The sequence below is a fragment of the Massilia agilis genome (genome assembly GCF_024756255.1).
Classification (GTDB): domain Bacteria; phylum Pseudomonadota; class Gammaproteobacteria; order Burkholderiales; family Burkholderiaceae_D; genus Telluria; species Telluria agilis.
The window spans coordinates 56678-110470 of the sequence record NZ_JANUHB010000005.1; the positions used below are offsets into that span (position 1 = coordinate 56678).

General features: G+C 65.2%; 60 protein-coding genes (2 of these 60 only partly in view). 37 read left to right on the forward strand and 23 right to left on the reverse strand.

Annotated elements, in window-relative coordinates:
• The 4 genes from glcE to NX774_RS18970 form a co-directional block, all read left to right on the forward strand.
• Positions 1 to 585, forward strand: partial view of a glycolate oxidase subunit GlcE gene (gene glcE / locus NX774_RS18955; RefSeq protein WP_258823839.1) — the 3' portion only. It extends 465 nt beyond the left edge of the window; only the last 585 of its 1050 coding nucleotides appear in the window; its start codon lies beyond the left edge, outside the window; the stop codon is at positions 583 to 585.
• Between the two features lie 3 nt (positions 586 to 588).
• Complete coding sequence (glcF, locus tag NX774_RS18960) at positions 589 to 1812, forward strand: glycolate oxidase subunit GlcF (RefSeq protein ID WP_258823840.1); 1224 nt, start codon at positions 589 to 591, stop codon at positions 1810 to 1812.
• 117 nt (positions 1813 to 1929) lie between these two features.
• A complete protein-coding gene (locus tag NX774_RS18965) occupies positions 1930 to 2367 on the forward strand; it encodes a hypothetical protein (RefSeq protein WP_258823841.1) in 438 nt (145 codons plus the stop codon).
• 414 nt (positions 2368 to 2781) lie between these two features.
• Complete coding sequence (locus NX774_RS18970) at positions 2782 to 3183, forward strand: hypothetical protein (protein ID WP_258823842.1); 402 nt, start codon at positions 2782 to 2784, stop codon at positions 3181 to 3183.
• Here NX774_RS18970 and NX774_RS18975 read toward each other — a convergent pair.
• Positions 3180 to 3665: a glutathione peroxidase gene (locus NX774_RS18975; protein WP_258823843.1), complete on the reverse strand. Its 486-nt coding sequence runs from the start codon at positions 3663 to 3665 to the stop codon at positions 3180 to 3182. The two genes, NX774_RS18970 and NX774_RS18975, sit on opposite strands and share 4 nt — an antisense overlap.
• A gap of 121 nt (positions 3666 to 3786) precedes the next feature.
• On the opposite strand from NX774_RS18975, the gene NX774_RS18980 reads away from it, so the two are divergent.
• A complete protein-coding gene (locus NX774_RS18980; RefSeq protein WP_258823844.1) occupies positions 3787 to 4101 on the forward strand; it encodes a hypothetical protein in 315 nt (104 codons plus the stop codon).
• Here NX774_RS18980 and NX774_RS18985 read toward each other — a convergent pair.
• Entirely contained in the window at positions 4098 to 5234 is a 1137-nt protein-coding gene (locus NX774_RS18985; protein WP_258823845.1) for a PilT/PilU family type 4a pilus ATPase, read from the reverse strand. The genes NX774_RS18980 and NX774_RS18985 overlap by 4 nt on opposite strands.
• A gap of 15 nt (positions 5235 to 5249) precedes the next feature.
• Positions 5250 to 6293: a type IV pilus twitching motility protein PilT gene (locus NX774_RS18990; protein WP_258823846.1), complete on the reverse strand. Its 1044-nt coding sequence runs from the start codon at positions 6291 to 6293 to the stop codon at positions 5250 to 5252.
• 74 nt (positions 6294 to 6367) lie between these two features.
• Between NX774_RS18990 and NX774_RS18995 the strand changes: the two genes are divergently transcribed.
• The gene (locus NX774_RS18995; protein ID WP_258823847.1) at positions 6368 to 7081 is read left to right on the forward strand and encodes a YggS family pyridoxal phosphate-dependent enzyme; all 714 of its coding nucleotides are present in this window, start codon (positions 6368 to 6370) and stop codon (positions 7079 to 7081) included.
• Entirely contained in the window at positions 7078 to 7899 is an 822-nt protein-coding gene (gene proC, locus NX774_RS19000) for a pyrroline-5-carboxylate reductase (RefSeq protein WP_258823848.1), read from the forward strand. The genes NX774_RS18995 and proC overlap by 4 nt, the downstream gene beginning before the upstream one ends.
• Before the next feature lie 118 nt (positions 7900 to 8017).
• Here proC and NX774_RS19005 read toward each other — a convergent pair whose 3' ends face one another.
• The 5 genes from NX774_RS19005 to NX774_RS19025 form a co-directional block, all read right to left on the reverse strand.
• The gene (locus tag NX774_RS19005; protein WP_258823849.1) at positions 8018 to 8317 is read right to left on the reverse strand and encodes a hypothetical protein; all 300 of its coding nucleotides are present in this window, start codon (positions 8315 to 8317) and stop codon (positions 8018 to 8020) included.
• On the reverse strand, positions 8310 to 8687 hold the full coding sequence (locus tag NX774_RS19010) for a phage holin family protein (protein WP_258823850.1): 378 nt from the start codon (positions 8685 to 8687) through the stop codon (positions 8310 to 8312). Before NX774_RS19010 ends, NX774_RS19005 begins: the two co-directional genes overlap by 8 nt.
• Before the next feature lies 1 nt (position 8688).
• Positions 8689 to 9009, reverse strand: coding sequence for an ElaB/YgaM/YqjD family protein (locus NX774_RS19015; RefSeq protein ID WP_258823851.1), 321 nt, complete (start codon positions 9007 to 9009; stop codon positions 8689 to 8691).
• Between the two features lie 70 nt (positions 9010 to 9079).
• Positions 9080 to 9934: a 4-hydroxybenzoate octaprenyltransferase gene (gene ubiA, locus NX774_RS19020; protein WP_258823852.1), complete on the reverse strand. Its 855-nt coding sequence runs from the start codon at positions 9932 to 9934 to the stop codon at positions 9080 to 9082.
• Between the two features lie 126 nt (positions 9935 to 10060).
• Positions 10061 to 11002 carry a hydrogen peroxide-inducible genes activator gene (locus NX774_RS19025; RefSeq protein ID WP_258823853.1) on the reverse strand — a complete coding sequence of 314 codons (942 nt, stop codon included), beginning with the start codon at positions 11000 to 11002 and terminating at the stop codon, positions 10061 to 10063.
• A gap of 140 nt (positions 11003 to 11142) precedes the next feature.
• Between NX774_RS19025 and NX774_RS19030 the strand changes: the two genes are divergently transcribed.
• Positions 11143 to 12339: a PilT/PilU family type 4a pilus ATPase gene (locus tag NX774_RS19030; RefSeq protein WP_258823854.1), complete on the forward strand. Its 1197-nt coding sequence runs from the start codon at positions 11143 to 11145 to the stop codon at positions 12337 to 12339.
• 1 nt (position 12340) lies between these two features.
• Positions 12341 to 12820 carry a D-glycero-beta-D-manno-heptose 1-phosphate adenylyltransferase gene (gene rfaE2 / locus NX774_RS19035; RefSeq protein ID WP_258823855.1) on the forward strand — a complete coding sequence of 160 codons (480 nt, stop codon included), beginning with the start codon at positions 12341 to 12343 and terminating at the stop codon, positions 12818 to 12820.
• 172 nt (positions 12821 to 12992) lie between these two features.
• Here the strand turns inward: rfaE2 and trmL are convergent, their stop codons facing one another.
• Together trmL and NX774_RS19045 are read right to left on the reverse strand one after the other, a co-directional pair.
• Positions 12993 to 13463, reverse strand: coding sequence for a tRNA (uridine(34)/cytosine(34)/5-carboxymethylaminomethyluridine(34)-2'-O)-methyltransferase TrmL (gene trmL, locus NX774_RS19040; RefSeq protein WP_258823856.1), 471 nt, complete (start codon positions 13461 to 13463; stop codon positions 12993 to 12995).
• 19 nt (positions 13464 to 13482) lie between these two features.
• Positions 13483 to 14217: a ComF family protein gene (locus tag NX774_RS19045; protein WP_258823857.1), complete on the reverse strand. Its 735-nt coding sequence runs from the start codon at positions 14215 to 14217 to the stop codon at positions 13483 to 13485.
• 61 nt (positions 14218 to 14278) lie between these two features.
• On the opposite strand from NX774_RS19045, the gene NX774_RS19050 reads away from it, so the two are divergent.
• From NX774_RS19050 to NX774_RS19075, 6 genes are all read left to right on the forward strand, one after another.
• Positions 14279 to 15193, forward strand: coding sequence for a methyltransferase domain-containing protein (locus NX774_RS19050; protein WP_258823858.1), 915 nt, complete (start codon positions 14279 to 14281; stop codon positions 15191 to 15193).
• A gap of 387 nt (positions 15194 to 15580) precedes the next feature.
• Entirely contained in the window at positions 15581 to 16768 is a 1188-nt protein-coding gene (gene coxB / locus NX774_RS19055; RefSeq protein ID WP_258823859.1) for a cytochrome c oxidase subunit II, read from the forward strand.
• Positions 16769 to 16803: 35 nt separating this feature from the next.
• A complete protein-coding gene (gene ctaD / locus NX774_RS19060; protein WP_258823860.1) occupies positions 16804 to 18399 on the forward strand; it encodes a cytochrome c oxidase subunit I in 1596 nt (531 codons plus the stop codon).
• 138 nt (positions 18400 to 18537) lie between these two features.
• Positions 18538 to 19074, forward strand: coding sequence for a cytochrome c oxidase assembly protein (locus NX774_RS19065; RefSeq protein WP_258824073.1), 537 nt, complete (start codon positions 18538 to 18540; stop codon positions 19072 to 19074).
• On the forward strand, positions 19074 to 19289 hold the full coding sequence (locus NX774_RS19070; RefSeq protein ID WP_370660458.1) for a DUF2970 domain-containing protein: 216 nt from the start codon (positions 19074 to 19076) through the stop codon (positions 19287 to 19289). The genes NX774_RS19065 and NX774_RS19070 overlap by 1 nt, the downstream gene beginning before the upstream one ends.
• A gap of 194 nt (positions 19290 to 19483) precedes the next feature.
• The gene (locus NX774_RS19075) at positions 19484 to 20347 is read left to right on the forward strand and encodes a cytochrome c oxidase subunit 3 (protein WP_258823861.1); all 864 of its coding nucleotides are present in this window, start codon (positions 19484 to 19486) and stop codon (positions 20345 to 20347) included.
• Between the two features lie 182 nt (positions 20348 to 20529).
• Here NX774_RS19075 and NX774_RS19080 read toward each other — a convergent pair whose 3' ends face one another.
• Entirely contained in the window at positions 20530 to 20733 is a 204-nt protein-coding gene (locus NX774_RS19080) for a twin transmembrane helix small protein (RefSeq protein ID WP_258823862.1), read from the reverse strand.
• A gap of 36 nt (positions 20734 to 20769) precedes the next feature.
• Here NX774_RS19080 and NX774_RS19085 point away from each other — a divergent pair, with 36 nt between their 5' ends.
• Genes NX774_RS19085 through NX774_RS19110 form a run of 6 tightly spaced genes read left to right on the forward strand, consistent with a single transcriptional unit; the run spans position 20770 to position 25793 of the window.
• A complete protein-coding gene (locus NX774_RS19085; RefSeq protein ID WP_258823863.1) occupies positions 20770 to 21510 on the forward strand; it encodes an SURF1 family protein in 741 nt (246 codons plus the stop codon).
• On the forward strand, positions 21494 to 22078 hold the full coding sequence (locus NX774_RS19090; RefSeq protein WP_258824075.1) for an SCO family protein: 585 nt from the start codon (positions 21494 to 21496) through the stop codon (positions 22076 to 22078). Before NX774_RS19085 ends, NX774_RS19090 begins: the two co-directional genes overlap by 17 nt.
• Positions 22079 to 22083: 5 nt before the next feature.
• On the forward strand, positions 22084 to 23232 hold the full coding sequence (locus NX774_RS19095) for a COX15/CtaA family protein (protein WP_258823864.1): 1149 nt from the start codon (positions 22084 to 22086) through the stop codon (positions 23230 to 23232).
• On the forward strand, positions 23229 to 24122 hold the full coding sequence (gene cyoE / locus NX774_RS19100; RefSeq protein WP_258823865.1) for a heme o synthase: 894 nt from the start codon (positions 23229 to 23231) through the stop codon (positions 24120 to 24122). The genes NX774_RS19095 and cyoE overlap by 4 nt, the downstream gene beginning before the upstream one ends.
• 4 nt (positions 24123 to 24126) lie before the next feature.
• Positions 24127 to 24720: an SCO family protein gene (locus NX774_RS19105; RefSeq protein ID WP_258823866.1), complete on the forward strand. Its 594-nt coding sequence runs from the start codon at positions 24127 to 24129 to the stop codon at positions 24718 to 24720.
• Positions 24720 to 25793 (forward strand): AI-2E family transporter, encoded by a 1074-nt coding sequence (locus NX774_RS19110; protein ID WP_258823867.1) that lies wholly within the window; start codon positions 24720 to 24722, stop codon positions 25791 to 25793. Before NX774_RS19105 ends, NX774_RS19110 begins: the two co-directional genes overlap by 1 nt.
• Here the strand turns inward: NX774_RS19110 and NX774_RS19115 are convergent.
• Entirely contained in the window at positions 25778 to 26212 is a 435-nt protein-coding gene (locus tag NX774_RS19115) for a VldE C-terminal domain-containing protein (RefSeq protein ID WP_258823868.1), read from the reverse strand. The two genes, NX774_RS19110 and NX774_RS19115, sit on opposite strands and share 16 nt — an antisense overlap.
• Positions 26213 to 26220: 8 nt before the next feature.
• A complete protein-coding gene (locus NX774_RS19120) occupies positions 26221 to 26781 on the reverse strand; it encodes a hypothetical protein (protein ID WP_258823869.1) in 561 nt (186 codons plus the stop codon).
• A gap of 188 nt (positions 26782 to 26969) precedes the next feature.
• Between NX774_RS19120 and NX774_RS19125 the strand changes: the two genes are divergently transcribed.
• Together NX774_RS19125 and NX774_RS19130 are read left to right on the forward strand one after the other, a co-directional pair.
• The gene (locus NX774_RS19125; protein ID WP_258823870.1) at positions 26970 to 27461 is read left to right on the forward strand and encodes an Hcp family type VI secretion system effector; all 492 of its coding nucleotides are present in this window, start codon (positions 26970 to 26972) and stop codon (positions 27459 to 27461) included.
• Between the two features lie 85 nt (positions 27462 to 27546).
• On the forward strand, positions 27547 to 28203 hold the full coding sequence (locus tag NX774_RS19130; protein ID WP_258823871.1) for a TMEM175 family protein: 657 nt from the start codon (positions 27547 to 27549) through the stop codon (positions 28201 to 28203).
• On the opposite strand, the gene NX774_RS19135 is transcribed toward NX774_RS19130, so the two are convergent.
• Entirely contained in the window at positions 28200 to 29141 is a 942-nt protein-coding gene (locus tag NX774_RS19135) for a LysR family transcriptional regulator (protein ID WP_258823872.1), read from the reverse strand. The genes NX774_RS19130 and NX774_RS19135 overlap by 4 nt on opposite strands.
• A 102-nt stretch (positions 29142 to 29243) precedes the next feature.
• Between NX774_RS19135 and NX774_RS19140 the strand changes: the two genes are divergently transcribed.
• The gene (locus NX774_RS19140) at positions 29244 to 29777 is read left to right on the forward strand and encodes an ester cyclase (protein WP_370660452.1); all 534 of its coding nucleotides are present in this window, start codon (positions 29244 to 29246) and stop codon (positions 29775 to 29777) included.
• Between the two features lie 2 nt (positions 29778 to 29779).
• Positions 29780 to 30763: a polysaccharide deacetylase family protein gene (locus tag NX774_RS19145; RefSeq protein WP_258823874.1), complete on the forward strand. Its 984-nt coding sequence runs from the start codon at positions 29780 to 29782 to the stop codon at positions 30761 to 30763.
• A 48-nt stretch (positions 30764 to 30811) separates the two neighbouring features.
• On the opposite strand, the gene NX774_RS19150 is transcribed toward NX774_RS19145, so the two are convergent.
• Positions 30812 to 32155 carry a hemolysin family protein gene (locus NX774_RS19150; RefSeq protein WP_258823875.1) on the reverse strand — a complete coding sequence of 448 codons (1344 nt, stop codon included), beginning with the start codon at positions 32153 to 32155 and terminating at the stop codon, positions 30812 to 30814.
• A 42-nt stretch (positions 32156 to 32197) separates the two neighbouring features.
• A complete protein-coding gene (gene nhaR / locus NX774_RS19155) occupies positions 32198 to 33091 on the reverse strand; it encodes a transcriptional activator NhaR (RefSeq protein ID WP_258823876.1) in 894 nt (297 codons plus the stop codon).
• A gap of 115 nt (positions 33092 to 33206) precedes the next feature.
• Between nhaR and NX774_RS19160 the strand changes: the two genes are divergently transcribed.
• The 4 genes from NX774_RS19160 (at position 33207) to NX774_RS19175 (ending at position 36461) form a co-directional block, all read left to right on the forward strand.
• Entirely contained in the window at positions 33207 to 34274 is a 1068-nt protein-coding gene (locus NX774_RS19160; RefSeq protein ID WP_258823877.1) for a DUF475 domain-containing protein, read from the forward strand.
• A 248-nt stretch (positions 34275 to 34522) separates the two neighbouring features.
• Positions 34523 to 35098, forward strand: coding sequence for a TerD family protein (locus NX774_RS19165; RefSeq protein ID WP_258823878.1), 576 nt, complete (start codon positions 34523 to 34525; stop codon positions 35096 to 35098).
• A gap of 70 nt (positions 35099 to 35168) precedes the next feature.
• Positions 35169 to 35864 carry a TIGR00266 family protein gene (locus NX774_RS19170; RefSeq protein WP_258823879.1) on the forward strand — a complete coding sequence of 232 codons (696 nt, stop codon included), beginning with the start codon at positions 35169 to 35171 and terminating at the stop codon, positions 35862 to 35864.
• Positions 35865 to 35879: 15 nt separating this feature from the next.
• Positions 35880 to 36461, forward strand: coding sequence for a TerD family protein (locus tag NX774_RS19175; RefSeq protein WP_258823880.1), 582 nt, complete (start codon positions 35880 to 35882; stop codon positions 36459 to 36461).
• A 92-nt stretch (positions 36462 to 36553) separates the two neighbouring features.
• On the opposite strand, the gene NX774_RS19180 is transcribed toward NX774_RS19175, so the two are convergent.
• Positions 36554 to 37171 (reverse strand): NIPSNAP family protein, encoded by a 618-nt coding sequence (locus tag NX774_RS19180; protein ID WP_258823881.1) that lies wholly within the window; start codon positions 37169 to 37171, stop codon positions 36554 to 36556.
• A gap of 141 nt (positions 37172 to 37312) precedes the next feature.
• On the opposite strand from NX774_RS19180, the gene NX774_RS19185 reads away from it, so the two are divergent.
• From NX774_RS19185 to NX774_RS19200, 4 genes are read left to right on the forward strand one after another with little or no spacing between them, the layout of a single operon-like run.
• On the forward strand, positions 37313 to 37711 hold the full coding sequence (locus tag NX774_RS19185; protein WP_258823882.1) for a GntR family transcriptional regulator: 399 nt from the start codon (positions 37313 to 37315) through the stop codon (positions 37709 to 37711).
• Complete coding sequence (locus tag NX774_RS19190) at positions 37708 to 38580, forward strand: ABC transporter ATP-binding protein (protein ID WP_258823883.1); 873 nt, start codon at positions 37708 to 37710, stop codon at positions 38578 to 38580. The genes NX774_RS19185 and NX774_RS19190 overlap by 4 nt, the downstream gene beginning before the upstream one ends.
• Entirely contained in the window at positions 38577 to 39983 is a 1407-nt protein-coding gene (locus NX774_RS19195) for a hypothetical protein (protein ID WP_258823884.1), read from the forward strand. The genes NX774_RS19190 and NX774_RS19195 overlap by 4 nt, the downstream gene beginning before the upstream one ends.
• Positions 39980 to 41341: a hypothetical protein gene (locus NX774_RS19200; protein WP_258823885.1), complete on the forward strand. Its 1362-nt coding sequence runs from the start codon at positions 39980 to 39982 to the stop codon at positions 41339 to 41341. Before NX774_RS19195 ends, NX774_RS19200 begins: the two co-directional genes overlap by 4 nt.
• A gap of 4 nt (positions 41342 to 41345) precedes the next feature.
• Here NX774_RS19200 and ggt read toward each other — a convergent pair whose 3' ends face one another.
• The gene (ggt, locus tag NX774_RS19205; RefSeq protein ID WP_258823886.1) at positions 41346 to 43103 is read right to left on the reverse strand and encodes a gamma-glutamyltransferase; all 1758 of its coding nucleotides are present in this window, start codon (positions 43101 to 43103) and stop codon (positions 41346 to 41348) included.
• A 34-nt stretch (positions 43104 to 43137) separates the two neighbouring features.
• The gene (locus NX774_RS19210; RefSeq protein WP_258823887.1) at positions 43138 to 43542 is read right to left on the reverse strand and encodes a hypothetical protein; all 405 of its coding nucleotides are present in this window, start codon (positions 43540 to 43542) and stop codon (positions 43138 to 43140) included.
• A 144-nt stretch (positions 43543 to 43686) separates the two neighbouring features.
• Between NX774_RS19210 and pstS the strand changes: the two genes are divergently transcribed.
• The 4 genes from pstS to NX774_RS19230 all read left to right on the forward strand — a co-directional run bounded on the left by pstS (position 43687) and on the right by NX774_RS19230 (position 49342).
• Positions 43687 to 44727: a phosphate ABC transporter substrate-binding protein PstS gene (gene pstS, locus NX774_RS19215; RefSeq protein ID WP_370660459.1), complete on the forward strand. Its 1041-nt coding sequence runs from the start codon at positions 43687 to 43689 to the stop codon at positions 44725 to 44727.
• A 60-nt stretch (positions 44728 to 44787) separates the two neighbouring features.
• Positions 44788 to 45477: a response regulator gene (locus NX774_RS19220; protein ID WP_258823889.1), complete on the forward strand. Its 690-nt coding sequence runs from the start codon at positions 44788 to 44790 to the stop codon at positions 45475 to 45477.
• Between the two features lie 6 nt (positions 45478 to 45483).
• The gene (locus NX774_RS19225) at positions 45484 to 48186 is read left to right on the forward strand and encodes a bifunctional diguanylate cyclase/phosphodiesterase (RefSeq protein WP_258823890.1); all 2703 of its coding nucleotides are present in this window, start codon (positions 45484 to 45486) and stop codon (positions 48184 to 48186) included.
• Between the two features lie 157 nt (positions 48187 to 48343).
• Positions 48344 to 49342 carry a porin gene (locus NX774_RS19230; protein ID WP_258823891.1) on the forward strand — a complete coding sequence of 333 codons (999 nt, stop codon included), beginning with the start codon at positions 48344 to 48346 and terminating at the stop codon, positions 49340 to 49342.
• 63 nt (positions 49343 to 49405) lie between these two features.
• On the opposite strand, the gene rpoH is transcribed toward NX774_RS19230, so the two are convergent.
• From rpoH to ftsY, 4 genes are all read right to left on the reverse strand, one after another.
• Positions 49406 to 50296, reverse strand: a complete 891-nt coding sequence (gene rpoH, locus NX774_RS19235) for an RNA polymerase sigma factor RpoH (protein WP_258823892.1) — start codon at positions 50294 to 50296, stop codon at positions 49406 to 49408.
• A 587-nt stretch (positions 50297 to 50883) separates the two neighbouring features.
• On the reverse strand, positions 50884 to 51804 hold the full coding sequence (gene ftsX / locus NX774_RS19240) for a permease-like cell division protein FtsX (RefSeq protein ID WP_258823893.1): 921 nt from the start codon (positions 51802 to 51804) through the stop codon (positions 50884 to 50886).
• Positions 51801 to 52460: a cell division ATP-binding protein FtsE gene (locus tag NX774_RS19245; RefSeq protein ID WP_258823894.1), complete on the reverse strand. Its 660-nt coding sequence runs from the start codon at positions 52458 to 52460 to the stop codon at positions 51801 to 51803. Before NX774_RS19245 ends, ftsX begins: the two co-directional genes overlap by 4 nt.
• Positions 52461 to 52464: 4 nt before the next feature.
• A protein-coding gene (gene ftsY, locus NX774_RS19250) for a signal recognition particle-docking protein FtsY (protein ID WP_370660453.1) crosses the window boundary here: on the reverse strand, positions 52465 to 53793 show its 3' portion. Its footprint extends 84 nt past the window's final position; only the last 1329 of its 1413 coding nucleotides appear in the window; its start codon lies off the right edge, out of view; it ends in the stop codon at positions 52465 to 52467.

The following is a 53793-nucleotide window of genomic DNA, read 5'->3' on the forward strand; positions in this document are numbered from 1 at the left end:
CTCGGCCTGCTGCTCGAGCTGTCGGTCAAGGTGCTGCCGCGCGCGTTTCGCGAAACCACGCTGCGCTTTGACATCAGCGAGATCGAGGCCCTGCGCAAGCTGAACGAGTGGGGCGGCCAGCCGCTGCCGATCTCCGCCAGCTGCTGGATCGACGGCGTGCTGACGCTGCGCCTGTCCGGCGCCCAGGCGGCGGTGGACGCGGCGGTGAAGTCGCTGGGTGGCCAGGTGGTCGAAAACGCCGATCCGTTCTGGGCGTCGCTGCGCGAGCAGCAGCACGCATTTTTTGCGGGCGAGGGCGCGCTGTGGCGCCTGTCGGTGCCGTCCACCACCAGCGTGCTGGGTGGTTCCCAGCTGATCGAGTGGGGCGGCGCCCAGCGCTGGCTGCGCGCGGGGGCGGACGAGGCGAGCGCGCAGGCGATCCGCGCGACCGCCGCGGCCTGCGGCGGCCATGCCACGCTGTTCCGTGGCGGCGACAAGAGTGTTGGCGTATTCCAGCCGCTGGCGCCGGCCGTGGCGAAGATCCACGCACGCCTGAAAGCGGCGTTCGACCCGGCGCACATCTTCAATCCGGGACGGATGTACTGAACCATGCAAACCAATCTGGCCGACTTCATCAAGGGCACGCGCGAAGGCGACGAGGCCGAATCGATCCTGCGCGCCTGCGTGCACTGCGGCTTTTGCACCGCCACCTGCCCGACCTACCAGTTGCTGGGCGACGAACTCGATGGCCCGCGCGGGCGCATCTACCTGATCAAGCAGGTGCTCGAGGGCGCCGAGCCCACGCACAAGACCATGCTGCACCTGGACCGGTGCCTGACCTGCCGCAACTGCGAGACCACATGCCCGTCCGGTGTGCGTTACGGCCGGCTGGTGGACATCGGCCGCAAGGTGGTCGAAGCGCGCGTGGCGCGTCCGCTGGGCGAGCGCATCAAGCGCAGCACGCTCAAGGAAGCGTTGCCGCGCGCCGGCCTGTTCAAGGCCGCATTCAGGGCAGGGCAGGCGGTGCGTCCGCTGCTGTCGGAAGACCTGCAGGACAAGCTTCAGCCGGTGCGCCCGAGCGGGCAGTGGCCGCGTAGCGAACACGCGCGCAAGATGCTGGTGCTGGACGGCTGCGTGCAGCCGGCCATGGCGCCGAACATCAATGCGGCCACGGCACGCGTGCTCGATGCGCTCGGCGTGCAGTTGATCGTTGCGCCCAAAGCCGGCTGCTGCGGCGCGGTGCGCTACCACATGAACGACCAGGAGGGCGGCCTTGACGACATGCGCCGCAACATCGACGCATGGTGGCCGTACGTGGACAAGGTGGAAGCGATCGTGATGACCGCCTCCGGCTGCGGCGTGACCGTGAAGGAGTACGGCCACCTGCTGGCGTACGACAGCGCATATGCCGAGAAGGCCAAGCGCATCTCGGAGATGACCCGTGACCTGTCGGAGATCATGCCCCAGTTCGAAGCCGAACTGGCGGCGCGCATGAATGGCAGGATCGGCAAGCGCGTGGCCTACCACCCGCCCTGCACGCTGCAGCATGGCCAGCAGATCCGCGGCAAGGTCGAGGGCGTGCTGCGCGCCGTCGGCGTGGACGTGGTGCTGTGCGCAGAGAGCCACCTGTGCTGCGGCTCGGCCGGCACGTACTCGGTGCTGCATCCGGAGATCGCCCACCAGCTGCGCGACCGCAAGCTCGCCAACCTGGAAGCGACCGGCGCCGACGAAATCGTTTCGGCGAATATTGGCTGCCTGACGCATCTCCAGTCAGGCACGGAAACGCCGGTCACGCACTGGATCGAGTTCGTGGACCGGGCATTGCAGTTGTAAGCATTTGCCAGCGATGTAACGCTTTGTAAAGGCCGTCAACAGGCTGAGGTGGCGCCCCGTTTCTGGCTCAGTGACACAGCAAATGTGCACGACACCCAAACCAAACGAGGAGCCACCATGAACAAAGTTATCGCTACCCTGATCGCCGGTCTGTTTGCAACTGCTGCCTTCGCGCAGAACCCGGCTCCGACCACCGCGCCGGCTGCCGCTGTCAAGGCCGAAGCAAAGCACGACAAGACCGTCGCCAAGGCTGAAGCCAAGGAAGCTGCAACCGTGGCCAAGGCCGATACCAAGGAAGCGAAAGACGTGGCCAAGGCCCAGGCCAAAGAGACCAAGGCTGCCGTGAAGACCACCGCCAAGGAATCGAAGGAAGTCGCCAAGACCGAAGCCAAGGAAGCCAAGGCCGACGCCAAGGAAGCCAAAGCCGACGCCAAGGAAGCCAAGAAGGACGTCGTGACCGCCAAGGCCGAGACCAAGCACGCCACCAAGGCAGCCAAGGCCGAGAAGAAAGCCGAAGCCAAGGAAGCCAAGGCCGAAGCAGCTCCGGCCAAGTAAGCAGCGCCTCACCTCCTGGTAAAGCCCGCCGCGCGCGGGCTTTTTTATTTTCCCCAACACCGGTCTGCCTTAGCGCTGACCTCGTTCAAGCCTCAGGTCATGGTCCGCTCAGCATGGGTCCCGGCTTTCGCCGGGACGACGGCGGTGACCGGTAGGGTGGGCAGCTCGCTCAGCTGGGCATTGCCCAGTTTCGCCCCACGCGTCCAACCAGCGGTGACCCAGCCTGCTCCCCAAAGCTGGACCGCAATCAATTTCCAAAGTTCAACCACCAGCCCCGACGCTTGATACGCGCAGGTTCGCGCTCCGGTACTTTGCAAAACGCAGGAACAAGTGCGATTTGCTGAGCTATATTTTCGCCATCCCGATCCGGGATGCATATCCCATTGTCGCTTTGCAACGAAAAGAGGGAACACCATGCGCAAGAGTGTTGTTGCTGTTGTGGCCGCACTGGCGGCCAACGCTGCCCTTGCCCAGAGCAGCGCCGACCTGGTGCATTTGAGCGCCAAGGATGTGCCAGTGGAAAACGGCAAACAGCTCGACATGAGTTTCGAGGAAATCCGGCGCGCGCCCGACAATTCACTGGTCGAGGTGACCTATCCGATCACGGCGCGGCCATCGTCGATGTTCATCCTCAAGGGCTTGTGCAGCATCGCGGAAAGTCGCGGCAAGCAGTACTTCCGCGCCGTGCTGCTGTCGAAAAAGCCGCTGCGCTATGGCGTTACGTTCCCGGAAGACGCCGGCCAACCCGACGGCCGGCCCGCCAGCGTGACGGAAAAGGTGTTTTCAGTGGCCGAGTGCGCGCTGCTGAACTTCTAGGACTTGCCGAGCAGCCCTTCGATATCGCCCGCCAGTTCCTCGGGCTTGGTCTGCGGCGCATAGCGCTTGAACACGCTTCCGTCCTTGTTGATGAGGAACTTGGTGAAGTTCCACTTGATGCCTTCCGTGCCGAGCACCCCCGGCGCCTGCTGCTTCAGGTACTTGAACAGCGGGTGCGCGGTGTCCCCGTTCACATCGACCTTGGCGAACAGCGGAAAGCTCACCTGGTACTGCTGCTGGCAGAACGCGCGAATCTCGGCCTCGGTTCCCGGCTCCTGCTTGCCGAACTGATTGCAGGGAAACCCGAGCACCACCAGCCCGCGATCCTTGAATTCGCGGTACAGCTTTTCCAGCCCCTCGTACTGAGGCGTGAACCCGCACTCGCTTGCGGTATTCACGATGAGCAGTACCTTGCCGCGCCAGCGCGACAGTTCGGTTGGCGTGCCATCGAGGGCATTGGCCTGGAAGTCGAAGGTGTTCATGACTTAACTATACCAAGCTTCGCCGCCGGCCGCGCGCAGCGCACAAACGACCCCAGGCGCCGGCGCTGGCCCGGCGGCCGTGGTAGCATGCAGCCCGTTTCAACAACAGAGAGTACCGCCCGTGAGTTCCGTGTTCCGGCTTTGGTCGCAGGACGACGAGACCGAGCCCGCCATCGTATTCGAAGACAGCGCCAGCCCCGGCTTCGTGCCGCTGTGGGAGGCCGCCGGAGTGTACGACGCGCTCTACAACAGCGATGGCAAACAGGCGCGCGATGTGTCGCGTGCGATCGCGTACGGCGTGGACCGCATCAGCGACGACGCCTCACTCGCCGCGCTCGTCCCATCCAGCCTGTCGCTAGGCGAAGCGATCCGCTTTCTTGAGAACGTGCACAAGGCCTGCGTCACGCACGCGTCGGCGCGGGTAGCTTCCGCTTAAACGATCCCCAGGCTCTCGGTCCCGGCCGAGAAGTCCTTGTTTTTCGCGTGCTTGGAGTTGAGCTTGATGTTCAGGCGCAGGTCGTTCACGGAGTCGGCGTTGCGCAACGCGTCCTCGTAGGTGATTTTGTCGGCCTCGTACAGGTCGAACAGCGCCTGGTCGAAGGTCTGCATGCCCAGTTCGCGCGACTTCTTCATGATCTCCTTGATCTCGTGGACTTCGCCCTTGAAGATCAGGTCCGAGATCAGTGGCGAGTTAAGCAGGATTTCGATCGCCACCACGCGGCCCTTGGCTTCCTTGCGCGGAATCAGGCGCTGCGAGATCAGGCCCTTCAGGTTGAGCGACAGGTCCATCAATAGCTGCTGGCGGCGCTCTTCCGGGAAGAAGTTGATGATGCGGTCCAGCGCCTGGTTGGCGCTGTTGGCGTGCAGCGTGGCCAGGCACAGGTGGCCGGTTTCGGCGAACGCGATCGCGTGCTCCATGGTCTCGCGGTCGCGGATCTCGCCGATCTGGATCACGTCCGGCGCCTGGCGCAGCGAGTTCTTCAGCGCCGCTTCGAAGCTCTCGGTGTCCACCCCCACTTCGCGCTGCGTGATCACGCAGTTGCGGTGCGGGTGGACGAATTCGACCGGGTCCTCGATGGTGAGGATGTGGCCGTAGCTGTTCTCGTTGCGGTAGCCGACCATTGCCGCGAGCGTGGTCGATTTACCCGAGCCGGTGGCGCCGACCATGATCACCAGCCCGCGCTTGGTCATCACGACTTCCTTGAGCACCTCCGGCAGTTCCAGGTCCTCGAACTTGGGGATCGTGGTCGTGATCACCCGCAGCACCATGCCCACCGCGCCCATCTGCTGGAATGCCGACACGCGAAAGCGCCCCAGGTCGCCCGGGCTGATCGCGAAGTTGGCCTCGCGCGAGAGCTCGAAGCTGGCGGCCTGCTTGTCGTTCATGATGGCGCGCGCCAGGTCGGCCGTGTGGTTCGACGTGAGCGCCTGGCTCGACACCGGCGTCATCTTGCCGTCGATTTTCATCGCCGGCGGAAAGCCCGCGGTGATGAACAGGTCCGAGCCGCCTTTGGTGACCATCAGGCGCAGCAGGTCGAACATGAATTTTGAAGCCTGGTCGCGTTCCATCGTGTGCTGTCCTTGTTAGCCGGGGAAGTTTTCCGGAATCTTGGCGGCCGAGCGTGCCGCTTGCGCCGAAATCACGTTGCGTCGTACGAGGTCGGTCAGGTTCTGGTCGAGCGTCTGCATGCCCGCGTTGCTGCCGGTCTGGATCGCCGAGTACATCTGCGCGATCTTCGCTTCGCGGATCAGGTTGCGGATCGCCGGCGTGCCGATCATGATCTCGTGCGCCGCCACGCGGCCCGAGCCGTCCTTGGTCTTGAGCAGGGTCTGCGAGATCACGGCCTGCAGCGATTCGGACAGCATTGCGCGCACCATCTCCTTTTCCTCGGCCGGGAACACGTCCACGATACGGTCGATCGTCTTGGCCGCCGACGAGGTGTGCAGCGTGCCGAACACCAGGTGGCCGGTTTCCGCCGCCGACAGCGCCAGGCGGATCGTCTCCAGGTCGCGCAGCTCGCCCACCAAAATGCAGTCCGGGTCTTCGCGCAGCGCCGAACGCAGCGCGTTGTTGAAGGACAGCGTGTGCGGGCCCACTTCGCGCTGGTTGATCAGGCAGCGCTTCGATTCGTGCACGAATTCGATCGGGTCCTCGATCGTGAGGATGTGGCCGTATTCGTTTTCGTTCAGGTGGTTGACCATCGCCGCCAGCGTGGTCGATTTGCCCGAACCGGTCGGGCCGGTGACCAGCACCAGGCCGCGCGGCTTGAGCGCGAGGTCGGCGAAGATCTTCGGCGCGTTCAGCTCTTCCAGCGACAGGATCTTGGACGGAATCGTACGCAGCACCGCTGCCGCGCCACGGCCCTGGTTGAAGGCGTTGACGCGAAAGCGCGCCAGGCCCGGGATCTCGAACGAGAAGTCGGCCTCGAGCACCTCTTCGTAATGCTTGCGCTGGCCGTCGTTCATGATGTCATAGATCATGCCGTGGACCTCTTTGTGGTCCATCGCCGGCAGGTTAATCCGGCGCACGTCGCCGTGCACGCGGATCATCGGCGGCAGGCCGGCCGACAGGTGCAGGTCCGAAGCTTTGTTCTTGACCGAGAAGGCGAGTAGTTCTGCGATGTCCATTTATAATCCCTGTGCCGTTGGTGCGTCCGTGCGAGTCGCGCGTCAAACCCGAATATTGCCCCGTGTTAATGAATATGTCCACAATCAGCAGCAAGCTCCATGACGTTGACGCCACAATCAAAGCCGCCGCGCAGGCCGCGGGACGTGCGCCCGACAGCGTGACCCTGCTGGCCGTGTCGAAAACCTTCGGGCCCGACGCGGTGCTCGAAGCGATCGACGCCGGGCAGCGCGCATTCGGCGAGAACTACCTGCAGGAGGCGCTGGACAAGATCGAGGCCGTGGCGCAGGCGGCGCCTGGCGTGGCGCTGGAGTGGCACTTCATCGGTCCGATCCAGAGCAACAAGACGCGGCCCATCGCCACCCATTTCGCATGGGTGCACACGGTGGACCGCCTGAAGATCGCGCAGCGGTTGTCCGAACAGCGGCCGGCCGAAATGGGGCCGCTCAACATCTGCCTGCAGGTGAACATCAGCGGCGAAGAGACCAAGAGCGGCGTGACCGAGGCCGACTTGCCCGCGCTGGCGCGGCAGGTGGCGGGCCTGCCAAATTTGCGCCTGCGCGGGCTGATGGCGATCCCGGAACCGGAACAAGACCCGGACAAACAGCACGCCCCGTTCCGGCGCATGCGCGAACTGCTCGAACAGCTGCGCGGCGAAGGGCTCGAACTGGATACGCTGTCGATGGGCATGTCGGGCGACATGGCCGCGGCGGTGGCCGAAGGCGCGACCATCGTTCGCGTCGGCAGCGCGATTTTCGGCGCGCGCAACTATAACAAGGTGAAGGAATGAAGATCAGTTTTATCGGCGGCGGCAATATGGCCTCCGCGCTTATCGCGGGCCTGGTGGGCAGGCTTGCAGCGGGGCCGGACATCCAGGTGGTGGACCCGAACAGCGAGGCGCTGCACAGGCTCAATGGGCAGTATGGTGTGAACACGGCCGAGACGATCGGCGCGCGCGTGGGCGAAAGCGAAGTAGTGGTGCTGGCCGTGAAGCCGCAGCAGATGCGCGAGGTGGCCGCGGCGCTGCGGCCGCAGCTGGCGCAATCGCGGCCGCTGGTGCTGTCGATCGCGGCCGGCATTCGCGGCGCGGATTTGTCGCGCTGGCTGGGCGATTACGGCGCCATCGTGCGCTGCATGCCCAACACGCCGGCCCTGGTGGGCATGGGCGTCACCGGCATGGTCGCCATGCCGGGCGTGAGCGAGAAGCAGAAGGCAGCGGCCGACAGCATCCTGCGCGCGGTCGGCAAGACGGTGTGGCTGGCTGACGAATCGCTGATCGACCCGGTGACGGGCGTGTCGGGCAGCGGACCGGCGTATGTTTTCTACTTCATGGAAGCGATGCAGCAGGCGGCGCTGGAGCTGGGCCTGTCGGCCGAGCAGGGCAAGGAGCTGGCGCTCGAAACCTTCCGTGGCGCGGCGCAGCTGGCGGCGCAATCGAGCGAGCCGGTCGAGGTGCTGCGCGAGCGCGTGACCTCCAAGGGCGGCACCACCTACGCGGCGATCACGAGCATGGAGCAGGCCGGCGTGAAGCAGGCGATTGTGGAAGCAGTGAAGGCAGCCGCGGCGCGTGGCCGCGAGCTGGGGGAACAGATGGGCAGGGATGCTTGAGCGGTCTGCGCCGACACGGTTTGAACGCGTGGGCAGAATCTGCCCACCCTACGAAATCCGGTAGGGTGGGCGGCTCTGCCGCCCACGCGTTCAACCAGCTTTAGACGGGACGCACCGCTTAAGCTTGGGAACCAGGCCGTGCCAACAGCGGCAGCACCTTCTGCGCCACCTTCCACAGCGACAGGCCGGCAGCGGCCAGCTTCAGCACGCGCTTGGGCCGCGTGACGGCAAGGCCAAGCGCCACGCCCGCCACCGCGAGTACCACGGGCTTGTTCGCGGCGACAAAGCCGCCAACGCCCGCGCCGCCGAAAGGCGTCTTGAGCGCTGCCACTTCCTCGGCCAGGAACCCGCGCTGCAGCGCGCACAGTTCAATCAGTTCGGCGCGTCGCTGCGCCAGCGAGACAGCTTCTTTACTCACTTGCATGCCCCGCGCCGGTGATGAAATCGAGATCGTTGCGCAGCTCTTTGCGCGTCGCTTCGAACAGCGCCGGCTTTGCCGCAAAGCTGGCCTGCACGCGGTTCAGGATGACGAAACCGGCAAGTGCCAGCAGCACCGCCATCGCGCCCACGGCGGCCAGGCGGTAGCTGTCCCAGAACAGCAGCACGACGAACAGCGCGGCAAACAGCACCGCGCCGGCGCCCAGCAGCACCGCCATCAGCGTCCAGGCCAGGTAGCCGGACAGGCGACGCGCCTCCTCCTGCACTTCCACGGCCGCCAGTTCCAGCCGTGTGTGCAGCATGGCGACCAGCGTCGCCCCGATGCGGCCTACCGCCGCCCCGAGTGCCATCTTACTTGCGTGCGATGAGCATGCCGATGACCACGCCCACGGCGGCGCCCAGGCCAACGGCCTTCCACGGATTTTCCTTCACGTAGTCGTCGGTGGCCTTGGCGGCAACCTTGGCTTTTTCGACCGCAGCCTGCTCCAGGCGGATCAGGTCGTCCTTGGCGTTGACCAGGGTGCGCTCGAACTTGGCCTTGGCGGCCTTCAGTTCTTCGCCCGACAGCTGGCTGCCATGGCGCAGCCAGGCTTCGGCATCGGAGATCACGGTTTTCAGGTCGGTCATCAGCTGGTCGCGTGCGCCAGTCTGGGTGGGGATTCGTTCCATCATAAGAGCCTCGTTGTGTTAAATGCCAGGGCCCGGTGATTGCAATTCGCACCGGGGTGTATTCCGGACAATATTATCCTAATGCATAGTCTAGCGCGACACCAGCGAACACGGCCGCACCCAACCAGTTGTTGTGGCGGAAGGCGGCAAAGCAACGCATGCGGTCGCGGTCGCGGATCAGGAAATAGTGGTAGATCGCCATGGCCGCCGCAACGGCGATGCCGCCGACGAACCACCAGCGCAGGCCAAGCAGCCAGCCGCAGACGAGATCGATTCCCAGCGCGGCCGCGTAGCACAGCATCACGGCGGCCACGTCGTAGCGGCCAAAGGTGATGGCCGAGGTCTTGATGCCGATCTTCAGGTCGTCATCGCGATCCACCATCGCGTATTCGGTATCGTACGCAACAGCCCAGAAAATATTGGCAACCAGCAGCCACCAGGCCACGGCCGGCACTTCGCCCTGCACGGCCGCGAAGGCCATCGGGATGCCGAAGCCGAACGCGATGCCCAGGTAGGCCTGCGGGATGGCGAAGAAGCGCTTGAAATAGGGGTAGGTGCCGGCCACGATCACGGCGACCACGGACAGCTCTTTGGTCAGCGCGTTCAGGGGCAGGATCAGCAGGAAGGAGATGACGGACAGCGCCGCGGCAATCGCCACCGCTTCCCACGCCCTGATGCGGCCGCTGGTGAGCGGGCGTTCGGCGGTGCGCTTGACGTGCAGGTCGAAGTCACGGTCGGCGTAGTCGTTGATCGCGCAGCCGGCCGAGCGCATCAGCGCGGTGCCAACGACGAAGATGACGATGTACAGTGGATCGGGCTTGCCGCCGGCGGCCATCCACAACGCCCACAGCGTCGGCCACAAGAGGAGGAGGATGCCGATCGGCTTGTCGGCACGGACCAGGCGGAGATACAGCGCCAGTTTGCTCATGGGGTGAATCGACTGTTGTGCAGAAGACAGGGATTGTACTCCGCGCAGCCGGTAGGGTGGGCTCTTGAGCCCACGCCGTTTTACGCGCCGCGTGCCCAACGCGTGGGCTCGAGAGCCCACCCTACGTCACGCAGCTTCCGCCACCGACACCATCTGCACACCCGGCAACTCGCACTCGCCCACCGCCTTGCAAATCGCATCGATCGCCGCGCGCCGGGTAAAGCTCTTGCGCCAGGCGATGACCACGCGGCGCGACGGTACCGGCGGGGCGAACGGCACGAAGGCGATCATCCCGTTCGGATCGTGCATGTCGCGTACCGATGCGCGCGGCAGCACCGTCAGGCCAATGCCGCTGGCCACCATGTGCCGGATCGTCTCGAGCGACGAGCCTTCGAAGGTGCGCTGCATGCCGTTGCCGCCGGACGCGAAGCGCGCCATCTCCGGGCACACTTCCAGCACCTGGTCGCGGAAGCAGTGCCCGCTGCCCAGGAGCAGCATGGTTTCCTGCTTCAGGTCCTCGGCCGGAATCTCCTTGCGGGTGGCCCACGGGTGGTTCTTCGGCACCGCCACCACGAACGGTTCGTCGTACAGCGGCTGCACCATCAAGCCCTGCTCGGGCAGGGGCAGGGCCATGATCGCGGCATCCAGTTCGCCCTGGCGCAGCTGCTCGATCAGCTTGACCGTGAAATTCTCCTGCAGGATCAGCGGCATCTGCGGGGCCGTATCGATCATGGTCTTGACCAGTGGCGGCAGCAGGTAGGGCGCGATGGTGTAGATCACGCCCAGGCGCAGCGGGCCGGCCAGCGGGTCCTTGTTCTGCTTGGCCAGCTCCTTGATGGCCGCGGTCTGCTCCAGCACGCGTTCGGCCTGCGCCACGATCTGCGCGCCAATTGGTGTCACCGACACTTCCGAGCCGCCGCGCTCGAACAGCGTCACCCCCAGTTCGTCCTCGAGCTTCTTGATCGCAACCGACAGCGTGGGCTGGGCGACGAAGCAGGCCTCGGCGGCGTGGCCGAAATGCCGGGCACGCGCCACGGCAACGATGTATTTGAGTTCGGTGAGAGTCATAGGGCCCGGTCGGTCGTATTTGTATTGGAACAACACCGAGTTGGTAATGGTCAGCCAGGAAATACTATTTTACCGGGAATCATAGTCGATATAATTGCCGGGCTGCCGTTTTGCCCGACCCCACCATTAGAAAGGCGCGCATGTCCTCGACCTTTGGCCCGGCGGAAGCCCAGGCTTACATCCACAAACTGCTGACCGTCATGAATCACCAGGGCGGTTCGGACCTGTTCATTTCCGCCGACTTCCCGCCGAGCATGAAGCACCAGGGCGCGATGAAGCCGCTGTCTCAGCAAAAGCTCACCGGCGAGGTCACGCGCGCGCTGGCCAATTCGCTGATGAACGAGCGCCAGCGTGCCGAGTTTGAGGCAGAGATGGAGTGCAACTTCGCGATCTCGCTGCCCAACGTGTGCCGCTTCCGGGTCAATGTGTTCATGCAGCAGCAGAACGTGGCCATGGTGGTCCGCACCATCGCTTCCGAGATCCCGAACTTCGAGAAGCTCGACCTGCCCGAAGTGCTCAAGGATGTCATCATGACCAAGCGCGGCCTGGTGCTGGTGGTGGGCGGCACCGGTTCGGGCAAATCGACCACGCTGGCGGCGATGATCGACTATCGGAACACGAATTCGGCGGGCCACATCATCACGGTGGAAGACCCGGTCGAGTACGTGCACAAGAACAAGGGCTGCCTAATCACGCACCGCGAAGTGGGCGTGGACACGCTGTCGTGGCACAACGCGCTGAAGAACACGCTGCGCCAGGCGCCGGACGTGATCCTGATCGGTGAGATCCGCGACACGGAAACGATGGAGCATGCGATCGCGTTCGCCGAAACCGGCCACCTGTGCCTGGGCACGCTGCACGCCAACAACGCGAACCAGACGATGGACCGGATCATCAACTTCTTCCCGGAAGAGCGGCGCAACCAGCTGCTGTCCGACCTGTCGTCGAACCTGCGCGCGATCATCTCGCAGCGCCTGGTGCGCACGGAAGACGGCAAGGGCCGCAAGGCCGCCATCGAGATTTTGCTGAACACGGCGACGATCAGCGAGATGATCTTGAAGGGCAACTTCCAGAACATCAAGGAAATCATGCACAAGTCGCGCGAGCTGGGCATGTGCACGTTTGACCAGGCGCTGTACGACCTGTACAACAAGGGTTTGATCAGCTACGACGAGGCGATCCGCAACGCCGACTCGGCCAACGGCCTGCGCCTGCAGATCAAGCTGCATGGCGACCGCAAGGAGCCGGGCGACGAGGGCGGCGGCGGTGGCGGGCTGGGCCTGTCGCTGCAAGAGGAGCCGGAAGAGGAAGACAACAGCGAGGCGCCGAAGACCTGATATGCCAGCATTCGAAAACAAGATCTGCACCCGCGCCGAATTGAAGGCGCGCGTGGCCGCACTGCCCAAGCCGGTGGTGCTCACCAACGGCGTGTTCGACATCCTGCACCGCGGGCACGTGACCTACCTGGCACAGGCGCGCGAGCTGGGCGCCTCGCTGGTGGTGGCGGTCAACACCGACGCCTCGGTCAAGCGCCTGGGCAAGGGCGACGACCGGCCGCTCAACACCATGGCCGACCGCGCTGCCGTGCTGGCCGCGCTGGAATCGGTGAGCCTGGTGGTTGAGTTCGACGAGGACACGGCGCTGGAAGTGGTGCAGGAGGCGCGGCCCGACATCTACGCCAAGGGCGGCGATTATGTGATGACCGAGATCCCGGAGGGCAAGGCCGTGATTGGCTACGGCGGCACCGCCGTGGCAATCGATTTCGAGCACGACCGTTCGACCACCAAGCTGCTGGCGAAGGTGCGCGCGTATTCGTGATTGCGAGCGAAGCACGAGACGCCGAGCGTCGCCGAGCATCGCAGTAACAATGCAGCGTCATCCCGGCGAACGCCGGGATCCATGCTGATTGTGAGGTGTTGTCAGCGTCTGCCACTGCCGAACCTCAGCATGGGTCCCGGCGTTCGCCGGGACGACGGCAGATGTTTTACAACTATGATCCGCCGGCGAAGCCGTTCTGGCGCCAGGCTTCGTACACGACGACGGCCACCGTGTTCGACAGGTTCAGGCTGCGGTTGCCCGGCCGCATCGGCAAGCGGATGCGCTGCGCGGCCGGGAACGACTCGCGCAGCGCCGGGTCCAGCCCGCGCGACTCGGCGCCAAAGATGAAGAAGTCGCCTGGCCTGAACTGTACGTCGGCAAACGGCGACGAACCGTGGGTGGTCATCGCGAACATGCGCGCCGGGTCGGGTTGGACCTCGGCCAGAAAGGCCGCCCAGTTCTTATGCACCTTCATGGTCGCGTAATCGTGGTAATCCAACCCGGCGCGGCGCATCTTGGCATTGTCCAGCGGAAAGCCGAGCGGCTCGATCAGGTGCAGCTGCGCGCCCGTGTTGGCGCACAGGCGGATGATGTTGCCCGTGTTGGGCGGGATCTCGGGTTCGACCAGAACGACGTGAAACAAAACACTCTCCTCAACGAATTCAACGGGGTGGCGTGCGCGCGAACACCAGGTTGGTCACGCGCCCCGCGCCAGCTTGCTTGAGCGTGGACGCCAGCTCGTCCAGCGTGCTGCCGGTCGTCATCACGTCGTCCACGATGCCGACATGGCGGCCGGCCACCGCGTCCATCATCTGCGGCGCGACCGAAAAAACGCCCCGGATGTTGCGCTTGCGTTCCCCCGGCGCCACGCCCGACTGCGCCCGCGTATCCACCTCACGCAGCGCCAGCCGCGCCTGCAGCGGCACGCCCAGCGACCGTGCCAGCGGCCGGGCAATTTCCAGCGCCTGGTTGAAGCCGCGCTCGACCAGCCGCTGCGGTCCCAGCGGCACCGGGCACAGCAGGTCCGGCAGCGCGGGGCCGGCCTGGGCCAGCGCCGCGTCGCGCAGCAGCTGCGCAAACCACGGCGCCAAGGCGAGCTGGCTGGCAAACTTGAGCTGCAATACGAGCTGGTCCAGCGGCGCCGCGTAGTCGGCCGCCACCACGGTGGCGTCGAAGGCCGGCGGGTCGGCCAGGCAGGCGCCGCACAGTGGCGCGGGCGCGGGCAGCGGGTTGGCGCAACGCGCGCAGCGGGCACGCTCGCTCACGTACTGCGCGTGGCAATCCGTGCACACGACATGCCCGCAGGCCTGGCCGCACAGCGCGCAGCACGACGGCAGCAAGGCCTGCGCCAGCGCGCGTGGCCAGCGGTGCCACCACAAGCGCAGGCGGTCGGGCATCGGCTCGTCTTCCCACAAACATGTACACTCCCGCCATTATCTCACCTGAACGCAACACAACATGGCTTCTCCCCAATCCTCGTCCAAAATGAGCGCGCCCATCGACATGGCGTGCGTCCGCCAGCTGTTTTCCCGTCCCGTCCGCGTTGCCGAATCGAATTTCCTGCGGCGCGAGATCGCCGCCCGCATGCACGAGCGGCTGGCGCTGGTGAAGATCGCACCCGAGCGCGTACTCGACGCCGGCTGCGGCTCGGGCGAGGACCTGGCCCTGTTACAGAAAACCTATCCGGCCGCCCAGATCGTCGGCGTCGATGCGGCCCCCGCGCTACTGGCTGCCGCCAAGGGGCCGGCGCCGCGTCCGCTGAACCAGCTGCTCAGCCGCTTGATGCCGGCCAAGACCGGTGTTGACCTGCTCAGTGGCGACTTCGGCAACCTGCCGCTGGGACCGAACTCGATCGACCTTGTGTGGTCGAATCTCGCGCTTCATTGGCATCCCCAGCCCGACAAGGTGTTTGCCGAGTGGCGGCGCGTGTTGCGGGTGGAGGGCTTGCTGATGTTCTCCAATTTCGGTCCGGATACTTTCAAGGAACTGCGCACGGCCTTTGCGGCCCTGGATGAAACCCCGCACGCCTTGCCGTTCGTGGACATGCACGATTTTGGCGACCAGCTGGTGGAGGCCGGCTTTTCCACGCCGGTGATGGACATGGAGCAGATCACGGTCACCTACGACACGGCGGCCGCCCTGCTGGCAGACGTGCGCGCGCTGGGCGGCAACCCGCTGGCCACCCGCCGCCGCGGCTTGATCGGGCGCGCCGCCTGGCAACGGATGCTGGCGGCGCTGGAAGCGCAGCGCCGCCCCGACGGCAAGCTGGGTCTTACCTTCGAGGTGGTGTACGGCCATGCGTTCCGTCCGGTGCCCAAGAAAACGGCAACCGGCGAAGCGATCGTCCGGTTCCAGCCGCGCCCACCGCAGTAAGCGTCGCGTAAGAATTTTGCAAGATCTGCGTCAGCCCAGTGTAAGATTGGTGAAGTGCAAACTTGCTGCCAAGACTAATTTTCTTGAATAAATGTTAGTGAGTTGCGTATAATCAAAGACAATTTCTTCCGACTGTGGTAGCAGCACGCTGGAAATAAAAGCAGTAACGGCGTTAGAGTCGGACTGAAGTACAGCATTTGCAAGAATCAGTGGTCATGCGGTGGGAGTGTTTCGCGGATCAATGATGGGCTCCTGCCAAGCCGCAGTGCGTTGTATTGCTGCGCGTGTCGGCCGCGGGCCTTTTGCAAGAGGTGTTGCGGGCCGGCAGTCAGTCATCGTTGCCGAGCCATTAAAAAATTATTATTTTTTTGGGTGGTTGGGGACAACATGACATATGCAAAGCGACTTCAAGCTCTGATGCTCGGCCTCGCAGTATCGGCCAGTATCCCAGCTTTGGCAGAACCTGTTATCACTGGGCGGCCAGTTGAGCACCAACTGAACTTGCAGCTCCCGGTGACCGGCATCGGCGAAGAAGTCTATAACCTGCACAACTACATGATGCTGGTCTGCCTGGTGATCTTCATCGGCGTGTTCGGCGTCATGTTCTATTCGGTGTTCAAGCACCGCAAATCGCTGGGCCACAAGCCCGCCACCTTCCACGAATCGACCGCCGTCGAAATCGCCTGGACCGTCGTGCCGTTCCTGATCGTGATCGGCATGGCCCTGCCGGCCACCCGCACCGTGGTCGCGATGAAAGACACCTCCAATGCCGACCTGACCATCAAGGCCACCGGCATGCAGTGGAAGTGGGGCTACGACTACCTGAAGGGCGAAGGCGAGGGCATCTCCTTCCTGTCCAACCTGTCCACCCCGCGCGCGCTCGTGGGCGGCCCGGGCGTCGAGCCGGTCGGCCAGCGCAACGAAAACTACCTGCTCGAGGTGGACAATGAGGTGGTCGTGCCGGTCAACAAGAAGGTGCGCCTGATCACGACTGCCAACGACGTCATCCACTCGTGGACCATCCCGGCCTTCGCCGTCAAGCAAGACGCGATTCCCGGCTTCGTGCGCGACACCTGGTTCAAGGCCGACCAGATCGGCACCTATCGCGGCAACTGCGTCGAACTGTGCGGAAAGGACCACGCGTTCATGCCGATCGTCGTGAAAGTGGTTTCGGCCGAGGACTACACCAAGTGGGTCAACGACAAGAAGGCCGCCATGGCCGCCAGCGCCGACGACGCCACCAAGACCTGGACGCTGGACGAGCTCAAGACCCGCGGCGAAAAGGTGTACACCACCAACTGCGTGGCTTGCCACCAGGCCAACGGCAAGGGCGTGCCGAACGCGTTCGCGTCGCTGGACGGCTCGCCGGTGGTCAACGGCCCCAAGGCCGAGCAGATCAACGTGCTCCTGAACGGCAAGCACAGCGGCAAGTTCCCGTCGGCCATGCCGGCCTGGAAGCAGCTGTCGGATACCGAGATCGCCTCGGTGATCACGTACACCCGCAACAGCTGGGGCAACAAAGCAGCTGAAAACATCGTACAGCCGGCCGAAGTGATGGCTGCCCGTAGCAAGTGATACGCAAGTAGAACAAAGATTGCCAGGACACTGATATGACTTCCAGCACACTCGATCACGCACACGATCACGCTCACGATCACGCGCACGACCACCCGACCGGCATGCGCCGTTGGCTGTTCGCCACCAACCACAAGGACATCGGCACCCTGTACCTCTGGTTCTCGCTCACCATGCTGATGTCCGGCGGGGTGCTGGCGCTGATGATCCGCTCCGAGCTGTTCAAGCCCGGCCTGCAGTTCTTCCAGCCCGAATTCTTCAACCAGCTCACCACCATGCACGGCGTGGTGATGGTGTTCGGCGCGATCATGCCGGCCTTCGTGGGCTTCGCCAACTGGATGATCCCGCTGCAGATCGGCGCGTCCGACATGGCGTTTGCGCGCATGAACAACTTCTCGTTCTGGCTGCTGCCGCCGGCCGCGCTGCTGCTGGCCGCCTCGTTCTTCGTGCCGGGCGGCGCCACCGCCGCCGGCTGGACCCTGTATGCGCCGCTGACCGCGCAGATGGGGCCGGGCATGGACATGGCGATCTTCGCGCTGCACATCATGGGCGCCTCGTCGATCATGGGTTCGATCAACATCATCGTCACCATCCTGAACATGCGCGCCCCGGGCATGACCCTGATGAAGATGCCGATGTTCTGCTGGACCTGGCTGATCACCGCCTACCTGCTGATCGCCGTGATGCCGGTGCTGGCAGGCGCGATCACCATGACGCTGACCGACCGCCACTTCGGCACCACCTTCTTCAACGCTGCCGGTGGCGGCGACCCGGTCATGTACCAGCACATCTTCTGGTTCTTCGGCCACCCCGAGGTCTACATCATGATCCTGCCGGCGTTCGGCATCGTGTCGCAGATCATCCCGGCGTTCGCGCGCAAGCCGCTGTTCGGCTATGCCTCGATGGTGTACGCCACCGCCTCGATCGCGATCCTGTCGTTCATCGTTTGGGCGCACCACATGTTCACCACCGGCATGCCGGTGACCAGCCAGTTGTTCTTCATGTACGCCACCATGCTGATCGCGGTGCCGACCGGCGTGAAGGTGTTCAACTGGGTGGCCACCATGTGGCGCGGTTCGATGAGCTTTGAAACCCCGATGCTGTTTGCCGTGGGCTTCATCTTCGTGTTCACCATGGGCGGCTTCACCGGCCTGATCCTGGCCGTGACCCCGATCGACATCCAGCTGCAGGACACCTACTATGTGGTGGCGCACTTCCACTACGTGCTGGTGGCCGGCTCGCTGTTCGCCCTGTTCGCCGGCTTCTACTACTGGGCGCCGAAGTGGACCGGCCACATGTACCCGGAAGGCCGCGGCAAGTTCCACTTCTGGGCCTCGATCATCACCTTTAACATCACCTTCTTCCCGATGCACTTCCTGGGCCTGGCCGGCATGCCGCGCCGCTATGCGGACTACGCCGCCCAGTTCACCGATTTCAACAGCATCGCGACGATCGGCGCCTTCGGTTTCGGCCTGTCGCAGGCGTACTTCCTGTTCTTCGTGGTGCTGCCGACCATCCGCGGCGGCGCCAAGGCAGCGGACAAGCCATGGGAAGCGGCGGAAGGCCTGGAGTGGACCGTGCCGAGCCCGGCGCCGTTCCACACCTTCGAAACCCCGCCGCTGGTGAAGTAATGGACGCGCAAAGGAAAAGCAACACCAGGCTCGCATGGACCATCGCGGCGATCCCGCTGTTCTTCTTCGTGATGGTTTTCGTTAAACGCATCTGGTTCAACTGACGTGAGCAAAGAAGGCACCCGCACCGGCCGGTTGATGCACCTGAATCGCAGCACGCTCGGCAAGCTGGTTGTCATTGCCGTGGCGATGTTCGGGTTCGGCTATGCGTTGGTGCCGGTGTACCGGCAGATCTGCGAAGAGCTGGGCCTGAACGTGATCACGCAGAAGGACGGCACCGTGGCGCGCCCGGCCAACACCCAGGTGGACAAGTCGCGCACCGTGGTGGTCGAGCTGGACGGCAACGCGCAGGGACCGTGGCGTTTCCGCCCGACGCAAAACAGCGTCAGTGTGCACCCGGGCGAGCTGACCACGGTGACCTACGAGGTGGTCAACACGCAGGGCAGGACGGTGGCGGCGCAGGCGATCCCGAGCTACGCGCCGCAGTCGGCCACGCCGTACTTCAAGAAGGTCGAGTGCTTCTGCTTCAAGCAGCAGACGCTGGGCCCGAACGAGGCGCGGCAAATGCCGGTCGTGTTCTTTATCGACCCCAAGCTGCCACGGGAAGTGAAGACCATCACGTTGTCGTACACGTTCTTCGAGATCGGCGGCGCGGTGGCAGTGAAGGAAGGATGATGATGGATCCGGACAAGCCGGTACAGCGCAAGGGAACGTTCGGCGCCACGATGAAGGCGGTGTTCTGGTCGTTCTTTGGCGTGCGCAAGCGCAAGGACTACGAGCACGATTCTGCCAACCTGAACCCGATCCACGTGATCATTGCGGCGCTGATCGGGGTGGTGCTGTTCATCGGCATCCTGATGACCGTGGTGCGGTTTGCGGTGTCGAAGTAGCGAATTACGAATAGAGGAACCCTAAAACAACGTCATCCCGGCGGAGGCCGGGATCCATAGACAGCGCGATCAGTGGCAAAGCCGCGTGTGACGCAAGCTCAGCATGGGTCCCGGCCTCCGCCGGGACGACGGAGCAGACAGTAGTGGTAGGAATTAGAGCAGCCAATTCAACAAATATAAGTTTGACTTAGGAGATGAAGATGAGTTTGCCACACACCGCGCCGTACTATTTCGTGCCGGGCCCGTCCCGTTGGCCGCTCGCTGCCGGCATGTCGATGCTCGTCACCATGGCGGGCGCATCGGGCTGGGTCAACGGCGCGTCCTGGGGGCCTGCCGTCAACATCGCCGGTATCCTGGCGATGCTGGTCGTGCTGTATTTCTGGTTCGGCGACGCGATCCGCGAGTCCGAAACGGGCAAGTACGGCGCCCGCATCGACAGCTCCTACCGCTGGTCGATGAGCTGGTTCATCTTCTCCGAGGTCATGTTCTTCGGCGCGTTCTTCGGCGCGCTGTTCTACGCGCGCTCGATCACCATGCCGTGGCTGGCCGACCTCGACCACAAGCTGCTGTGGCCGGATTTCGCCGGCCACTGGGGCAGCGTCGGCCCGGCCGGCACCGTGGAGCATTTCGAGACCATGGGCCCGTTCCCGATCCCGACCATCAACACGGCACTGCTGCTGACCTCGGGCGTGACCCTGACCATCGCCCACCACGCGCTGCGCGCCGGGCACCGCAGCAAGACCGCGTTCTGGCTGTTCCTGACCATCCTGCTGGGCGCGACCTTCATGGGCTTCCAGGCCTATGAATACCATCATGCGTACACCGAGCTGAACCTGAAGCTGTCGTCGGGCATCTACGGCTCGACCTTCTTCATGTTGACCGGCTTCCACGGTTTCCACGTGACGATGGGCGCGATCATGCTGTCGGTGATGCTGTACCGCGTGATGCGCGGCGACTTTACCCCCGAGAGCCACTTCGGCTTCGAAGGCGCGGCCTGGTACTGGCACTTCGTGGACGTGGTGTGGCTGGGGCTGTACGTTGTCGTGTATTGGATGTAAATCCGGGCCACGAACCCAAGCACGTCGTCCCCGCGCAGGCGGGGACCCATGCTGAGCATGCTGCGACGTTGCTTTGGCGTTGAAGGTACTGCACAAGGTCTATGGGTTCCCGCCTTCGCGGGAACGACGGGTCAAGGCCGGTGGTGAAGGGGACGAGTCCGTATTCGGCCGTCCCCGTTTCGTTAGTAAGGCAAGCCCTTCGGCTGGATCCAGCCCAGCTTGTACATGCCCAGCACGATGAGGAACAGGGTGATCGACAGCCCGACCCGCATCGCCAGGGCCTGCACCGTGCGGTTGCTCTTGCCCTTGTCGCGCATCAGGAAGAACAGGGCCGACCCGAGGCTCGCAAGGATCAGGGCGAAAGCGATCGCAACAAAGATTTTCATGGTCTGCCGGATAACAAAATTGGAAGCTCCATTGTAATGCGTCTGCGCTTTCATTTTCGGCTGGTCCCCTTCATCGCCACCGTCCTGCTGGTCGCGCTCGGCATTGCACTGGGCAACTGGCAGGAGCGCCGCGCCGCCGCGAAAACCGCGCTGCGCGAGCGCATGGAGCAGCGCGGCAGCCAGCCCCCCGTCGCGCTCGGCCCGGCCATCGTGCCGCTTGAAACGCTCGAATACCGCCACGTCACCATCACCGGCCAGTTCGTCCCCGGCTGGCCCGTTTTCCTCGACAACCGGCCATACCAGGGGCGCAGCGGGTTTTATTTGCTGATGCCGTTTAAAATAGCGGGTTCGGATGTCCACGTGCTGGTCGCGCGCGGCTGGCTCCCGGCTGATCCGACCGTGCACGACCGCCTGCCCGCGTTCACCACGCCGCCTGGCCAGGTCAGCATCGAAGGCATTGTCACCGGCAACATGGGCCGCGTGCTGCAGCTGGGCGATGCGGCGCCGCTCAAGCCGAATGCGATCGTGCAGAACGTCGCGCCTGGGCAGGTCGAACAGGCCAGCGGCCTGAAGCTCGCGCCTTTTTTCGTCGAACAGACCGGTCCCAGGGAAGAGGGCGGCGCGCTGGTGCGCGACTGGCCGCTGCCGTCGACCGGCATCGAAAAACACAAGGGCTACGCCTTCCAGTGGTATGCGCTGGCGGCGATGGCCTTGCTCTTTTTTGTCATCACAGGATTTCGCAGTGGAACAAAACATGACGATGCAGCCCGTGCGTAGCAGCGGGCGCTGGAAGATGTTCGGGGTGCTCGCCGTGTGCGCCGCGCCGCTGGTCGCGTCGTACTTTACGTACTACGTGCTCAAGCCGGCCGCGCGCAACAACTACGGCGCGCTGATCGACCCGCGTTCCTACCCGATTCCGCGCCTTGCCAGCACCACGCTCGACGGCCGCCCGGAAGGGCTGGGCGCCTACCGCGGCAAGTGGATCATGCTGAAAGTGGGCGGCGGCGCCTGCCCGGACGCGTGCCGCAAGCAGCTGTTCACGATGCGCCAGGAGCGCCTGATGCAGGGCAAGGAGATGGACCGCATCGAGCGCGTCTGGCTCATCACCGACAACGAGCCGATCGACACCATGCTGATCCGCGAATACGACGGCATGCACATGCTGCACGCCGACGCCCAGGCCGTGGCCCGGTGGCTGCCGGCCGACAGCGGGACGACGGCGGGCGACCATATCTACCTGATCGACCCGCTGGGCAACCTGATGATGCGCTTCCCGGCCGAACCGGACACGCGCAAGATGTACAAGGATATTGCGAAGCTGCTCAAGGCTTCCGCGATCGGTTAATCCACATGCAAGCTTCAACCCTCGTTCAACTCGGCATCACCGGCCTGCTGGCGGCTTGCCTGCCGCTGTCGATGGTCTGGATGTCGGCGGACGCCAACAAGTACCGCAAGCTGGTCTGGGTCGCCGCCTTCCTCACCTTCGACCTGATCGTGTTCGGCGCCTTCACGCGCCTGACCGACTCCGGCCTGGGTTGCCCGGACTGGCCCGGCTGCTACGGCCTGGCCAACCCGTTCCTGGCGCACGAGCAGATCGCGGCGGCGCAGGCCGCCATGCCGACTGGCCCGGTCACCCACGTCAAGGCCTGGATCGAGATGATCCACCGCTACCTGGCCATGGGTATTGGCGTGCTGATCATCACCCTGATGACCAAAGCCTGGCTGCAATGGCGCCGTTCGCACGACCGTGCGTTTGCCCCCTTGATGCCGACCCTGCTGTTCGGCTTCGTCTGCCTGCAGGGCGCGTTCGGCGCCTGGACCGTCACGCTCAAGCTGCAGCCGATCATCGTCACCACCCACCTGCTGCTGGGGATGACGCTGCTGGCGCTGCTGGTGTGGCTGGGCGGCCGCGAGGACAACATCATCAAGCCGCTGGCGGCCGATCCGCGTCCGGCCGGCCTGCCCGCCGTGCGCCGGCTGGCGCTGCTGTCGGCTGCCGTGCTGGCGGTGCAGCTGTTCCTGGGCGGGTGGGTGAGCACTAACTACGCCACCCTTGCCTGCAGCGATTTCCCGTCCTGCAACGGCCAATTCGTCCCGCCCATGGACTTCGAGCATGGCTTTACGCTGTGGCGCGAGCTCGGCAAGACCGCGGCCGGGCACTACCTGCCGTTCTCGGCCCTGACGGCGATCCACTGGGTCCACCGCAATTTCGCGCTGGTCGTCCTTGTTGTGCTCGGAGCAACAGCCGCGCGCGCCTGGCCGCACGCCGGGCTGCGCCCCACCGCGCGCAGGATGGCGCTGGTGCTGGGCCTGCAGGTGATGACCGGGATCGCCACCGTCTTCTTGAGCTTTCCGCTCGCCATTGCAGTGCTGCACAACGCCGGGGCCGCGCTGCTCGTCATTTTGGTGACCATGTTAAACTACAAGGCCAAGCACCAACTCGCCGTGGCGCAGGCTCCTTCCCGGCAGGAACCCACGCCAGCAAGCCTCCAGCCATGACGACCCAGACTGCCATTCATAAACCGCCCACCCGCTTTGCCCAGTACTGGGCCCTGACCAAGCCGCGCGTGACGCAGCTGGCCGTGTTCTGCGCGGTGATCGGCATGTTCCTGTCCACCGACGGCTTCCCCGGCTGGCGTCCGCTCATTGGCGGCACCATCGGCATCTGGCTGCTGGCCGGCGCCGCGTTCGCCGTCAACTGCTTGGTCGAGGCCGAGATCGACGCGCGCATGGCGCGCACCGCCCGCCGCGCCACCGCCATGGGCGAGCTGACCCGCGCGCAGACGCTGTCGTTCTCCGGCCTGCTCGGCGGCCTGGGCATGTGGGTGCTGTACACCCAGGTCAATCCGCTGACGATGTGGCTGACCTTCGTCACCTTTGTCGGCTACGCCATCATCTACACCATCGTGCTCAAGCCGGCCACCCCGCAAAACATCGTGATCGGGGGCCTGTCGGGCGCCATGCCGCCGGCACTGGGCTGGGCGGCGGTTGCCAACGACGTGCCGATGCAGGCGTGGCTGCTGGTGCTGATCATTTTTGTATGGACCCCGCCGCACTTCTGGGCGTTGGCCATGTACCGCCGCGACGACTACAAGCGCTCGGGCCTGCCCATGCTGCCGATCACCCATGGCATGGAGTTCACCGGCCTGAACGTCTGGCTGTACACGGTGGTGCTGGCCGCCACCACGCTGCTGCCGTTCGCGGCCGGCATGAGCGGCCTCTTGTACCTGGCCGCGGCCGTGGTCCTGAACGGCATCTTCCTGCGCTATGCCTGGCTGGTATGGAAGCACTACACCGACATCATCGCGCGCAAGACCTTTGCCTGGTCGATCATCTACCTGTCGCTGCTGTTCGCGGCGCTGCTGGTGGACCACTACTTCAGGTTCTGACGACATGAAGAAACTCATCACCGCCGTCCTGCTTTCCGCCCTGGCGGCCCTGCCGCTGGCGGGTTGCGACAAACTGGCCACCAAGCCGAACTTCCAGAACACCGACGTGACGGGCCTGGACTATGCACGGGCTTTCAACCTCACCGACTACAACGGCAAGCCGCGCACGCTGGCCGACTTCAAGGGCAAGGTGGTGGTGCTGTTCTTCGGCTACACCCAGTGCCCGGACGTGTGCCCGACCACCCTGGCTGAAATGGCGGCGGCAATGAAGGAGCTGGGCGCGCAAGCGGACCAGGTGCAGGTGCTGTTCGTCACGCTCGACCCCGAGCGCGACACTCCCGACCTGCTCAAGAACTACGTGCCGCAGTTCGACAAGCGCTTCCTCGGCCTGTACGGCACGCCAGACCAGATCGCCAGGACGGCCAAGGAGTTCAAGGTGTTCTACACCAAGGTGCCGGGCAGTTCGCCGGACCAGTATTCGATCGACCATACCGCCGGCAGCTACGTGTTCGATAAGGACGGCAAGCTGCGCCTGTTCGTGCGCCACGGCCAGGGCCCGGGCCCGCTGGTCCACGACATCCGCCAGCTGCTGGGCTGATGGAAGCGCAGAACGGCCGGCGTTACACGCGCGTCGCGACCATCGTCCTGCTCGCGGTCGGCTGCCTGTACGTGCTGCGGCCGTTCCTGGCCGCGATCTTGTTCGCCGCCGCTGTCGTGATCTCGTCGTGGCCGATGTACCTGGCCCTGCTGGAACGCATGCGCGGCCGGCGCACGCTTGCTGCGCTGACCATGACGCTCACGCTCACCCTGCTGGTGATCATCCCGCTCGCGCTGGTCGCGTACAACCTGGCGGACAACGTGGCGCATGCGTACGAGCAGGCGACTGCCGCCGTCAGGCAGGGCGAGCTGGTGCCGCCGCAATGGGTGCAGAACCTGCCGCTGGTTGGACCCTGGCTCGACCAGTACCTGCGCGATCTCGTCGCCAGCCGCGACAACATGATGGATTTCGCGCAGCGCATGATCGAGCCGGCGCGCCATTACCTGCTCACCGGCGGCATCATGCTCGGTACCGGCGTGGTGCAGATGAGCCTTGCCGCCTTCGTCGCCTTCTTCCTGTACCGCGACGGCCACACCCTGCTGCGCGTGATCATGGTCACCATGCACAAGCTGATCGGTGAAGGCTCCGGCGGCGTTGCCGACATCGTCAGCCAGACCGTGCGCGGCGTGATGTACGGACTGCTTGGCACGGCGCTGGCGCAGGCCCTGGTGGCTGCCCTCGGCTTTGCCATTGCAGGCGTGCCGGCGGTGCCGCTGCTGTCGGTGCTGGTGTTCGTGGCCTCGATCGCGCCGATCGGCCCGCCCGTGGTCTGGATCGGCGCCGCGCTGTGGCTGTTCTCGCAAGGAGAGGTCGGCTGGGGCGTGTTCATGCTGGTCTGGGGCACGCTCCTCATCAGTTCCGTCGACAACGTGGTGCGGCCGATGCTCATCAGCCGCGGCAGCGACCTGCCGTTCCTGCTCACGCTGCTCGGCGTGCTCGGTGGCGTGATCGCGTTCGGCTTTGTCGGCATGTTCATCGGACCGACGCTGCTGGCAGTGGGCTACTCCCTCATCAGCGACTGGACCGGCAAGGCCGACATGGTCGCAATGCGCAAGGATCAGACAGAGGCTTGAGCCGGAGGCAGCATTGCCCACGGCCAGGGTGAACCGATGTCGCGCAAATCCGCCCGTATAGAGACGTGCATGTGGTGGTCGTGCGGCGCGCCCTTGTAGCCTCGCCATCCTTTGTCCGGCATTTTTTTGTTATAGATTTGCCGATTCCAGATCACGTACTCAACCCGATAATCCAGAAGAGCCAGCCTGACCAATGTGTTGCAATCGACCCCGTTGGTAGGATCGTGAGTCAGGTCGAACGCATTGCCTTGATTGTGATCGCTCTTGCGCTTTTGGTGACTGAGATCTCCCATGATGCCGTCCCAGGCGCGGTTTCGCTTCGGCGCAAGCAAAGTTGCGTCGGCCAAGGCGCGCAGGCACGCGGGAGAAGGCGCAGGGTTAGGAGCAGCGCATTTCGCAGTTGATTCGCGGTCAGCCATTGTTCGGTCTATTGGGTAAGTGGTGGGAGACAAGTTGCATCCGGACTGTCGGCCGTGGCTCGTGCGAGCGTATGACTCGCGCGCTGTTCGATGGGAATTTTCGCTGTGATGCAAGCGGTGGCGCCGGTAATTCGCGCAGCAAGCAGAAACGATATTGGCCTTGGGTGGGCAACATCCGATTGGTCGACCGTATCGACCCGGACGATCATTCCGATCGGCGTATGCCTACCATTGTTGATACCGCGTCGCCACTCAATTTGCTTTCCCAGAGTTGAGAAGCCAGGTACGGCGACCTCCCACAAGTTCAACGGCAGCTCTTTTCCAGCCGGGTTGATCAGCGTGATCGAGGCGCGATCATCACTGTCCAGAACGAGTACTGTGAATCCGTCTACGCCTGGACAACGAGTTGTGCTGTCCCCGGTTTCCGTATCCTGTGAAAGCACCTCGCACGGTTTGCCGTCGGTGACGGTGTAGCTACTTACCGGTGGTGAGGTCCGGAGGCTTTCCGCTGATGCCTGCACCGACAGGACAAGCAGGAAAATCAAGACGAATTTTGGGTAAGCAGGCATCTGTCGGGCGAGAGCAGGCGATGACGGAGAATTACTTGAAGATCATATCGCTACACTTTCGTTTGCCCTTGAGCGTACGCAATTCCAGCCATGCCGTACTCGTGTGAAATTTTGGCTTGGACCTTCCCGCAAGCGCGAGGCGCGTTGGGACGGCACGCACGGAAAAAACCAAATTCGGAGAGAGGCGCATGGCAATCGACGTCTATTTGCAGATTGACGGAATCCGGGGCGAGTCCAGCGACGACAAGCATAAGGATTGGATTGAATGCACTTCCGCCGTCTGGAGCGTGATTCAGCCGAAGTCAGCAACCGCATCGACAAGCGGAGGCCACACAGCCGAGCGCTGCGAGCATGGCGATCTCGTGATAACCAAGCTCGCGGACCTCGCATCCCCGCTCTTGCTTCAAACTTGCTCCGCCGGCAAGACTATCCCGAAGGCCAGGCTCGAGTTCATGCGCGCCGACGGGCAAGGCCTGCGCATTAAGTATTACGAAGTCGAATTGGAAAACGTCTTGATAGGTGCGGTCGTCCCAAGCATCAAGGCAGGGGAGTTCTTGTCTGAACACGTCAGCCTAAAATATGGCAAGGTCCGGTGGAAATACACGCAGCAAAAAATTGCGGGCGGCGCTGGCGGTAACGTGGCCGGAGGTTGGGACTTGGCAACCAACCGCATCTGCTAGAGGCACAGTTGCCAACTGGCGGAGATCTTGCATACTTGTTAATGAACAGCGACAATGCGCTTTTCAACGACCAGTCTCAAGAGCCATGAGCGACGCCACGCCAGCCGGCACCGGCCAATTCAGCAAGCACCGGATCGAAGCCCTCATCGACGGCATCTTCGCGGTCGCGATGACGCTGCTCGTGATCGACCTGAAGCTGCCCGAGCATGCCAACGTGGGCGATCCCGCCGTGCTGCGCGAGGCGCTGGCCGAACTGGTCCCCAACCTCATCTCGTGGCTGATCAGCTTCATGGTGCTCGCGATCTACTGGGTGGCCAACCACCGGCTGTACAGCCATGTGCGCCACGCCGACGGCCGCCTGGTCTGGTTCACCATGCTGATGCTGGCCGGCGCGAGCCTGCTGCCGTTCGCCTCCGCCGTCAACAGCCGCGCCCTGAGCGACGTGGCGCAAGGCGTGTACGCCGCGGTGATGGGATTGATGGGCCTGGCGTCGTTGCTGGCAGCAAGGCACATCTACCGCCATCCGCAGCTGTGCGCGCAACCGATGGACCGCGAGACCTACATCGCGGCGTGCGTGCGCACGAGTGGCGTGATCGTGATTGGCCTAATCACCGTGCCGATTGCCGCCGTCGCGCCCCGCATGGCCAATTTCGCCTTCCTGCTGATCTTCTTGCTGCGTCCCGTCAGCGCGGCGGTTGCGCGCCACTGGCGCCGTAACGCGCCAGTGGCGCACCAGGCCTAGCCGGGGGCAGCCTGGCCGTGTGGTGACCGCTCGTTTGCAGCGGCCTCCCAGCGCCACGCCTGCTGCAGGCGCATTTGCAGGTAATCGATGAAGGCGCGCACACGCGGCGCCAGGTGCTGGCTGTGCGGGACGATCGCTTGCAGCGGCGCCGTCGGCATGGAGTGCGCCGGCAGCACCCTTTGTAGCCGGCCCTGCAGCAGGTCGTCGCCCACATCCCAGATCGACTTGAGCACAATGCCGGCGCCTTGCACGGCGAACGCATGGGCCGCCTGCCCGTCGTTGGTGACGATGGCGCCGGTCACACGCACGGTGACCGGTTCCGCTCCCTGGAAGCGCCATTGCGCGAAGCGCTGGTCACCGATCAGGATGCAGCGGTGCCGGCTCAGCTCCGACGGGTGCGTGGGCACGCCGTGCTGCGCCAGGTAGGCGGGCGAGGCGCAGGCCACCCGGTAGTTGGGCGCCAGCCGGCGCGCGATCATGGTGGAATCCTGAAGGCTGCCGAAGCGGATCGCCAGGTCCTGCCCGGTCTCGAGCAGGTTGACGACGGCATCCGTCAGCTCAAGCTGGATCGCCAGGGCTGGATGCTGGCGCTGGAAATCGGTCACGATGGGAACGATGTGCTGGACGCCGAATTCCGCCGGCGCCGTCACCCGCAACAGGCCGCCCACTTCCTGGCGGCTGTGAGTGAGCAGCAGCTCGGCCTGTTCCACTTCTTCCAGAATCCGCAGCACGCGCGCATGAAATTGGGCGCCTTCCTCCGTGAGCGACTGGCGCCGCGTGGTGCGCTGGAGCAGCCGCACGCCGACCGTCTTTTCCAACAAGGCCAGGCGCTTGCTGACGACCGACAGCGGCAGTCCCAGCTCGCGCGCGGCGGCGGACATGCTGCCCGCGCTGACGATGCGGGCAAAAGCGATGAGGGCGGGCAGGTCGTCCAGCATTCTTCGAAATTTGGAAAATATGAATCCGCGAAACTCGGCTATTTCGCTCTGAGCGCGCATCCTATCATGCCTCCTCGTAGTTCTACTTTTTCTCAAGGAGATATGATGAAGCGACTGACAGGCATCCTGTTGACCGCGCTGGCCTTCGGGCCCGCGCATGCCGCCACCGACGCGCAACTGGTCCAACCCCGGGTGCTCGTGATCGACCCGAGCCTGGGCGCGGCCCAGGCCCAGGCCAGCGTGCTGGCGGCGCGCCGCTACGGTTCGTTCTGGGACAACGGCGAGGAAGCGCTGGCGCGCGCCGCCCTGGCGCCGGACTTCATCGACCGCACCCTGCCGCCGGGCCGCGCACAGGGCGTGGAAGGTCCGTTGGCAGCGTCGAAGTTCGTACGCGCCGCGGTCCCCGACATGCGCGCCGATATCGAGCAGATGATCGTGACGGGCGACCGCGTGGTGGTGCACCTGCATTTCCATGGCCATTTCACGGGCCGCTTCAAGGATGTGCAGGGCAAGGGGCAGGCCGTGGACTTCATCGCCACCGATATCTACCGCATCGGCAACGGCCGCATCACCGACAACTGGCACCTGGAAGACAACCTGGCCTTCCTGCAGCAGCTTGGCGTGATCGGGGGCTGATCATGGACGGTACTGTTGATACCTCGCGCCGCGGCTTCATGGCGCAAGCGGGAACGGGCGCGCTGGCTGCGGGAGGCTTGCTGGCCGCTGGCTCGGCGCCGGAAGCGGTGCACGCAGCGCCGGCGGCGGGCGGCGAATTCTGGCCCAACGGTGCCCGGCTCGTCATCTCGGTCTCGATGCAGTTCGAAGCCGGCGGCCAGCCACTGAAGAACACGGACAGCCCGTTCCCCAAGGTGGACTTCCCCGCCAGCATTACCGCCGACCCGGCGGCCAATACCTGGTTCGCCTACGGCTACCGGGAAGGCATTCCGCGCATGCTGGACTTGTGGGACCGCCACGGCATCAAGGTGACCTCGCACATGATCGGCGAGGCCGTGCGCCGCCATCCAGAGCTGGCGCGCGAGATCGTCAGGCGCGGCCACGAAGCGGCGGGACACGGCCCGCGCTGGAGCTCGCAGTACGCGATGAACCGCGCGCAGGAGCGCCAGTTCATCAGCGACGCGGCCAGCATGGTGCAGGAGGTGACGGGCCAGCGCCCGGTGGGCTACAACGCCAACTGGCTGCGGCGCGGACCGAACACGCTGTCGCTGCTGCAGGAGCTGGGCTATGCGTATCACATCGATGACCTGAGCCGCGACGAGCCATTCATCGAGCAGGTCAACGGCAAGGACTTCGTGGTGGTGCCTTACACGCTGCGCAATAACGACATCCTGCTGGTCGAAGGCCGCAACTACTCGCCCTCGCAATTCCTCGAGCAGATCAAGCTGGACTTCGACCAGCTGTACGAGGAGGGCGCCACGCGCCGCCGCATGATGTCGATCAGCGCCCACGACCGCATCAGCGGCACGCCGCAAATGGTGCGCGTGTGGGACCAGTTCCTGCGCTATGCAAAATCGCATCCTGGCGTCGCTTTCATGCGCAAGGACGAGATCGCGCGCCATGCGCTTGCCAGCCCGCTCACGCTGCGCGAAACGGAAACGATCTGAGCGGAGGGGCCAGGGACATGGGGGCGCGCAGGCAGCGCGCGCCGGGGCTTAGTCGTGGTCCTCGTCGTCATCCCCGCGCTCCAGGTGCGGGATGACCTTCACCAGCATGATGCGCGGGCCCTTGGTGCGCTTGACCACCACGTCGAACTGCGGGAACTCGATGCGCTGGCCCTGCTTGGGAATGTCGCCCAGCTTGGCCATCAGCAGCCCGCCCACCGATTCCACGTCGTCCAGCCCCATCGCCTCGTTGTCGATGTCGATGCCGAGCACGCGTTCGAGCGACACGATGGCCAGGCTGGCCTTGCCGAGATAGCTGCCGTCCGCCTGCGGCAGCCAGTCGTTTTCGTTCATGCGGAATTCGTCGCGGATCTCGCCCACCATCGCACCCAGCAGGTTGTCGAGCGTGATGAAGCCGACCGGGCGCTTGCCCTTTTCGCCGATCAGCGCAAAGTGCGGCGCGCCGTGCTTGAAGCGGCGGAACAGCTCCTGCGCCGGCGTGCGCGCGGAGATCGTCTCGACCGGGCGCAAGAAGTCCGCCAGGTCGCTGATCTCACGCCCGGCCTGCTGCGCGAAGAACAGGTCCTTCAGGTGGATCATGCCCAGCACTTCCTCGCCTTCGGCATCGAAGTAGGGGTAGCGCGAAAAGCGGTTGCGCAGCATCGTCTGCAGGTTCTCGGCCAGCGGCAGGTCGGCGTAGAGCGCAATCACCTCGTTAATCGGGCGCATGAGGTCGGCCACCGACATCTCGGAAAACTCCAGCGACTGCGCCAGCACGTGGCGTTCGTCGTTCGTGAATTTTTCGCCGGCGGTGCTGGTGCGCAGGATGAGCTTGAGCTCCTCGGTCGAATACTGGGTCTCGTGCCCGCCGCCCGCGCCGGACAGGCCGGCCACGCGCAGCACCAGGTTGGAGCTGGCGTTGAGCAGCCAGATCGCCGGGTACATCAGCCAGTAAAAGCCGTACAGCGGCACCGCGCACCACAGGCCAACCGCCTCGGGAATGCGGATCGCGAGCGACTTGGGCGCCAGTTCGCCCACCACGATGTGCAGGAAGGAGATGACGCCGAACGCGATCACGAACGACACGCCGTGGATCACCTGCTCCGAGGTCACGCCAAGCAAATGGAACGCCGGTTCGAGCAGCGCGGCGAATGCCGGTTCGCCGACCCAGCCAAGGCCCAGCGACGCCAGCGTGATGCCGAGCTGGCAGGCCGACAGGTAGGCGTCCAGCCGCCCGTGCACCTTGGCCAGGATGCGGCCGCGCAGGCCGCCGGTTTTCGCAATCGCGCGAATGCGCGTCTTGCGCAGGGTGACGATGCCGAATTCGGCGGCCACAAAAAAGCCGTTCAGGGCGACCAGCACGATCGCGAGAACGACGAACAAAACGTTTTCCATATACTTGTCAAAGAGCCGCGGCCAACCACGGCATTGTAAGGCTCAGGCGGCGCCGAGCACAGTTTCGTGCGCCGCGGAGAGGATCGCTTCCACCGCCGGATGCTGGATCTTGCGCTCGTTCGAGATCGCGTAGAACTGCTCGCGCACCTGCGGCACGCGGCCCACCAGCCGGGCGCCGAACTGTTCCTCGATGTCGGCAGCCAGCGCCGCCGGCGCAAAGAACAGGCCCAGCCCGCGCCGGCCAAAGGTGTTGAGCAGCGCGTTGTCCTCGAACTCGCCCACGATGTCCGGCCGCACGGCGTGCGAGTCGAACCATTCGTCGATCTTCCCCCGCAGGGCATTATTACGTGTCGGTAGCAGGAACGGCGCCCCGTTCAGATTCCCCGGGAAAGCGCCGGCGTACAGCGTCGCCAGCGCCGGCGCGCCCACCACGATGGTCTCGCTTTCGAACAGCTGGTGGCTGAACACGCGCAGCGCCGTGCCCGAGTCCACCGCGCGGTCGGTCAGCACCACGTCCAGCTTGTGCAGCGCCAGGTCGCCCAGCAGCGCCTCGAACTGGTCCTCGTAGCAAACCAGCCGCACCTGCCGGTCCAGCTTCGTGGTGGCCTCCAGCAGCTTGTAGGCGGTGAGTTTGGGCAGCGAGTCCGAGATGCCGACCGTGAGCCGCGTGCGCGCGCTGTCCGCTTCGCCCAGCGCCTCCTGCATCTGCTCGCCGAGCATGAAGATCTGGTCCGCGTACGCGAGCGCCAGGCGCCCAGGCTCGGTCAGCACCAGGCGCCGGCCCTGCTGCGTGAACAGCGCCTTGCCCACCGATTCCTCCAGCTGCGCGAGCTGGGTGCTGATGGTCTGCACCGCCAGGTTCAGGCGCCTGGCCGCGCGCGTAATGCCGCCTTCCTTGGCCACCACCCAGAAGTAGTACAGGTGTCGAAAATTCAAGTTCCCATCCATTGCTTCGGTTTTTTCGAAGTAAAAATCAGATTATCTTCGCTTTTTCGTAAGTCTGCACGCCTCTACACTGCGCTTCATCAATTCACCATGAAGGGAAAACAAGATGAAGCACTTCAAGTTCTCGTTCCTCGTGACGGCGGTCTGCCTTGTGGCGGCCGGCTGGTGGGGTTACGAGCACAGTGGCATGGCGGGCGCGCTGACCGGCATGTCGATTGCCGCGATCCTGGCCGTGATGGAGGTGTCGCTGTCGTTCGATAACGCGGTGGTCAACGCCTCGGTGCTCAAGACCTGGGACGAACGCTGGCAGAAGCTGTTCCTCGGCGTGGGCATCATCATCGCCGTGTTCGGCATGCGCCTGCTGTTCCCGCTGGTGATCGTGGCCGTGGCCGCGAACCTGGGCCTGGCCGACGTGTGGAACCTGGCGCTCACCGATCCCAAGCAGTACTCGGCCCACCTGACCGCGCACCACGCTGAAGTGGCGGCGTTCGGCGGCATGTTCCTGCTGCTGGTGTTCCTGAACTTCCTGTTCGACGACGAGAAGGAGCACCACTGGCTGGGCCGGCTGGAAGAGAAGATCGGCGCGCTGGGCCGCGTGTCCTCGATCGCCGTGATGATCTCGATCGGCGCGCTGATGGCCAGCCTGTCGCTGGTCGAGGAAGCGCAGAAGATGGTGGTGCTGATGTCCGGCCTGTGGGGCATCCTGATCTACGTCGGCGTGGACGCGGTGTCGGCACTGCTGGAGAAGGATGAGGACGAAGGCGCGAACGTGGGCGACCTGGTGAAGAAGGGCGGTATCGGCGGCTTCCTGTACCTGGAAGTGCTGGATGCATCGTTCAGCTTCGACGGCGTGATCGGCGCGTTCGCCATCACCACCGACGTCGTGATCATCATGCTGGGCCTGGCCATTGGCGCGATGTTCGTGCGGTCGCTGACGGTCTTCCTGGTCAAGAAGGGGACGCTGGACGAATTCGTGTACCTGGAACACGGCGCGCACTACGCGATCGGCATCCTGGCAGTGATCATGTTGGCGAGCATGAAGTTCCACATCCCGGAAGTGTTCACCGGCCTGGTTGGCGTGGCCTTCATCGTCGCCTCGCTGTGGTCCTCGGTCCGGTACAAGAAAGAGCAGCAGGCGCTCGATGCGCGCGAACAGGTGAAACAGCTGGCGTAACGCAGCCAGGCGTAGGGTGGGCAGGTCTCCTGCCCACGCGTTCAACGCAGGTTGCGTCAACGCGAGCGTGTTCTGGACGCGTGGGCAGGATCTGCCCACCCTACGAAGATCATGGTCTGAGCGGCGGCCACCACAGGCAGCCGCCGGACCGAACAAACCGCGCAGCGAGCGGCAGAACACCAGCTCGCAGCGCGTGGCAAACCCCGGTGTTCACACAAGTGACATTCACTTTTTAGGAGAACCACATCATGGCAATCAGTCTGCAAAAAGGCGGCAACGTCAACCTGTCGAAAGAGGCCCCGGGCCTGTCGAAAATGACGATCGGCCTGGGCTGGGACGTGCGCGCCACCGATGGCGCCGCATTCGACCTGGACGGCGTCGTCTTCATGCTGAACCAGTCGGGCAAGGTCCGCTCCGACGGCGACTTCATCTTCTATAACAACCTGAAGTCGGCCGACGGCTCGGTCACCCACTCGGGCGACAACCGCACCGGCGCCGGCGATGGCGACGACGAAACCGTCACCATCGACCTGGCCCGCGTGCCGGCGGACGTGGACAAGATCACGTTTGCGGTGACGATCCACGACGCCGATGCGCGCCGCCAGAACTTCGGCATGGTCGGCAAGGCGTTCATCCGCTGCGTGAATGCGGCCAACAACGGCGAGATCGCGCGCTACGACCTGTCGGAAGACAGCTCGACCGAAACCGCGATGATCTTCGGCGAGGTGTACCGCAACGGCGCCGACTGGAAGTTCCGCGCGATCGGCCAGGGCTTTGCCGGCGGGCTGGGGCCGCTGGCCAAGAACTACGGCGTGAACGTCTGAACCAGCTAAACAGTTTTGCGGCCCGCACCTGTGCGTGTCGGGCTGCAACCGAACGAAAGGAAAACGGCAAATGCCAGTTTTTACCGTGACCGGGGATGTCGATCCCTTCCTGCACGTGTCGATGAAGCAGGGCGAAACCATCTACTGCGAATCGGACGCGATGGTGATGATGGAGTCCACGCTCGACCTGAAGGGCAAGATGCGCGGCGGCCTAGGCAGCGCGCTGATGCGCACCTTCGCCAACGGCGAGTCGTTCTTCCAGCAGCACATCGAGGCCACGCGCGGGGATGGCGACTGCCTGCTTTCGCCAACGCTGCCGGGCGCCATGCAGGTGGTGGACTGCGGCCCGAACCAGTACATCATCAGCGACGGCGCGTTCGTCGCCGCCAGCTCGGGTGTGGACCTGCGGGTGCGCACGCAAAGCCTGGGCAATGCGCTGTTCGCGCAGAGCGGCGGCTTTTTCGTGACCGAGACCGGCGGCAGCGGGCAGGTGGTGGTGTCGGGCTTCGGCTCGATGTCGGTGCTGGAAGTGGAACCGGGCAAGGACGCGATCATCGACAACTCGCACGTAGTGTGCTGGGACAGCACGCTGCGCTACGAGGTGTCGATCACGACCGGGCAGAGCGCTGGCTTCCTGGGCAACCTGATCAACAGCCAGACCAGCGGCGAAGGGATCGTGCTGCGCTTCTCGGGTCGCGGGAAGATTTATGTTTGTTCGCGCAACCGCGCCGCATTCAAGGCATGGATGCAGGCGCCCGCGCGCTAAACCAAGGAGTTTGAAATGACAGTCAATCTGCAGAAGGGCCAGAAGATCTCGCTCTCGAAAGAAGCGGGCGGCGAACTGGCCCGCGTAACCATGGGCCTGGGCTGGGACGCGATCAAGTCCGGGGGCTTCTTCGGCTTCGGGGCGCGTACCCAGAGCGTGGACCTGGACGCCTCGTGCGTGCTGTTCGACGAGAAGGACCAGCCGGTGGACGTGGTCTGGTTCCGCCAGCTCAAGAGCCGCGACGGCAGCATCGTGCACACCGGCGACAACCGTACCGGCGCAGGCGAGGGCGATGACGAGCAGATCGTGGTCGATCTCTCGCGCGTGCCGGCCAACGTGAAGTCGCTGGTGTTCACGGTGAACAGCTTCACCGGGCAGAACTTCTCGCAGGTGCAGAACGCATTCTGCCGCCTGGTGAACGCGGCCAACGATCGCGAAGTGGCGCGCTACGACTTGTCGGTGCAGGGCGCGCACACGGCCCAGATCATGGCCAAGCTGTACCGCCACAACGGCGAGTGGAAGATGCACGCGATCGGCGAAAACGGCGTCGGCCGCACCTTCGACGAGCTGCTGCCGCAGATCGCACAGCACCTGTAACACCAAGACGCTGGAACTACCTGCTCGTCGTCCCGGCCTGCGCCGGGACGACGGTTCAGGAGCTAACGATCGTATGGATATGTTCGACGGCGCTAGCGCCTGAACGTCTCCATCAGCACATTTAGCATGTGCATCTCCGGCATCGACCCCAGCAGCGAGAGCGCGTGCTTGGCCAGCTCGCGTGGCACGTGCCCGGTCAGGTGCGAGAACCGCGCACCATTGTCCGGGAAGGTATCAAAGATTCCGAATTCCCCGTTCCCAAAGCGCAGCGCGAACCACGCCGTTGTTCCCGGCTCCTCCTGCACGAACGCGCGCGCATCGATCAGGAACTGCGCCACCTGGGCCTCGTGACCCGACTTTGCCTGGAACCTGAGCAGCAGGCCGCGCCGGTCCGCTGCCGACCCGACGCCAGGCGGTACCTTGCCGGCCAGGACATCCAGTTTTTCGACGCGCGGACCGTGATTGAATAGCTCGCCGGCGCGCGCCATCAGGCCGGCCACGACCGCGCCCTGTAGATGGGCTTCGCGCGCCGCTTCGTCGGCGAACACATCGAAGATGCCATATTCACCCCGCCCGAAGCGCAGGGCGAACCAGGCATCGATGCCAGTCTCCGCCTCCACGGCGGGCACCGCGTCAAGCAGGAGCTCCTCCACCTTCGCGTCCATGTCGTGCCTGACATCCAAATGGACGAGCAAGCCTTTGGCGACCATCTCGCTCTCCTCGTAGGTTGGACCAGGGACCAGTGTCGGACAACCGGGCAAAGGCGGGCGCACGCCAGCAGCTTTGATTTTTCTCGTTGACAAACCAGCCGACTGCGTCTACTGTATTAATCAACTAATACACTGCTACCAATGGCCGATTACCCATCCCAGCTGTTTTCCATCACCACCGGGTCGCCCGAGCCGATCTACCGGCAACTGGTCGATCAGGTGCGGCGCTTGGTCGCGGGCGGCCAGCTTGCGCCCGGCGACGCAATGCCGTCCGTACGCGAGGTGGCGCAGGCGCTCGCGGTGAACCCGATGACCGTCTCCAAGGCGTACGGCCTGCTGGAGATGGAGGGACTGCTGGCGCGCCGGCGCGGGCTGGGCATGGTGGTGGCAGAGCAGGCACGCCGCGGGCGCAGCGCCGCCCAACGCGCCGCGCTGCTGCGCCCAACGCTCGAACGCGCCGCGCGCGAGGCACGCGAGCTCGAACTGGATCCCGAAACCGTCCTTGACCTGTTCAACCACATCCTGAAGGAACAACCATGACCGCTGTTATCCAGATGTCCCGGGTATCCAAACACTTTGCGAGCCAGCAGGTGCTCTGCAACCTGGACTGGCAGGTGGACGCGGGGCAGGTCGTGGGACTGTTGGGCCGCAACGGCGCCGGCAAGTCCACGCTGATCGAGTGCATGCTGGGCCTGCGCGAAACGGATGCCGGATCGGTCACCATCTATGGGGAAGATGTCGCCAACCTGTCGGAGCAGGTGCGCGCGCGGATCGGCTACGTGCCGCAGAAATCGGAAGTATTCGAATGGCTCACGCCGGCGCAAATGCTCGACTACTTCAAGGCCCTGTACCCGCGCTGGAATGACGCCAAGGTGAAGGCACTGCTGGCGCGCTGGGGCTTTGATCCAGCCATGTGCAACAAGCAGATCAGCAAGCTGTCCGGCGGTGAAAAGCAGCGGCTGTCGATCATCCGCGCGCTGGGCCACGACCCTGACCTGCTGATCCTGGATGAACCGGTGTCCGCCCTCGATCCGCTGGGCCGGCGCGACTTCCTGCGCGAGCTGGTGGATAACGTGATCGAGCGCGGCACCACGGTCGTGTTCTCGACGCATATCCTGTCCGACCTCGAACGCGTGGCCCTGGACGTTGCCTTCCTCAAGGACGGGCAGATCGCGCTGCAGGGCGACATGGACAGCCTGCTCGAAGGCGCGCGCCGCGTCACCGGGCCAAGCGCCGTGCTCGATGGGGTCAAGCTGGCGGGCGAACTGCGGCGCCAGAAGGGGCGCGACGGCTGCACCAGTGTGATCGTGAGCGAGCACGGCGAGGTCGAGGCGCTGGCCGCGCGCGAGCCCGCGATGCGCGTGGAGGCGCTGAGCCTGGAAGACCTGTTCATCGAGGTCACGCAATGAACGCGGCGCTGGCTTACCAGGCCGCCTGGAACGCCGCCTTCACCGGCGGCGCACGCGGCAGGCGCATGTTCCCGATTGCGGCCGGCGCCGCGGCCCTGCTGTTCGCGGCCGGTGGCGTGCTGCGCCACGCGCCGCCGTTCGAAGTGCTGCGGCTTGCGGTTGCGGCGGCTGCCGGCACGGCCCTGTTTGGCGCGCTAATCTATTTCATCCCCGGCGCGGTCCTGCTCAACACGCCGGCCAATGCGCGGCTTGTGCCAGGCATGCGCAGGCGCCTGGTTGAAATGACCGCTGCCGGATGGCTGCTCGGCAGCGTGCTGGTCGCCGGACTGGCCGGTTGGCTGGCCCTCGCGCCGCTCGTGGCCATGTACGTCATTGGCCTGTCGATGATGCGCGCGGGGCACCAGTGGGGACTCGCGCTGTTTATGCCGGCGGTTATGTTCGGCGGCGTCCAGCGTTCCCTGCCGCCCGAACTGCTGTCCACCCTGGCCAGCGGCGCGGGATTTTTTTGCGAAATGCTGTTGCTGGCGTTGGTGGCTGTCGGAGCGCTCGGCCAGCTGTATCCGAAAGGCGGCGACCGGCATTTTGGAGGCCGCCACGGGCAGGAGAGGGCAATCGAGCGGAGCCTGCGCAAGGTCGCGCAGCCTGTCACGCCGACGCTTCCGGGACGGGTATTTGGCTGGGGGCTGCAGCGCGACTGCCAGCAGCGCCGCTTGCTGTCGCTGATGCTGCACGTGCTGGGTCCGTCGGCGCACTGGAGTGCTGCGCTGGTGATGGGATTGTTCGTGCTCGCGGTGGGCATTGCCGTCAAGGCCGCGCTCGCGCTGTGGGCAAGTGACGAGATCATCTCAAGCGTGGCGGCTGGAGGCGTCCAATTGCTTGCCGCATTTGTCATGGTGGTCGCGCAGGCGGGCGTGGCGGAGCAGGTCGTCGCACGCATCGGCGCGGCGCGCACCGAGCAGGCGCTGTTCCGTTTGGCCCCGGCCAGCCCGCCGCCGGCTGTATTCAACCGGTTGTTAGGGGCGGCGCTTGCGTCGCGGGTGCTGTTGAACTGGCTGGTGCTGGCATCGGCCATCGCGATCGTCGCGGCGCTGCTGGGCACGCCGGCAGAGGTAGCGGTCTCATTCGCGGCCGTGTGCAGCATGGCCGGGCTGCCGCTGGTTGGCATCGTGCTGGACGACTATGCGCGTGACCGCGGGGCCTTCGATCCCGGCGTCGCCTTGTCGTTCGTGTTCATTTCGGCACCTGCCGTACTTGCGGCATGCGCGGCGTGGCGGTGGGATGGGCTGGCCTTCTGGCCGTCGCTGCTGGTGGCGTCCAATACGCTGGGCGCCGGGTATGCGGTGTGGCGATGGACGCGCTTGCGCAAGGCGCCCGTTGCCTTCCCCGCGAGGAGGATGTCGTGAACCCGGCTACGCTGCGCGAAGACCTGCTGGCCTGTCGCGCGATTGTCCGGCAGGCGGTACTGCAGCGCAGGTCGCAAGGCAGCATGTGGTTGAGCTGGACGCTGGCCGGGCTGACAGTGCTCTTTGCGGTGCTGGCACTGTTCAAGGATTTCGCCAGTGAAGACGCGCGCTTGCTGTGCGTCGGCGTTGCAGGCGTTGCGTTTTCGATGCTGGCGATCATGTGGTGGACGCTGCTCAGCGGGAGCATTGCGCAGCAATACACGGCATTCGCGGCGCGACTGTTGCCGCGTGCCCGGCAGCGGATGCGGGCCGTCTTGCTGTCGGCCGGGCTGCTGCTGGCGCTGGCCGAGGTGCTACTGGTAGGGCTGCCGTCCGGGCATCCGGTGCTGGTGTTTTTCGGGGCGGTCTTCATGATGATCGAAATCGTTTTGCCGACATCGTGGCTTGCGGCGGCCCCCCTTCTTTTTGTGGTCGCCGACAAGCTTGTGGCCCGGGTGCCGGACTGGTGGATGGAGCTCTTGGGCAGCCCGGCAGGCGCGGTGCTTGGGTTCACGGTGTTGGCGTTCGAAGCCAGGGCCGCCAACCGTCGGCTGTTCGGCGCAAACGGCTCCCTGCCGCCATCGCGTACACCTGCGCTTGCCCAGCGTGATCCGCGACCGGCATCGCAAGCGCGGCCGGGCAGCAGCCGCGCTGCACTGCTCGTCTATGGCCTCGGCCCGACGCCGCCGTGGCGGCAGTGCCTGCGCTCGCTCGCGTTCTGGGCGATGGCCGCGATCATGTTCGGCTTGATGATGTTGTGGGGCGGGGGCTTGCGTGTCCAGCTTGCGCGTGCCTTGATCCTGTGCGTTGTCCTGGTCGGCCAGTTCACGTCGGTGCACATGATCGTCGGGACGCTCTACGAATCGCGGCGCGAGCAAAGCCTGATACGCCTGTCTGCCGCCGCCCCGCAGGCATCCATGCTGAACCGCGTGTTGGCGCGCGTCCTGGTAGCACAGGCGGTGTGGGTGTGGATCGCATCGCTTGCGGCAGCAGTGGCCGCATTCTGGCTGACTGGAGCGTCATGGAGCCAGACCTTGCAGGCAGGGGCATTGTGCGCCTTGACTCCGTTCGCCTGCGGCGGCCTGCTTGCCGAGTACGCGCGCGCTCGAGCGGTCTCGCGCCCGTCCGGGCTTGGCCGGGGCGCGGCCACCGTTGCCGGCGCCGTCCTGGTGCTGGTGGTGTCGTTTGGCCTGGCGGAGTCCATGGTGTTTGCCGCCGGTGCGGCACTCGTCATGCTGGCCGGATCGGTTTTCGCACTGGCGCGCTGGCGCGGCATGCTGCGCGCACCAGCGGCGTTCCCGGCTGGCCGTATCGGCTAGCGCTTCAGTGCGCGCTGCGCTGCACGAGCCCGGTGCCAACGCCGTGCCGGTGGCCTTCGCTGACCGCCGTCACGGTGCCGTCCGGGTTGAACACGAGCGCGTTGGCCGCGCCGATTTCGCCCTCGCTGTCGTCCAGCTTGTGGCCGAACTGTTCGAGCGCGCGCGCCTGCGCGGTGCCGATAAAGCCCGGTTCGACCGAGCTGGCCGGGATGTTGCGCTCGCTGATGCGCGGCGCGTCCATCGCCTGGTCCATCGGCATGCCAAGGTCCACGTAGTTGAAGATCGTTTGCAGCACGGTGGTGATGATGGTCGAGCCACCCGGGCTGCCGATGGTGAAGGCCGGCTTGCCGTTCTTGAGCGCGATGGTCGGCGCCATGCTGCTGCGCGGGCGCTTGCCGGCTTCCGGCACGTTGGGGCGCGGCCCGGAGAAGTCGAAGTCGGTCATCTCGTTATTGAGCAAGAAGCCGTAGCCCGGCACCACGATGCCGCTGCCGCCCCACGACTCGATGGTGAAGGTGTACGACACCACGTTGCCGTCCTTGTCCGACACCGTCAGGTGCGTCGTGTGCGCGCCCTCGGGCATGTGCACCACCGGCCGCTGCGGGCGCAGCGGGATGCTCTGGTCGTTCTGGAACGGGTACGGATCGCCGGCCACTGCCCCGCTTGAGGCAAGCTCGGGATCGATCAGCGCGCGCCGCTGCGCCGCGTACTGCTTGGACAGCAAGCCCTCGACCGGCGCGTCCACATACTCGGGGTCGCCCAGGTAGGCGTTGCGGTCGGCGAACGCGAGCCGGCTCGCTTCGATGTACAGGTGCTCCGCTTGCGCGCGCGGCATCGACTTCAGGTCGTAGCCTTCAAGGATGTTGAGCGCCTCGCCCACCGTCACGCCGCCGCTGCTGGGCTGCGGCATGCCGTAGATGTCGTAGCCGCGGTAGGTGGTGTGCACCGGCTGGCGGATGCGCGCCTCGTAGTTGGCCAGGTCGGCCAGCGTCATGTTCCCGCCCGCGACGCGCTTGCCGCTGGCCAGCGGGGGATGGTTCACCGCCTCGACGATCGCCTCGGCCATCGGGCCTTCGTAGAACGCTTTCTCGCCGCGCGCCGCGATCTCGCGGTAGGCGCGCGCCAGCGCCTGGTTGCGCAGCACGCTGCCGGCCTGGATCGCTTTGCCGTTCCTCAGGTACAGCGCGCTGGTGGTGCTGAAGTTCTGGAATTTGCTTTCATTCTCGGCCACCAGGTGAGAGAAGGTGGCGTTCACGGTGAAGCCCCTGCTGGCCACGTTGATGGCCGGCGCCAGCACCTGCTTGAAGCTCATCGTGCCGTAGCGGTCGAGCGCCTCGTGCCAGCCGCGCACCGTGCCCGGCACGCCCACCGACATGCCGCTGGCGACCACGGTCTCGAAATCCATGGGCTTGCCGTCCTTGAGGAAGGCCGCGGGCGAGAAGGATGCGGGCGCCGTTTCGCGGTGGTCGATGGTGATGACGCGCTTGTCCTTGGCCAGGTAGATGACCATGAAGCCGCCGCCGCCGATGCCGCAGCTGAACGGGTCGGTTACGCCCAGCGTCGCCGCCGCGGCCACGGCCGCATCGATGGCGTTGCCGCCCTTGTTGAGGATTTCGATGGCGGACTGCGACGCCTTTTCGCTGATGGTGGCGACGGCGCCGCCGGTTCCGGTGGAGACCGGCGGTTTGGCCAGCACGGCCACCGGCTGCAGGACGATGGACAGGGTCAGCCCGCAAGCGAGCACTTTTACGCGATTGGTCATGACAGGATCAGGCAGTGGACAAAAATCGGTACGTTCATGGCCGGGTGACCGAGACCGTGACGGGATAGTTTGCCGGCGCCACGCCCGCTGGCGGCACTGGTGGCAGCTTGGCCGGGTCGAGCGCAATACGCGCCCCGCCCAGCGCCTGCGACACATAGGCCGGCTTGGACGGCCCCAGCGAGAACTGCTCGGTAGCGGCGCCCGTGTGCAGCGTCAGGCGGTAGGTCAGCTCGCCCGCCCACATGCACTTCATCGATTCGGGACAGCGGCTGTCGCTGAAGCTGTCGTAGGCAATGCTGGACTGGCCGCCGAGGTCGATGCGCTGGCCGGGCTGGAGCGTGTAGCTCGACTGGGCCGGCTGGCCCGCGGGAGCGCCCGGACTGGCACAGGCGCCCAGCACGAAGGGAAGGATGGCAAGCAGCGCACGCAGAGGCTTCATGGGTGGATTCCTCCTGACTCGGGAGTTCAATGATAGCAAAGCCAGCACAGGTGTCATGTTTTACATGTGCCTGTCACATCGCAGTCATATTCGCTGGCTAGACTGCCGCTCGTTGTCCAACTCACTCAGGGAAAAACAATGAACATGAAACTGGTGCTCAAATCGATGGTTGTTGGCGTCGCGGCCGCGGTGGCGATGTCGTCCTCGGCAATGGCTGCCGATATCACTGGCGCGGGCTCGTCCTTCGCTTACCCGATCTATTCGAAATGGGCGGAAGCCTACAAGGACAAGAGCGGCGTCGGCCTGAACTACCAGTCGATCGGCTCGGGCGCCGGCATCAAGCAGATCAAGGCCAAGACCGTCGACTTCGGCGCGTCGGACATGCCGCTGCCGGCAGAAGAGCTGCAGGCGGAAGGCCTGGTCCAGTTCCCCACCATCATGGGTGGCGTGGTCGCGGTCGTGAACCTGGACGGCATCGCCCCGGGCCAGCTCAAGCTGTCCGGCCCGGTGCTGGCCGACATCTTCCTCGGCAAGGTCACCAAGTGGAACGCTCCCGCCATCGCGGCCCTGAACCCGGGCGTGAAGCTGCCGGACGCCGACATCACCGTGGTGCACCGCGCCGACGGTTCGGGCACCTCGTTCCTGTTCACCGACTTCCTGTCCAAGACCAGCACCGAGTGGAAAGACAAGGTCGGCGCCGGCACCGCGGTGAAATGGGCCACCGGCGTGGGCGGCAAGGGCAATGACGGCGTCGCCGCCAACGTCCAGCGCATCAAGGGCTCGATCGGCTACGTCGAGTGGGCCTACTCGAAAAAGAACAAGATGTCGCACACCCAGCTGAAGAACCACGACGGCCAGTTCCTGCAGCCGGACGACGATGCGTTCAAAGCCGCCGCCGCCAACGCCGCATGGGACAAGACCCCGGGCTATGCCGTGGTGCTGACCAACCAGCCGGGCAAGAACGCGTGGCCGATCACCGGCGCCACCTTCGTGCTGATGCACAAGACCCAGCAGGACGCCGCGAAGGGCAAGGAAGTGCTGAAGTTCTTCGAGTACGCATTCAAGAACGGCGCTGCTGCCGCGGAAGCGCTGGACTACGTGCCGATGCCGGCGTCGGTCACCAAGATGATCGAAGGTGCCTGGAAGAGCCAGCTGAAGGACGCCGCAGGCAAGCCGGTCCTCTGATCGACAGTGGGGTGGGCTCCCGAGCCCACCCAACGGCCACGGAAGCTTGAGTTGGATCTCATGACATCACCTGAAACGCTAGTGTTGATCGTCGAAGACGAGCCGGCGATCGCTGAACTGGTCAAATTTTCGCTGCGCGAGGACCATTGGACCTTTCGCACGGCCTCCACTGTCGGCGAGGCGTGGGAGTTCATCCAGCAGCAGCCGCCGCATCTGGTCCTGCTTGACTGGATGCTGCGCGGCGAAAGCGGCCTGCGCCTGCTGTCGCGCCTGCGCGCCGATCGCGGCCTGCACGAGCTGCCGGTGATCCTGCTGACCGGCCGCACCCTCGATGAAGACCTGGCCATGGGCATGGACAGCGGCGCCGACGATTACGTCACCAAGCCGTTCTCGCCGCGCGAGCTGGCCATTCGCGCCAAGGCGGTGCTGCGCCGCCGCGGCGACAGCCAGCACGGGCGGCCGCTGCAGGTCGGCCCGCTGGCGCTCGATCCGCGCAGCTGCACGGTGCGCGTTGGCAGCGAGCCGATCGAGGTGCGCCAGGCCGAATACCGTTTGCTGAAATTCTTGCTGTGCCACCCCGGGCAGGTGTTCTCGCGCGCCCAGCTCCTCGAGCAGGTGTGGTACGCCAATGGCACGCTCGACGAACGGACGGTCGACGTGCATGTGCTGCGGCTGCGCAAGGCGCTGCGCGAGGCCAAGTCCCTGCTCAAGACCGTGCGCGGCTTCGGCTACAAGCTGTCGGCCACGTAGGAGCGCATGGGTCCGCAAGCCGAGCAGCGCATCGCCCGCAGCCACAGGATACTGGTTGTCGTCTGGCCCCTGCTGGCGGCGCTGGCCTGCGCCGTGATGTGGGCCACCACGCTGGCGCGCGCGGGCGGCGAGCGCGAACGCGCACAGGCGCAGGTGCGCAAGGACGCCGGGGCCTACGCAACCGCCTACGAGCAGTACATCACGCGCTCGGTCGGGCAGATGGACCAGGTCGCAATGCAGCTCAAGTACAGCTGGGAGCACAACCAGCGCGGCGACCTGCTGGAACGCCTGCACCGCGACGGCATGTTCACCGACAGCGCATTCACGGCAGTGGCGCTGGTCGGGCGCGACGGCGTGGTGCGTTCGGCCACGCGCTTGCCGCTGCGCGAACTGAACCTGTCCGGGACTTCCTTCTTTGCCCATCACCGCAACAACATCTCGACCGCGCTGCGGGTTGGCGCCGTGCCGGCCGAGCTTGGCCTGGGACAGCATGCGATCCTGTTCACGCGCCGCCTTGACACCAGCGACGACGAGTTCGATGGCGTGGTGGTGCTGGCGGTGGACGCGCGCTACTTCACGTCGTTTGTCGGCCCCGAGACGCTGGGCGCGCACGGCTTGCTGGCGCTGGCCGCCGCCGAAGGGCGGCTGCGCCTGGAGCAGGGTGACGGCAAGCTGCTGCCGGCAACGCCCTTGTGGCGCGGCGACGCCGGCGTGCGGCTGGTGGAAGACGGCTTTGCCGACCACCGCGCGCGCGTGCTCGGCTGGCGGCGCGCGCAGGCTTACCCGCTGGTGGCGGTGGTGGCGCTGTCGCAGGATGCGGCGCTGGCCGGCGCCCAGGCCTACTGGATCGACAATCGCAACCGCGCCATCGTCGCCACCGCCGTGCTGGCGCTGCTGGGCGCCTGCGGCGCGCTGCTGTCGCGCCGCGCGGCGCTGCGCGAGCGCGAACGCGAAGAGGTGCGCCGCGCCTACCGCACCGCCACCGAAAGCGCCAATGACGGCTTCTACATGGCCGCGGCGATCCGCGACCGCAAGGGCGAGATCGTCGATTTTCGCATCGTTGACTGCAACCAGCGCGGCGCCGCCATCTACGGCCTGACGCGCTCGGAGCTGGTGGGCGCGCGCGTCGCGCAGATCGATACCAGCCTGTTCGGCACCGACCTGATGGCGACCTACCGCCAGGCGATGGAGACGGGCTTTCACCAGGACGACCGCCAGATGCCGAGTCACGATCGCGTGCAGATCCGCTGGGGACGGCGGCGCCTGGTCCGCGTCGGCAACGCGCTGGCGGTCACGCTGCAGGACATCAGCGAGCGCAAGGCGCACGAGCAGGCGCTTGAACGGCTGGCTAACCAGGACGGCCTGACCGGGCTCTCCAGCCGCAACGCCTTCCTGCAGCGGCTGCCCGCGGCGCTGGACGGCGCGCGCGTGCGCGGGCATTCGCTGGCGCTGCTGTTCATCGACCTGGACGAATTCAAGAACGTGAACGACGCGCATGGCCATGCCGCCGGCGACCTGCTGCTCAAGGCCGCCAGCCAGCGCCTGAAGTCGCTGCTGCGGCCATCCGACCAGGTGGCGCGCTTCGGCGGCGACGAATTCCTGGTGCTGCTCGACCCCTGCGGCACCGAACGTGACATTGCCGTCGTCGCCCAGCGCGTGGTGGATGCGCTCGCGGCGCCGTTCGCGATCGGCGAGGACCTGCATACGGTTGGCGCGTCGGTCGGCATTGCGCTGTACCCGCGCGACGGCGCCGACGTCGAAACGCTGATCAGGCATGCCGATATTGCGATGTACGCCGGCAAGAACGACGGCAAGGGCCAGTACAGGTTCTTCGACCCGACGCTCTCGAGCAGCCTGCGCGCGCGGGCGCGGCTCAAGCACGACCTGGTGGACGCCATCGAGCACGACCAGCTGGTGCTGCACTACCAGCCGCGTGTCGATCCGCGCGACGGCAGGCTGCTGAGCATGGAGGCGCTGCTGCGCTGGCGCCATCCGGCCCACGGCATGGTCCCCCCAAGCGAGTTCATCCCGCTGGCCGAGGCCACTGGCCTGATCGGGCGCATTGGCCAGGTCGTGATCGAGAAGGCCTGCGCGCAGGTGGCGGCCTGGCGCGATGCGGGCATTCCCGTGGTGCCGGTGTCGATCAATGTGTCGGCACGCCAGTTCCGGCGCGGCGCCGTGCCGCGCCAGCTCGCGGCGGCCCTGGAGCGCCATCGCCTGCCCGCGGCGCTGCTCGAAGTCGAGATCACCGAGTCGGCCATGATGGGCGACCACGACGAGATCCTGGCCGACCTGGCCGCGCTGCGTGCCATGGGCATCAAGCTGCACGTGGACGACTTCGGCACCGGGTACTCGTCGCTGTCGCAGCTGCAGCGGCTGAAGATGGACGTGCTCAAGGTGGACCGCGCGTTCACCGCGGAGCTGGGCAAGTCGCGCGAGGGCAGGGTGTTCTTCCAGGCGATCGTCTCGATGGCGCACGCGCTGGGCATGGGCGTGGTGGCCGAAGGCGTGGAAACGCGCGAGCAGCTGGCGATCCTGCTCGAACTCGGATGCAGCGAGATCCAGGGCTACCTGGTAGCACGCCCGGTGGACGGCGCGGCGATGGCGGGGCTCATGGCGCGCCGCTTCCTGCTGGACGAGGACGGTAGGGTGGGCAGATCCTGCCCACGCGTTCAAGCAGCGGTGGTGGGAACGCGGACTGAAACGTAGAGGTGTACTGAACGCGTGGGCAGGAAAACCTGCCCACCGTACCGGCCTGTTGCTTATGTCATCAAACGGACATAACCGTTCGATAAGATGCCCCGCGATCGCCGGTAAATGACAGCAATCATCGGCGGCTCATCTTGTCCCAAACTACGGAGAACACATGCAACGCAAACACCTCGCAGCCGCACTGCTCGCATCCCTTCCCATGGTCGCATTTGCGCAAAGCAGCAACGTGCAGCTGTACGGCGTCATGGACGCAGCCATCGCGTCGCAAGACAACGGCGTGACCCGCCAGACCGGCATCAACTCGGGCAACCAGTCGAGCAGCCGTATCGGCTTTCGCGGCACCGAGGACCTGGGCGGCGGCCTGAAGGCCCTGTTCAACCTGGAAGCTGGCGTGGCCATCGACACCGGCGCCGCCGACTCGGCCCTGTTCGGCCGCCGCTCGGTGGTCGGCCTGGAAGGCAACTTCGGTACCGTGACCGTGGGCCGCGAATACTCGCCGATCGCTTCGGTGGCAGGCGCGACCGACATCACCGGCCAGGGCTTCTACGGCAGCAACCTGTCGGCCTTCAACTACCTGACCCGCCGCCTGTCGAACTCGGTCAACTACAAGAGCGCTTCGATGTCGGGCTTCAAAGTGCTGGCCGCCTACTCGGCTGGCGAGCAGGCCACCAACCTGCCCAAGAGCGACCTGAAGGGCGTGGGCCTGGAATACGCCGAGGGCAACCTGTACCTGGGCGCCGGCTACCACACCATCAACAACTCCACCGCCGGCGACACCAAGGAATACGCGTTCGGCGCCGCCTACAAATTCGGCGACGTGGAACTGAAGGGCAACTGGATGGTGCAGGACCCGGCTGGCGCGAACAACAAGTTCACCCAGTACAACCTGGGCGCCGCCTACGTGATGGGTCCGGGCAAGTTCTTCGTGAACCTGCAGCAGAACAAGCTGGACAACGGTGCGCGCGGCAACGGCTTCAACATCGACTACAGCTATGCGCTGTCCAAGCGTACCAACCTGTACACCGGCTACGCACGCCTGGACAACAACAGCCTGGGTAACTTTGCGCTGAACTCGTCGTCGGTCAAGCTGGCGCCGGGCAAGGTGAGCGCCGATCCGTCGGTGTTCAACGTGGGTATCCGCCACAGCTTCTGAGCCGGGCAGCAATAGGGGAATGAAGCAACGGGGCTGCGCCGGCTGGCGCAGCCCCGTTTCTTTTTAGACGTAGGCGGCGAGCGCGCCCTTCATCTTCTTGAGCGCGGCCGATTCGATCTGGCGAATGCGCTCGGCCGACACGCCGAACTCCTCGGCCAGCGTGTGCAGCGTGGCGCCCGAGCCGTCGTCGTTGGCCAGCCAGCGCGCCTCGATGATGCGGCGCGAGCGCGGGTCGAGCTTGGACAGCGCGGTCTCCAGCCCCTCGGACTGCAGGCGCGTGACCTGCTCGGCCTCGAGCACGCGGGTCGGCTCGCTCGTGTCCGACGACAGGTAGGCGATCGGCGCGAACTTGTCGTCCTCGTCGTCGTTCGGCGCTTCCAGCGCGATGTCGTGGCCCGACAAGCGGGTTTCCATTTCGATCACTTCTTCGCGCTTGACGTCGAGCATGCGGGCCAGCTCGTCCACCTGCTGCGGCGACATCGTGTCCAGGCCCTGCTTGTTCGAGCGCAGGTTGAAGAACAGCTTGCGCTGGGCCTTGGTGGTTGCCACCTTGACCAAGCGCCAGTTCTTCAAAATGTATTCGTGCATCTCGGCCTTGATCCAGTGCATCGCGTACGACACGAGGCGCACGCCTTGGGTCGGGTCGAAACGCTTGACTGCCTTCATCAGGCCAATATTGCCTTCCTGGATCAGGTCGGCGTGCGGCAGGCCGTAGCCCAGGTAGCCGCGCGCGATCGACACGACCAGGCGCAGGTGCGACAGCACCAGTTTTTGGGCGGCTTCGAGGTCATTCTTTTCCCGCAGCCGCGTTGCCAGCGATACCTCTTCCTCGTGCGACAGCATCGGCAGGCGGTTGACCGCCGAAATGTAGGCGTCGATGTTGCCGAGATTGCCAGTGAAACCCAGTCCCAGAGCACGAGTGCCAACCGGAACCAGTGCGGATTGTGCGGACATAGTCATTTTCCCTCTTGAGTAATCGGTGCTGCGTCATCAACTTACCGCTGACAGCGCCCCGAAGGCACGACTGTTACGGCTTGTTACCTGCTTGCACAACGGCCTTGTTGTGCAGGGCCGTCTTTCGTTAAATCATATATTAGCACTCTGCCGAGGTGAGTGCCAATCGCGCCTGTTTATCGATGTGATAGCGTCTAACAATTGCTTGGCGGAACCTACTCCGGGCTGTCCTACTGTAGAGCAGGAGAGGTTGGGACGTAGTTGACTTAAATCAACTGTGCGCGCTTCAAAATCGGATGAAACACAGGTTACGGGGTCCCGCTTTCGCTATCTGTTGGATGCCGCACGTTGGCGCGCGTTCCGTAAGCTGTTGATTTGCAAGGGGTACTATAGCATGAACGGACAAAAGATGCAATTCAGATGCATCTTTTCATTGCAGGCATACGCGTCTCGAACTTAGCCCAGCAACCAAAACCACGTCGTCCCCGCGCAGGCGGGGACCCATGCTGAGCGACCGGACACGCGGCCTATGGGTCCCCGCCTGCGCGGGGACGACGTGGTGTGGGGATATCGGCGAGCCGCAGCGCTCAGGACAGCCGCGCCAGGTGGCGCTGCACCGACAGCATGGCGCCCACCAGGCCCAGGCCGGCGCTGATCGCGAGCAGCGCGGCGATGCCCAGCGGCGGCAGTGCGGTCAGCTGGAACTCGGACGCATACAGCCGCGCGAATTCGGCAATCGCGGCGTTCAGCGGGCGCAGCGACAGCGCCACCGCCCCCAGCGCCACCGCGCCGGCGCACAGGCCGAGCAGGGCGCCCGTGTAATAGAACGGGCGGTGGATGAAGTTGTCGGTCGCGCCCAGCAGCTTGGACACGGCGATCTCCTCGCGCTGGGTCAGCACCTGCAGGCGGATCGTGTTGAACACCACCGCGATCACCACGGTGCCCAGCGTGATCGCCAGCAGCAGCAAGGCCAGGCGCAGCACGTTCAGCAGCGCGGCCAGGCGCTTGACCCAGGCCGAGTCCACCTGCACGGTGTCCACCTCGGGCATGGTGCGCAGGTTCTGGGCGATGTCGTCCACGTGCGCCGCGGCGGCGGCGCTCTCCACTCCTTCGAGCTTGACCACGTAGCTGTCCGGCAGCGGGTTTTCACCCAGCGCCGCCAGCACGTCGGTCAGGCCGCTCTTGTCCTTGAGCGTGTCCAGCGCCTTCTCGCGCGGCACAAAAATGATCTTCGCGCGCGCGTCGCCCAGCACCTGGCGCATCTTGACCGCCAGCGCCTGCGACTGCTCGCGCGAGGTGTCGAGCTTGACGAACACGCTGATCTCGGGATCGACCGACAGCTGCTCGGACATCGGGCGCACGTTGTCGAGCAGGGTCACGCCGGCGAACGGCAGGGTCAGCGCAATGGCCACCACCAGCACGTTGAACAGGAAGCTGCCCGGCGCCTTGCGCACGTGGGAGAGCGCGGCGCCGAGGGCGAAGCGGTGATGGCGCAGCCAGACGTTCATTGCGCGCCTCCCGTCATCTGGCCATGTTCAAGCCGGATCACGCGTCCGGCGCTATCGAGCACCTGCTCGTCGTGGGTCGAAATCATGCAGGTCACGCCTACCGAGTTAAATGCGCGCAGCGCGTCGATCACGCGGTCGGCCGCGGCGCGGTCCAGGTTGGCGGTCGGCTCGTCGGCCAGGATGATCTGGGGACGGTTGACGATCGCGCGCGCCACTGCCACGCGCTGCTGTTCGCCGCCGGACAGCTCCATCGGGTTGGCGTTGGCGCGGTCGAGCAGATCCACCTTGTCCAGCGCGGCGCGGGCGCGCTGCTCGGCCTGCGCGCGCGGCGCGCCGGTCACCAGCAGCGACAGCATCACGTTGGCCAGGATGCTGCGGTCGCTCAGCAGGCGCTGCTGCTGCAGGATCATGCCGATGTTCCGGCGCAGGAAGGGCACGCCGGCGCGCTTGATCCGGCCCACGTCGTGGCCGTTGACGATCACGCGCCCGGAAGTGGGGCGCTCGATCGCGGCGATCATCTTCAGCAGGGTCGATTTGCCGGCGCCGGACGGGCCGGCCAGGTAGACCAGCTCGCCCTTGTCGATGTTGAGGGAGACGTCACGCAGTGCGTAAGCGTCGGTGGAGTATTGTTTGGAGACGGCCTGAAATTCGATCATGTCCTTATCCGAGCAGCGCCTCGACGAATTCTTCCGCATTAAAGGGCTGCAGGTCATCGAGCTTTTCACCGACGCCGATGAAGTACACCGGCACCGGGCGGGTGCGCGCGATGGCGGCCAGCACGCCGCCCTTGGCAGTGCCATCGAGCTTGGTGATCACCAGGCCGGTGAGCTGCAGCGCGTCGTCGAAGGCTTTCACCTGCGCCAGCGCATTCTGGCCCGTATTGCCGTCGATGACAAGGACGACCTCATGCGGGGCACCATCCATGCCCTTGCCGATGACGCGTTTGATCTTCTTGAGCTCTTCCATCAGGTGCAGCTGGGTGGGCAGGCGGCCGGCGGTATCGACCATCACCACGTCCATGCCGCGCGCCTTGCCCGACTGGACCGCGTCGAAGGCGACGGCGGCCGGGTCGCCCGAGGCCTGCGAGACCACGGTGACGTTGTTGCGCTGGCCCCAGACCATCAGCTGCTCGCGCGCGGCGGCGCGGAAGGTGTCGCCGGCGGCCAGCAGCACCGACTGCTCGTAGCGCTGCATGTGCTTGGCCAGCTTGCCGATGGTGGTGGTCTTGCCGGCGCCGTTCACGCCGGCGATCATCATCACCAGCGGCTCGTAGCGGCCCAGCTCCAGCGGTTTTTCGAGCGGGCGCAGCATGTCGATCATCAGGCCCTTCAGCGCCTGCTTGACGTCGGCCGCGTCGAGCAGCTTTTCTTCCTTGACCTTGCGGCGCAGGTTCGACAGCAGGAACTCGGTCGCGTCCATGCCGGCGTCGGACATCAGCAGCGCCGATTCGAGTTCCTCGTACAGGTCCTCGTCGATGCGCGCGCCGACGAACAGCAGCGACAGGTTGCTGGAGGTCTTGGCCAGGCCCGCCTTCAGGCGCTGCATCCACGATTTCTTGCGCTCGCCTTCGGTGGTCGGGCGCTCGGCGGTCTCGGGGAACAGTTCGACCACCGGTTCGGTGGCGACTGGCGCCGGGGCAGCCGTCGGCGCCGGCGTCGGCGCGGCCGTCGGTGCTGGCGTGGGCGCCAGGGTGGGAGCAGGAGTCGGTGCCGCAGTTGGCGCAGCGGTCGGAACCGGCGTCGGAGCGGCGGTCGGCGCAGGCGTCGGAGCAGCAGTCGGGGCCGAAGTCGGAGCGGCAGTCGGGGCCGAAGTCGGAGCAGCCGTCGGCGCCGGAGTCGGAGCAGCGGTCGGCGCCGGAGTCGGAGCAGCGGTCGGCACCGGCGTCGGAGCAGCCGTCGGCGCTTCGGTGGGTGCCGGCTCGCCACCGCCGCCGAACAGGCGACGCAGGAACGATGGTTGCTCGGCAGGTTGCTCGGCAGGCGCTTCGGC

What these genes read in the sequence shown, in the direction of transcription:
- glcF (WP_258823840.1), top strand. Translation starts at nt 589, where the DNA reads ATGCAAACCAATCTGGCCGACTTCATCAAGGGCACGCGCGAAGGCGAC.
- NX774_RS18965 (WP_258823841.1), top strand. Translation starts at nt 1,930, where the DNA reads ATGAACAAAGTTATCGCTACCCTGATCGCCGGTCTGTTTGCAACTGCT.
- NX774_RS18970 (WP_258823842.1), top strand. Translation starts at nt 2,782, where the DNA reads ATGCGCAAGAGTGTTGTTGCTGTTGTGGCCGCACTGGCGGCCAACGCT.
- NX774_RS18975 (WP_258823843.1), bottom strand. Translation starts at nt 3,665, where the DNA reads ATGAACACCTTCGACTTCCAGGCCAATGCCCTCGATGGCACGCCAACC.
- NX774_RS18985 (WP_258823845.1), bottom strand. Translation starts at nt 5,234, where the DNA reads ATGGAACGCGACCAGGCTTCAAAATTCATGTTCGACCTGCTGCGCCTG.
- NX774_RS18990 (WP_258823846.1), bottom strand. Translation starts at nt 6,293, where the DNA reads ATGGACATCGCAGAACTACTCGCCTTCTCGGTCAAGAACAAAGCTTCG.
- NX774_RS18995 (WP_258823847.1), top strand. Translation starts at nt 6,368, where the DNA reads ATGTCCACAATCAGCAGCAAGCTCCATGACGTTGACGCCACAATCAAA.
- proC (WP_258823848.1), top strand. Translation starts at nt 7,078, where the DNA reads ATGAAGATCAGTTTTATCGGCGGCGGCAATATGGCCTCCGCGCTTATC.
- NX774_RS19010 (WP_258823850.1), bottom strand. Translation starts at nt 8,687, where the DNA reads ATGGCACTCGGGGCGGCGGTAGGCCGCATCGGGGCGACGCTGGTCGCC.
- NX774_RS19015 (WP_258823851.1), bottom strand. Translation starts at nt 9,009, where the DNA reads ATGATGGAACGAATCCCCACCCAGACTGGCGCACGCGACCAGCTGATG.
- ubiA (WP_258823852.1), bottom strand. Translation starts at nt 9,934, where the DNA reads ATGAGCAAACTGGCGCTGTATCTCCGCCTGGTCCGTGCCGACAAGCCG.
- NX774_RS19025 (WP_258823853.1), bottom strand. Translation starts at nt 11,002, where the DNA reads ATGACTCTCACCGAACTCAAATACATCGTTGCCGTGGCGCGTGCCCGG.
- NX774_RS19030 (WP_258823854.1), top strand. Translation starts at nt 11,143, where the DNA reads ATGTCCTCGACCTTTGGCCCGGCGGAAGCCCAGGCTTACATCCACAAA.
- rfaE2 (WP_258823855.1), top strand. Translation starts at nt 12,341, where the DNA reads ATGCCAGCATTCGAAAACAAGATCTGCACCCGCGCCGAATTGAAGGCG.
- NX774_RS19045 (WP_258823857.1), bottom strand. Translation starts at nt 14,217, where the DNA reads ATGCCCGACCGCCTGCGCTTGTGGTGGCACCGCTGGCCACGCGCGCTG.
- NX774_RS19050 (WP_258823858.1), top strand. Translation starts at nt 14,279, where the DNA reads ATGGCTTCTCCCCAATCCTCGTCCAAAATGAGCGCGCCCATCGACATG.
- coxB (WP_258823859.1), top strand. Translation starts at nt 15,581, where the DNA reads ATGACATATGCAAAGCGACTTCAAGCTCTGATGCTCGGCCTCGCAGTA.
- ctaD (WP_258823860.1), top strand. Translation starts at nt 16,804, where the DNA reads ATGACTTCCAGCACACTCGATCACGCACACGATCACGCTCACGATCAC.
- NX774_RS19065 (WP_258824073.1), top strand. Translation starts at nt 18,538, where the DNA reads ATGCACCTGAATCGCAGCACGCTCGGCAAGCTGGTTGTCATTGCCGTG.
- NX774_RS19070 (WP_370660458.1), top strand. Translation starts at nt 19,074, where the DNA reads ATGATGGATCCGGACAAGCCGGTACAGCGCAAGGGAACGTTCGGCGCC.
- NX774_RS19075 (WP_258823861.1), top strand. Translation starts at nt 19,484, where the DNA reads ATGAAGATGAGTTTGCCACACACCGCGCCGTACTATTTCGTGCCGGGC.
- NX774_RS19080 (WP_258823862.1), bottom strand. Translation starts at nt 20,733, where the DNA reads ATGAAAATCTTTGTTGCGATCGCTTTCGCCCTGATCCTTGCGAGCCTC.
- NX774_RS19085 (WP_258823863.1), top strand. Translation starts at nt 20,770, where the DNA reads ATGCGTCTGCGCTTTCATTTTCGGCTGGTCCCCTTCATCGCCACCGTC.
- NX774_RS19090 (WP_258824075.1), top strand. Translation starts at nt 21,494, where the DNA reads ATGCAGCCCGTGCGTAGCAGCGGGCGCTGGAAGATGTTCGGGGTGCTC.
- NX774_RS19095 (WP_258823864.1), top strand. Translation starts at nt 22,084, where the DNA reads ATGCAAGCTTCAACCCTCGTTCAACTCGGCATCACCGGCCTGCTGGCG.
- cyoE (WP_258823865.1), top strand. Translation starts at nt 23,229, where the DNA reads ATGACGACCCAGACTGCCATTCATAAACCGCCCACCCGCTTTGCCCAG.
- NX774_RS19105 (WP_258823866.1), top strand. Translation starts at nt 24,127, where the DNA reads ATGAAGAAACTCATCACCGCCGTCCTGCTTTCCGCCCTGGCGGCCCTG.
- NX774_RS19110 (WP_258823867.1), top strand. Translation starts at nt 24,720, where the DNA reads ATGGAAGCGCAGAACGGCCGGCGTTACACGCGCGTCGCGACCATCGTC.
- NX774_RS19115 (WP_258823868.1), bottom strand. Translation starts at nt 26,212, where the DNA reads ATGGCTGACCGCGAATCAACTGCGAAATGCGCTGCTCCTAACCCTGCG.
- NX774_RS19120 (WP_258823869.1), bottom strand. Translation starts at nt 26,781, where the DNA reads ATGCCTGCTTACCCAAAATTCGTCTTGATTTTCCTGCTTGTCCTGTCG.
- NX774_RS19125 (WP_258823870.1), top strand. Translation starts at nt 26,970, where the DNA reads ATGGCAATCGACGTCTATTTGCAGATTGACGGAATCCGGGGCGAGTCC.
- NX774_RS19130 (WP_258823871.1), top strand. Translation starts at nt 27,547, where the DNA reads ATGAGCGACGCCACGCCAGCCGGCACCGGCCAATTCAGCAAGCACCGG.
- NX774_RS19135 (WP_258823872.1), bottom strand. Translation starts at nt 29,141, where the DNA reads ATGCTGGACGACCTGCCCGCCCTCATCGCTTTTGCCCGCATCGTCAGC.
- NX774_RS19140 (WP_370660452.1), top strand. Translation starts at nt 29,244, where the DNA reads ATGATGAAGCGACTGACAGGCATCCTGTTGACCGCGCTGGCCTTCGGG.
- NX774_RS19145 (WP_258823874.1), top strand. Translation starts at nt 29,780, where the DNA reads ATGGACGGTACTGTTGATACCTCGCGCCGCGGCTTCATGGCGCAAGCG.
- NX774_RS19150 (WP_258823875.1), bottom strand. Translation starts at nt 32,155, where the DNA reads ATGGAAAACGTTTTGTTCGTCGTTCTCGCGATCGTGCTGGTCGCCCTG.
- NX774_RS19160 (WP_258823877.1), top strand. Translation starts at nt 33,207, where the DNA reads ATGAAGCACTTCAAGTTCTCGTTCCTCGTGACGGCGGTCTGCCTTGTG.
- NX774_RS19165 (WP_258823878.1), top strand. Translation starts at nt 34,523, where the DNA reads ATGGCAATCAGTCTGCAAAAAGGCGGCAACGTCAACCTGTCGAAAGAG.
- NX774_RS19170 (WP_258823879.1), top strand. Translation starts at nt 35,169, where the DNA reads ATGCCAGTTTTTACCGTGACCGGGGATGTCGATCCCTTCCTGCACGTG.
- NX774_RS19175 (WP_258823880.1), top strand. Translation starts at nt 35,880, where the DNA reads ATGACAGTCAATCTGCAGAAGGGCCAGAAGATCTCGCTCTCGAAAGAA.
- NX774_RS19180 (WP_258823881.1), bottom strand. Translation starts at nt 37,171, where the DNA reads ATGGTCGCCAAAGGCTTGCTCGTCCATTTGGATGTCAGGCACGACATG.
- NX774_RS19185 (WP_258823882.1), top strand. Translation starts at nt 37,313, where the DNA reads ATGGCCGATTACCCATCCCAGCTGTTTTCCATCACCACCGGGTCGCCC.
- NX774_RS19190 (WP_258823883.1), top strand. Translation starts at nt 37,708, where the DNA reads ATGACCGCTGTTATCCAGATGTCCCGGGTATCCAAACACTTTGCGAGC.
- NX774_RS19195 (WP_258823884.1), top strand. Translation starts at nt 38,577, where the DNA reads ATGAACGCGGCGCTGGCTTACCAGGCCGCCTGGAACGCCGCCTTCACC.
- ggt (WP_258823886.1), bottom strand. Translation starts at nt 43,103, where the DNA reads ATGACCAATCGCGTAAAAGTGCTCGCTTGCGGGCTGACCCTGTCCATC.
- NX774_RS19210 (WP_258823887.1), bottom strand. Translation starts at nt 43,542, where the DNA reads ATGAAGCCTCTGCGTGCGCTGCTTGCCATCCTTCCCTTCGTGCTGGGC.
- pstS (WP_370660459.1), top strand. Translation starts at nt 43,687, where the DNA reads ATGAAACTGGTGCTCAAATCGATGGTTGTTGGCGTCGCGGCCGCGGTG.
- NX774_RS19220 (WP_258823889.1), top strand. Translation starts at nt 44,788, where the DNA reads ATGACATCACCTGAAACGCTAGTGTTGATCGTCGAAGACGAGCCGGCG.
- NX774_RS19225 (WP_258823890.1), top strand. Translation starts at nt 45,484, where the DNA reads ATGGGTCCGCAAGCCGAGCAGCGCATCGCCCGCAGCCACAGGATACTG.
- NX774_RS19230 (WP_258823891.1), top strand. Translation starts at nt 48,344, where the DNA reads ATGCAACGCAAACACCTCGCAGCCGCACTGCTCGCATCCCTTCCCATG.
- rpoH (WP_258823892.1), bottom strand. Translation starts at nt 50,296, where the DNA reads ATGTCCGCACAATCCGCACTGGTTCCGGTTGGCACTCGTGCTCTGGGA.
- ftsX (WP_258823893.1), bottom strand. Translation starts at nt 51,804, where the DNA reads ATGAACGTCTGGCTGCGCCATCACCGCTTCGCCCTCGGCGCCGCGCTC.
- NX774_RS19245 (WP_258823894.1), bottom strand. Translation starts at nt 52,460, where the DNA reads ATGATCGAATTTCAGGCCGTCTCCAAACAATACTCCACCGACGCTTAC.